Origin of the sequence: Rhizobium metallidurans, assembly GCF_014196505.1 — a bacterium.
Taxonomy (GTDB): domain Bacteria; phylum Pseudomonadota; class Alphaproteobacteria; order Rhizobiales; family Rhizobiaceae; genus Rhizobium; species Rhizobium metallidurans.
On record NZ_JACIDW010000015.1, the window covers coordinates 56,387 to 103,228 of the forward strand.

Here is a 46,842-nt window from a genome sequence, read left to right on the forward strand (position 1 = left end):
CGGTTCTGGTGCTGCGATTTCTCGGAGCTGGTGACGACGATGCCGGTCGGCAGGTGGGTGATGCGCACGGCCGAGTCGGTCGTGTTGACGTGCTGGCCGCCGGCGCCTGACGAGCGCATGGTGTCGATGCGGATATCCTCGGCGCGGATCTCGATATCGATCTCCTCGGCCTCGGGCAGCACGGCAACGGTCGCCGCCGACGTATGAATACGCCCGCCCGCTTCCGTCTCCGGCACGCGCTGCACACGGTGCACGCCGGACTCGAACTTCAGCTTGGCGAACACGCCCTTGCCGGTGATCGTCGCGATGATTTCCTTGAAGCCGCCGGCTTCGCCCTCGCTGGACGAGAGAACCTCGACCTTCCAGCCGTGTGCCGCAGCATAGCGCTCATACATGCGAAACAGGTCGCCCGCGAACAGCGCCGCCTCCGAGCCACCGGTGCCGGCGCGGATTTCGAGGATGGCGCTCTTCTCGTCGGCCGCGTCCTTGGGCAGCAGCAGGATCTGGATTTCCTGTTCCAGCGCCTCGATCCGCTCCTTGACCTCGGGAAGCTCCATCTCGGCCATGTCCCGCATCTCGCGGTCGACGGACTTGTCATCCAGCAGCGTCTCGAGATCGGCAAGCTCCGACAGCGCCTTCTCATAGGCGCGGATCTTGGTCACGACGGGCTGCAGCTCGGAATATTCGGAGGCAAGCTTGACGTAGACGTCGGCCGAAGGGCCGGCCGACATGCGCGCTTCGATCTCGCCGAAGCGGCGTTCCAGCTCGCGCATCTTTTCAACGGGAAGCTTCGCCACCCTCACTCCAATTCTGTTTGTCTCTGGTTACAGAGGGATGTTGTGTGTTTCGGCGAAATGGGCAAGCAGTTCGCGCATCGATGTCGGCGTCGTCGTGTCGTCGAGCGCCTCGTGCATCGCCTTGGACAGCGCGCCGACATCGAGGCCGAGCAGCATGGCCTTGACCGGACCGATCGCGGCCGGCGACATCGACACCGAACGGAAACCGATCCCAAGCAGCGCCATGGCCGAAATCGGCTTGCCCGCCAGCTCGCCGCAGAGTGTCACCTGTGTATTGTTGCGCTCGCCTGCCCGCACGATATCGCGCAGGATGCGCAGGAAGGGCTTGTCCAGCGTGTCGAAACGATCGGAGACCCGCGCATTGCCACGGTCAACCGCCATCGAGAACTGGAACAGATCGTTGGACCCGACCGACACGAAGTCGACCGCCGCCATCAGTTCGTCCAGCTGCCACAGCAGCGCCGGCACTTCCAGCATGGCACCGAACTGCAGCTTGCGCGGCAGCCCGTGGCCGAAGCGCGACAGGCGCTGCACTTCCTTCTGCAGCAATTCGCGCACCGCGGTGATTTCCGATACCTCGGTCACCATCGGCACCATCAGCTTCAATTCCATGCCGGCGGCGGCCTTCAGCATGGCGCGCAGCTGCGTGCGCAAGAGGCCGGGGCGATCGAGCGAAAGGCGGATCGCCCGCCAGCCAAGCGCCGGGTTCTCTTCCTCATGACCGCGGAAATAGGGCACGACCTTGTCGCCGCCGATGTCGAGTGTGCGGAAGGTCACGGACCGGCCGGCGGCCTGCTTCAGGACGTTGCGGTAAAACTGCTCCTGCTCTTCCGCCTTGGGAAGCGTGGAGGCGATCATGAACTGCAGCTCGGTGCGGAACAGCCCGATGCCCTCGGCGCCCGATTCCGACAGTTGCGGCAGGTCGACCAGCAGGCCGGCATTCATCTGCAGCGACACGCGCTGCCCGTCCTTGGTCAAAGGCTCGACCGCGCGCAGCGCCCGGAACTGCTCCTGCCGGCGGGCGCGGAAGCGCACCTTCTCCTCGTAGGAGCGCTGATGCTCCGGCAGCGGCCGCAGATGCACATGGCCGCCATCGCTGTCGATGATCACGGCGTCGCCGTTGTCGGCCAGCGCCACGATCCCGGCCGCCTGGCCGATGACGGGAATGCCCATGGCACGCGCCACGATCACCACATGGCTGGTCACGGCGCCCTCTTCGAGCACCAGGCCGCGCACATTGGCGCGCGGATAATCGAGCAGTTCGGCGGCACCCATGGCGCGCGCCAGGATGATCGCGTCACCCGGGAAGCCATCGCCCGCGGTGCGGCCGGTGTATCCGGTCAGCTGGCGCAGCAGGCGGTTCGCCAGATCCTCGAAATCGTGCATCCGCTCGCGCAGATAGGGGTCCGTCAGGCGCATCATCCGCGCCTTGGTATCGCTCTGCACTTTTTCGACCGCGGCTTCCGCCGTCAGGCCGTTGCGGATCGCCTCTTCGAGCTTGCGCACCCATCCCTGGTCATGCGCGAACATGCGGTAGGTCTCGAGCACCTCGCGATGCTCGCCCTCCATCGAGACGTCGCGCTGCGAGAGCAGATCGTCGATCGAGATACGCAGCGAACCCAGCGCTTCGGCAAGCCGGCGGATTTCCTTGTCGGCGTCGTCGTTGAGCAGATTGGTGACGACGATGCGCGGCTCGTGCAGCACGACATAGCCGAGCCCGATACCTTCGTTATAGGTGTCGCCGTCGATGGTGACGGAGCGGGTAAGATCGAGCTCGAGCCCCGGCTTGGTGAGCTTCTTCAGCTCGCCGGTGGCGATCATCTCGGCCAGCACCATGGCCGTCGTTTCGAGCGCTTCCAGCTCCTCGTCGCGATAGTTGCGGCTGGCCTTGTTCTGCACGACGAGAACGCCGAGCGAGCGGCCGGCGCGCAGGATCGGCACGCCGAGGAAGGAATGGTAGATCTCTTCGCCCGTCTCCGGCAGGTAGCGGAAGGCCGGGTGCGATTGCGCGTCGGAGAGATTGAGGGGGGCGGCCGATGCGGCGATGGTGCCGACGAGGCCCTGCCCCATCTTCAGCTGCGCCAGGTGGACGGCTTCGCGGTTCAGACCTTCGGTTGCATAGAGTTCGAGCACGCCGTCGGAACGCAGCACGTAGACGGAGCAAACCTCCGCCACCATGTTGCTGGCGATCTGGCGAACGATCCGGTCAAGACGCTCCTGTGGCTCCAGCGGCTCCGCCATCAACTCGCGCAGCCGCTTGAGCAGCACGCGCGGACCGCCGGAAAGGTCTCTCATTGCGTCTCAAGCTCCAAAAACAGAAAGCAAGGTGGCCCGGCAGACAGCCGCGCCACCAATCAACTTTTACGCGCGGCGAGCCTGCTGGGAATCAGTTCTTATCCAGACCGTAGCAGGAATGCAAAGTCCTGACAGCGAGTTCCGCATAAGGACCGTCGATCAGGATGGAAATCTTGATCTCCGAGGTCGTGATCGCCTTGATGTTGATGCCTTTATCGGCAAGTGCCTTGAAAGCGGTCGCCGCCACGCCGGCATGGCTGCGCATGCCGATGCCGATGACCGACACCTTGACCAGGCCCGATTCGTTCTGCACGACGTCGTAGCCGATCTTGTCCTTGTGCTCGCCGAGCACCTTGATGGCCTTGTCCACGTCGCCCGACGGCACGGTGAAGGTCATGTCGGTCTTCGAGCCATCTTCGGAGATGTTCTGGACGATCATGTCGACATTGATGTGGTTCTCGGCCAGCGGTCCGAAGATCGCGGCGGAGACGCCCGGACGGTCGGCAAGACGGCGAAGCGAGATCTGCGCTTCATCCTTGGCATAGGCGATGCCGGTGACTACTTCCTGTTCCACGATTTCTTCCTCGTCACAAATCAGCGTTCCGGGCGGATTCAAGAAATCACCCATGCCCGGAGCATCGGGATCTTCAAAAGACGAACGCACGAAGGTGCGCACCTTGTGCACCATGGCAAGCTCGACCGAGCGAACCTGCAGGACCTTGGCGCCGAGCGACGCCATTTCGAGCATTTCCTCGAAGGCGATCTTCTTCAGGCGACGCGCCTGCGGCACGATACGCGGATCGGTCGTGTAGACGCCGTCGACGTCGGTATAGATGTCGCAGCGGTCGGCCTTGACGGCGGCGGCGATTGCCACCGCCGACGTATCCGAGCCGCCACGGCCAAGCGTCGCGATGCGGTTGTCGGGGCCGAGACCCTGGAAGCCGGCGATGACGGCCACCTGGCCCTCGCCCATGCGCTTGATCATTTCCGAGCCGTCGATCTCGAGGATGCGGGCCGCGCCATGCGCGTTGTCCGTGCGGATCGGGATCTGCCAGCCCTGCCAGGAGCGGGCGTTGACGTCCATGGCCTGCAGCGCGATGGCGAGCAGACCCGACGTCACCTGCTCGCCGGAGGCGACGATGGCGTCATATTCGCGGGCATCATAGAAAGGCGAGCTTGCGCCGACGACCTTCGGCGTGTTCTGCACCCAGCCGACCAGCTCGTTTGTCTTGCCCGACATGGCGGAAACGACGACGGCCACTTCATGACCGGCATCGACCTCGCGTTTGACGTGGCGGGCAACGTTCTTGATACGGTCCAGGTCAGCGACGGATGTTCCGCCGAACTTCATTACGATGCGTGCCATAAGCCTCTACCACAGCAAACCGCCGGGAGAGACGAACGCCAGACCCGGCACGACGAAGCCTTGGAAGCAGCAAGCCGAAGAGCCGGAATTGGGAGTTTCTGGAACCCTTCTAAAGCCCTGCGCCCAAGGGCCCAAGTTGCGGCGTCTCTTAACGAGTTTGTGAGGGGGTGGCAAGGTGGAGAAAGGAGAATGACGGCCTCGATTGCGCGCGCAATTTGCAGCCCGCGCAGGCAAGGCCGGGCGCATTGTGACATGGGCATGACAATCTCGGCCCCCGCCCCGCCTTCGCACATTTTCGGGCGTAAAGATTAGATTCAGCATTTTTTGGTAATTTCCCGTTAGCAATACCCTTTGATGTTCCTGGCGCCTGCGTGTTCGGCGTTGGTCCTTTGATGAGTAACGGGTTCCCAATGCGTTTTTCGGCTGTGCCAGCAATCGTCCTTGTCTGTCTGACCCTCGCGGGTTGCACGTCGACATCGGGCCCTGACGTCCTGGCTTCGGCCGCGCCCTCGCGCGAAACGACGAATTCGATCGCGCCGCCCGCCGCCGTTCCATCCTCGGCCATTCCCTCCGCCGATATCGGAGCGTCCGGGCAGCAGGGTGCTCCATCGCAGGAAGTGCTGGCATGGGCCGGCCCGATCCCCGAACCGAAGGCCTTCGAACCGACGACCCGCACCGTCGGCGCGCCGCTTCCTGCCGAGCGCCCGATGACAGCGATGATGGTGCCACCGGCGCGTCCGCCGCTCGCGGAACCCGCCGTGCAGCGACCCGATCTTCCCGATATGGATGAAACGGGCCAGCCGCGCACCCGCAGCAAGCTCTACGGCCGCCAGTTCCGCGATGCCAAGCCGATCAACTTCGGCTCCGCCTCACCGCAGAAGCTCCCCGTTCACGGCGTCGACGTCTCGCGCTGGCAGGGCGATATCGACTGGCCCAAGCTGCGCACGCAGGGCGCCAACTTCGCCTATATCAAGGCGACCGACGGCGGCGACCACCTCGATCCCATGTTCAAGACCAACTGGCGCAAGGCCAAGGATGCCGGTCTGAGGCGCGGCGCCTATCACTTCTTCTACTGGTGCCGCACGGCGGGCGAACAGGCGGACTGGTTCATCCGCAACGTTCCGCGCGATCCCGACGCCCTGCCGCCGGTCATCGACGTCGAGTGGAACGGCGAATCCGCCTGCAAGCGTCGCCCCACGCGTGAAACCGTGCTGGAAAAGATGCAGGTCTTCATGGACAAGCTCGAGAACTACTACGGCAAGCGCCCGGTCATCTATACCGCGCCCGATTTCTATGCCGACAACCTGCAGGGCGCCTTCCAGAACTATCCTTTCTGGCTGCGTTCCGTCGCCGCTCATCCGTCCAAGCGCTATCCCGGCCGCAAGTGGGTCTTCTGGCAGTATTCCGGCTCGGGCCTGTCGCACGGCGTCGAGGGCAAGATCGATCTCAACGTGTTCAACGGCAGCCCGGATCAATGGATGCGCTGGTCCGCCGGGCGCCCCAGCAACGGGATGATGGCGGCCAACGACTGACGCCCCCGCAAGTTCCACCTAGAGAGAAAACGGCAGCAATCAGACGCAACTCTGGCGCTAAACCGGGGCCGCCGGCAGCTACAAATATGCCACACTACTAAAAATCGGGTAATGCGGATATTTCCAACCAAATGTAAGTGTGATTCTTCTTTGATTGTAAGTATGCGGCGTAAGTTGATTCGCGAAAATCTTTGAAGCTGAATGATTTGGCGGAGATTCCGAATGAGAAATCCTGATATTGAGACTTGGGCACTTGCACGCGCCCATCACATTGTTTTGAACGAGGGGCTAAGTCTTGCCAAGGCGGCCCAGGATCTGGATCGCAAGCGGTCTCGATCCCTCGTATACGAGTTGCGCAAGGTCATAGCCGCGGCAATTCTCGAAGCCCACGCAGCTTCGGCCAAGCAGGACACGGCACCGCAGGGCTGATCATCGCGGCCCGGCGGCAAAACCGGCTTCCATACAATTAATTGTTGCATCATTGCAAAATACAACTAATCTTTCCGCTTGCGGCTGCGCATCGTGGAGAGATGTCATCATGCCATTCACAATAACGAAATCCATCCCGGCGGACGAACGCTGGACGCGGGTCTGCGACCTCAGGCAAGGCGCGACCTACACGTTCAAGGCATCGGGCAAATGGACGGATTGGTATATCAAGAAGAGCGCGAATGGCTATGAAAGCCCGTGGCTTCAGCCAGTTGCGAAATGCAAGATCATGCCCGACAAACCGTGGTTCGTCCTTGTCGGCGCCATCGACAAGGACAAGGCGACGGCCTTTGTCATCGGCGAGAGCCTGAAATCCTGGACCGCCCCGCGAGACGGCATCCTGTACTGCTGCGCAAACGACATTCCGTGGATGTACTGGAACAACAGAGGCGCGGTCGAGCTGACATGCACTGAACTCTAGCAGCGCCGAACGCCCGAAAGACGCAGTTGCGCCACGCCCGGGAAACGGGCAGCCTAGATGCGCCTGGAGCCTGGCGTCGCGAACCATCGCTTCGACCGCTGCCAGGCTGCGGGCGCGGGAGCCGGTCCGATCATGACACGCATGCAGAAAATCGGCGTGGTTCTCGGTCTCGCGCTCGTCGCGATCCTCACGCTGTTGCGCGCCGCCGATCCGCCGCTCTTGCGCCAGATCCGCGACATCACGTTCGACGAATACCAGCGGATCACCCCGCGCAAGTTCGAAAACACGCCCGTCCGGGTCGTCGATATCGACGACGCCTCGCTGCGGGAATTCGGCCAGTGGCCGTGGCCGCGAGACCGGCTGGCGCTTCTGGTGCAGCGCCTGTCCGAGATGGGGGCGGCCGCTATCGCCTTCGACGTGCTGTTTGCCGAGGCCGACCGGCTGTCGCCGCGCTCGATCATGCGCGACGTCGCCGGCGTCGATCCGACACTTCTTAGCCGGCTACCTGACAACGATCAAACCTTCGCGGAGGCGATCGCCGGCAAGCCCGTCGTGCTCGGCTTCGGCCTGTCCATGGATGGCAGCTACAAGCCGCCGGTCAAGGCCGGCTTCGCCTTTACCGGCGAGAGCCCGTTCAACGCGCCGCCGCGGATGACGGCGGCAACGCCGCTGCGCCCGCAATTGCAGATCAACGCCACCGGCCTCGGCCATATCAGCCTCAATCCCGGCACCTATTCGGCCACCGTCCGCCGCGTGCCCCTGCTGCTGGGCGACGGCGAGCAGCTTTACCCCAACCTGGCGCTCGAGGCGCTGCGGGTCGCGCAGGGCGCCTCGACCTATGTCGTCGCGGCGGCACCCGATATTTCCGACACGCTGACCTCGATCAAGGTCGGCGACTTCGTCGTGCCGGTCACCGCCTCCGGCGAACTCTGGCTCTACACCAGCCCTGATGTCGCCGAGCGCTATGTTTCCGCGGCCAGGGTGCTGGCTCCCGACGGCCCCGCGCCCGAGGTGACGGCGGCCATCGAGGGCAGCATCGTCTTCATCGGCACCTCCGCGGCCGGCCTGCAGGATATCCGCACCACGTCGCTTGGCGAAAACGTGCCCGGCGTCTCCATCCACGCGCAGACCGTGGAGCAGATATTGTCGGGGCGCTTCCTCTCCCGGCCGGATTGGGCCGATGGCATGGAAATCCTGCTGATCGCCGTTCTCGGCACCTGCCTCGTCCTCGTCACCACCTTTGTCAGCCCGGCCGTCGGCCTCGCCTGGGGGCTGATCGTCACAGCGCTGGCCTTCGCCTCCTCCTGGTTCGCCTTTCTGCGATGGGGCCTGCTGTTCGACCCGCTGGCCCCGATCATCGCCGCCTCGATCATTCACTTCGCCGCCACCTCCTTCCGCATCCTGGTTATCGACCGCGAGCGGCGCGAGGTCCGCAAGGCGTTCGGGCAGTATCTCTCTCCCTCGCTGCTCCACCGCATCGAACACAATCCGGATGCGCTGCGCCTGGGCGGCGACGATCGCGAGTTGACGGTGATGTTCGTCGACGTCAGGGGATTCACGACGCTGAGCGAGCGCCTTCAGCCCGCCGAGGTCGTCCGCTTCCTCAACACGCTGCTCGACGCGCTGAGCCGCCATGTTGTGGCCAACGAAGGCACGCTCGACAAATTCATCGGCGATTCCATCATGGCGTTCTGGAACGCGCCGGTCGATGTCGCCGATCATCCCGTCAAGGCCGTGCGCGCCGCCCTCGCGATGCGCGAGACGCTGGCGAGGCTGAACGCCACCGACGCCTTCGGCTTCGGCGAGGAGTATCAGGTGGGGATCGGCATCGGCATCCACACCGGCCTTGCCTGCGTCGGCAACATGGGCGCCGAAAGCCGGTTCAACTACTCCGCCGTCGGCGACGCGGTGAACGTCTCGGCCCGCATCGAGGGCTGCTGCAAGGAAGTCGGCTTCGATATTCTGGTCTCGGAGACGACCGCCGCGGCGCTGCCGCACTTCGCCCTGCTCGACGCAGGCTCGCTCGGGCTCAAGGGCAAGAGTACGCGCACAAGGCTCTATGCGACGCTGGGCGACGAGACCGTCGGCCTGTCGGCGACCTTCGCGCTCCTCGAAACCGCGCACCAGGCATTGATCGACGCCTTCGCCAGCCGCTCCGCAGACAGCCGCAAGCTGCTCGGAAGGGTCAGGCAACGCGCGCAGCCATACGGGGCGACGACACAGGAATTCTACCGCCGCCTCGCCCGCCGCGCCGAACATTTTCGCGAGCCGCCAGCCGCGCCCGCGACCGTGCTGTCGGAACAGGCGTCGTGACGACTATCCCTGTCGCAATGAACCCGCCCCACAAAATGTCTCCCGAAACAGGGTATCGGGACACGGACATGCTCGAACCGAAAGGCATGCGCGAAGCAGCGGACGGAAGCGGGACAGGCAAATCCCGGGGATCGCGATGCGGCTCAGTCGCCGCCGCCGCGGTCGCGCATGTGGCCACCGCTGCCACCGCCGCCTTGCCACCCGCCGCCGCGGTCGTGCCGGTTGCCATGACGGCCGCCCGTGCCCGACGGATCGCGGCTCCCGGCGCCACCGCCGGACCCGATACCGCCGCCACCCCCGGCACTTTCACCGGAAGCGGGATTGGTCACCGTTCCGCCGGCCTGCGGCGGCCCATCATTCCCCGGCGCGGAACCGCCCTTCTGCCGGCCGCGATGCCCACCCTGATCGCCATTGCCGCCATCGGAGCGATCCCGACCCGCATGGCTCCGGCCTCGCTGATCGCGATCGGCCTGATCCCGGTTTCCATGATCGCGGGTGGCATTGCCCTGATTTTCCCGATCCCGCGTCGCATGGTCGCTGCCGCCGCGATCGCGCTGCCCCTCATGCCGGTTGCCTGCGCCATCGCGCGGGCCGTGGCGGCCCTGGTTGGCCTGGTCGTGCTGTCCGCTGCGCTGGCCCCAGCCGCCGCCGTCATGACCCCGGCCACCCTCGGCGCCATTCTCGTTGTCACGGCCGCCATGTTGTCCGTCGCGATCGCCTCCGCGTCCTCCCCAGGGACCGTGATCCCGGTCGCGATCGGAGTGGCCGCGATCCGGACGGTGGTCCCTGTCCTGGTGATGCCTGTCGGGACGATAATGCGGCTTGTCGGGTTTATCGGGCTTATCCGGCTCCTGCGGCCGCTCCGGTGCCGGCGGCGTCTGCGGCGGCGGCGCGAAGAGCGGCGGCGGCGTTCTTTCGGCGGGCCGTTCCTGCCGCTCCGCGCGCATGCTGCGCAGCCCGCAACTGGTGCGGATATTGCCAAGCGGCCCCGACAGCTGCTGGTTTCCCGAAAGGAACGGCAGCGCCTTGTTGTTCCTCAGCGTCCGCAGTGTCGTCTGGTCGACCTTGCGCGGATCCGACACGCCGCCGCCGCGCGACGCGATCACGCAGTCGCATTGCTCCCGCAGCTGCTTGCAGCCGCCGGCGCCGCAAAACTGCGCCGAACCGTTGAGCAGCACCATGGCCGTGGTGCCGTTGGGCGCGACATAGACGTCGAACGCCGTGCCGCGCACGCCGATCGTTCCCGCCGGCGTCACGATCGAATAGGCCGATGACGAGGAATTGCCGCTGATCCAGCGGAACGTGCCCTTCGCCGCCTTGATCGTCAGCTTCTTGACCGAATTGGCGTCGTCGTAGACGTAGCTGTCGATCACAACCGACGACCCCGCGCCGACGGCGAGCTTGGTGCCGTCACGGAAGACGAATTGCCCAAGCCCGCCAATCGAGGTGCGGATGCGCTCGTCGCGATAAACAGGGTCCTTGACCACCAGAGGCCCGTTTTGACCGGCGACCTCCGTCTTGATGAGAGTCGCCTCCCCGACCGCAACTTCCGCGTACGCCGGAAACGGGAAACACATGGACAGGCCGAGCACGGCGGCCAATGCATGACGCAGACGCAACATTGCCCTTACCCTCAACAATACATTAACTATATCACAATGTATTGAAGGACGTCGCCTTATCCACTTGTAGTAGCCGGGCGCGAAAGCCGAGCACTACCGCGACGACGCGACACTGTCGCCGGCTCTTGACTTCGCGAGCCGTTCGTCCGACTTCACTCCTGACCAACGAAGGAGCAGGACCATGAAGGAAGCGGCGAAGAGCACGATCGACCAGAGCGAAGTGGATCGCTTCTCGGCCATGGCCGCCGAGTGGTGGAGCCCGACCGGCAAGTTCAAGCCGCTGCACAAGTTCAACCCCGTTCGCCTCGCCTATATCAGGGACAAGGCGGCCGAGAACTTTGGCCGCGATCCGCGCTCGGCCCGGCCTCTGGAAGGCCTGAGGGTGCTCGATATCGGCTGCGGCGGCGGCCTGTTGTCGGAGCCGGTCGCCCGCATGGGCGCCACCGTCATCGGCGCCGATCCCTCCGAAAAGAACATCGGCATCGCCTCGACCCACGCGAAGGCGTCCGGCGTGCCGGTCGATTACCGCGCGGTCACGGCAGAACAACTGGCCGAGGCCGGCGAGACCTTCGATATCGTCTTGAACATGGAAGTGGTGGAACACGTCGCCGACGTCGACTTCTTCATGACCACCTGCGCGAAAATGGTCCGCCCCGGCGGCCTGATGTTCGTGGCCACCATCAACCGCACGATGAAGGCAGCCGCACTCGCCATCTTCGCCGCCGAAAACGTCCTGCGCTGGCTGCCGCGCGGCACCCACCAGTACGAAAAGCTGGTGCGCCCGGAAGAGATCGAAAAGCCGGTCACGGCAGACGGCCTCACCATCATCGACCGCACCGGCGTGTTCTTCAATCCGCTGTCCAACCAGTGGAACCTGTCGCGCGATATGGACGTGAACTACATGCTGCTCGCCAGGCGCGGAGCGTAAGGGCACCCGCCGCCATTCGACTAGACTTTCAAGGTCCTGACATGCGCAAGCAGATCGGCTTGCGTTTCGGCGTTGCGCGCCGCCAGTTCCTTGACGCGGGCGCGATCGATCTCGATCGCCGCCCCATCAGGCCCAAAGGGTATCTTGAACGTGAAGGCCCGGGCGCTCGGCCCGTTATCAGCCAGATGCTCGAAGCGCTCGACGGCCTCGGCCCAGTCCGGCCGGTGATGCGGCCCCACCCACCACAGAACGAGCGGTGGCCACGTTGGTTTGACGTTCCAGTTGCGCGCGTGCTTCAGCGCATCGGCATGCACGCCGTCATAGCTGAACGCCATCAGCGATTCGATATCAGCCCAGAGCGACAGGGAGGATGGCGCGGCATCAAAGCCGCTACCCTCGATGAAACGCGGAAAGACCTGCGGTCCCCAGCTTCGCACGCCCGGTTCGCCGGCGTAGCCGGAGCGGCCGACAAAGCCGCAGGCGCGGCGTGCGGCCTCGAAATTGGCGGGTTCGCGCAGGCGAAAGCCCTCGACAGCGTCGCTCTCGAAGGGCGCCACGTGCAAACCGAAGTTATACATCGCAAGGCGCGCTTCCGACCTCATCCTAGTGCACGTCGTCGGGCAGCACGGGAAGCGCCGCGATCTCGATGCCTTCGTCGAGAAGCGCCTGCGCCTCGTCAGGCGTCGTCTGGCCGATGATCCCGCGCGCATCGGCCTCGCCGTAATGGATCTTGCGCGCCTCCTCGGGAAAGCGCTCGCCGACGTCCTCTGAGTTGGCCTTGATCGCGGTCACGGCCTCCTTGAGCTTCTGGAACGCCTCGCGGCGCGCGGCATCCATGGCGACCGTCTGCATCTGGTCCTTCTTGCGCGCGGTGGAGACCGACGGCGCCATCAGCACCTTGGAGACGGCGGCCGAATTGCAGGCGGGACAGGTGAGAAAGCCGGACGCGACCTGGCGCTCGAAATCGGCGCTTTCGGAAAACCAGCCTTCGAACTCATGGGCATTGTCACAGCGCAGCGAATAACGGATCACGCGGCCACGCCTCCGGACACATCGCCGCCAACCGTCTCGATCGAGAACTCGCGGGCATTCTTCAGATTCGGGATCTTGTCGCGCGCCGCCTTCACGGCGGCCGGATCGATCTCGGCGATCACGATCGCCTCGCTGGTGCCGCCAGCCGAAGCCAGTATCTTGCCCCAGGGATCGACGATCATCGAATGCCCGAAGGTCTCGCGCCCGTCCTCATGCACGCCAGCCTGGGCGGCGGCGATCACGAACATGCCGTTTTCGATGGCGCGGGCACGCAAAAGGATTTCCCAATGCGCCTCGCCGGTCTGGCGGGTGAAGGCGGCGGGCACCGTCATCACCTCGGCGCCGGCAACCGCCTGGGCGCGAAACAGCGCCGGGAAGCGAACGTCGTAGCAGATCGCGAAACCCATCTCGGCGAACGGCAGCGACACCACACGCGCCTCCTGGCCGGGCCGGTAGGCGGCGCTCTCACGCCAGCTCTCGCCGTTGTCGAGATCGACGTCGAACATGTGGATCTTGTCGTAACGGTTCAGGATCTTGCCGTCGGGTCCGAAGAGATAGCCGCGATTGGCAAGCTTGCCGTCGTCGAGCGCGATCGCCGTCGAGCCGACATGCATGTGGATACCGAGTTCGCCCGCGAGTTCGCGGCCGGTGCGCACGATGATGTCGTTGGCCTCGTCGCGCAGATGCGCCTTGCCGGCGGCGCGGTCGCGCTGCAGCATCCCGGTCATCTCGGGCGTCTGCACGTAGGTGGCGCCCGAGGCGGCCGCCTCGCGCACCAGCCGCGCCATATCGGCCGCGTTGCACCGCGGATCGACACCCGAACACATCTGAATGGCGGCGGCCTTGAAGGTCATTGGCATATCCTAAGCGGCCAGCAGCGGGTCGAGCTTGCCCGCACGCTCCAGCGCATAGAGATCATCGCACCCGCCGACATGCTTGTCGCCTATGAAAATCTGCGGGAACGTCGAGCCGCCATGGGCGCGCGCGATCATCTCGGCGCGGAAAGCCGGCGTGGAGCTTGCATTGTGCTCGACGAAATCGACACCCTTCTGGGAAAGAAGGGACTTGGCGCGCACGCAAAAACCGCAGCCGTCGCGCGTATAAATCGTAACCGGTACCATCGGGGGCTCCAGACAAGGCATTTACCTTACTGTCATATAGTTTCCGAAAGAGCCCTTGCAAAGGTCAAAACCGTGATCTCGGCGGCGCCCGCGCGGTGCAGCACCCTGGCCGCGGCCGCGACCGTCGCGCCCGTGGTGTAGACGTCGTCGACCAGCACCAGCCGCTTGCCGAACACATCGCCTTCGCGGCCCGCGGCGATCGCGAAAGCGCCGCGCACATTGTCCTGCCGCGCCTTGGCGCCCAGCCCCACCTGCTGGCGCGTGCGGCGGACACGCAGCAGCGTCGCCGGCAAGAGCGGGCGTTCGGCCTGCTTCGCCATGTGACGCGCCAGCTCCGCCGCCTGGTTGAACCGGCGCGACAAGATCCGCGTGCGGTGCAGCGGCACCGGCAGGATCGCGTCGCAGCGCTCGACGGCACCGTCTGATGCTCTCAGCATCCATGCCGCCATCATCGGCGCCAGATCGGTGCGGTCGCGGTACTTCAGCCCGTGTACAAGATTGCGCACCGCCTCGTCGTGAAAGGCCGCCGTGCGCAGGCGATCGAAAGGCGGCGGCTCGGCGATGGCGGCCGCGCTCAGTATCCCCGGCCCGAGATCATGGGAAAACGGAATGCCGAGAACCTCGCAATAGGGCCGCTCGATGAAGCGCAGCTCCGACCAGCATTTCGGGCAGACGCCGCGATGCCGCCCCGTCGATACGCCGCAGACGGCGCAGGCGGGCGGATAGACAAGGTCGACCAGAAGCGAGAGCGGACGCCTAAGCACCCGGTCGATTCCCGCCAAACCTCTCAGATCGCGCAACCCCATGGCGAAACGATAACGCATTTCGCGCGCCGGGAAAATCACTCGTGAAATCACCTTGTAAAGTCGCTGGCAAGATCACTGGCAAAATCCGCCTTGCCGCCCCGGCCCGGCGGGATTATTGACGTCGGCATGGATATCATCTTCGATACATCGAGGATCGCGGCGAACCGTCATCGCGCGCTTCGCAACAACGATCCGAAGGCAACCTTCCTGCTCGATATCGCAGCCGACGAACTGGGCGAACGCCTCGCCGTCGTCGAGCGGACCTTCGAGCATGCCGTCGAGCTGCATGGCGCGACCGGCGCAGCCGCCCGCGCCGCCAAGGACACCGGCAAGATCGGCAGCCTCACCCGCGTCGAAAGCGAACAGGCCTACGCCACTTCGGACGATGCCTTCATCGAGGCGCCGCTGGAGACGGTTCCGCTGGAGCCGCAATCCGCCAATCTGGTGATCGCCCCCCTTAGCCTGCACCTGACCAACGACACGCCCGGCGTCTTCATCCAGATCCGCCGCGCGCTCCGTCCCGACGGCCTGTTCCTCGCCGCCATTCCCGGCTCCGGCACGTTGCAGGAACTGCGCGAGGTCCTGCTCGCCACCGAGATCGAGATGACCGGCGGCGCGAGCCCGCGCGTCATCCCCTTCGCCGATGTCCGCGATGTCGGCGGCCTGATGCAGCGCGCCGGTTTCGCGCTGCCCGTCATCGACGCCGAGACCTATACGGTCCGCTACGATTCCATCTTTCCGCTGATGCGCGACCTGCGCGCCATGGGCATGGCCAACCCGCTCGCCGAGCGCAGCGGCAAGCCCCTGACGCGCGCATTCTTCCTGCGGGCCGCCGAACTCTACGCGGAGCGCTATTCCGATCCGGATGGCCGCATCAGGGCGACCTTCTCGATCATCTATGTCTCGGGGTGGGCACCGCACGAAAGCCAGCAGAAGCCGCTGCGGCCGGGTTCGGCCAAGGTCAGGCTCGCGGACGCGCTGAAGGTCGAGGAGCACAAGCTCAAGCAGTAGCCCGGCTTGCGACCACCTGGCTTCAGTTGAGTGCCGGTATCTGGTTCGCGATGGTGGTGAAGATGTTGTTCAGCTGCCCGCTGACGGCGCCGACGCCGGTGATCAGCGCTGTGGCGATCAGGGCGGCGATCAGGCCGTATTCGATGGCGGTGGCGCCATTGCGGTCGGCGACAAATGCTTTCAGCAGTCTCATCATTCGTCCCTCGCGCGACATCAGCGTCGATTGTTTTGCATCGCCCCGGGCATCAGCCCTCAGCAGCCGGCACTGTTTCCGTAACCCTGCACCACGCACACCGAGCCCGGCATCTCCTGCAGCACGCTGCGGCGGATCGTATAGCGCTTGCCGTTGTCGTTCTCGGTCTTCGGGATCGAACCCGTCGTGATGGAATCGAATTCAGACGGCGCGCTTGCGAAGACGCTCGACTTCGACTTGTCGGCGAGCATCGGTGTCAGGATCAGCGTCAGCGCCACCACGGCCGTGCCGAACAGCAGGGCGATGTTCAGCACCCCCGTCTTGCGCGAGGAAGCCGAAGCCTGCTCTTTCTCCCGAACTGCTTTCCAGAAATCGTCGTCCATGCGTCAAGCCTTCATACACACACGCCAGTTGCTTGATTGAGGCCGATCTTTGCCAGAATCTGTTAAACGATCGATTAATATCCACAGCCAGAATGGCACGGAAATAGTTATACAGTAGAAATATCTAAAGTAGGTCCTGGAGGATGGGGATCAGCGGCTCGTCGGCCGGCGGCATGGGATAATCCCGCAGCGCCTGCGGCTTCACCCACTTGATCGCCTGCCCCTCGCGACCGACGGGAATGCCCTCGAAACGACGGCAGACGTAAAGCGGCATCAGAAGATGGAATTTCTCGTAGGTATGGCTGGCGAAGGTGAGCGGCGCCAGGCACGCGACCTTCGTGGTGATTCCGAGCTCCTCGTGGAGTTCGCGCACCAGCGTTTCCTCCGGCGTTTCGCCCGGCTCGATCTTGCCGCCGGGAAACTCCCAAAGGCCGGCCAGCGATTTACCGTCGGGCCGCTGCGCCAAAAGGATACGGCCGTCCGCGTCGATCAGGGCACAGGCGACGACGAGGAGAATGCTGTGCCCAGTACCGCTCACGACTGTAGCGCTCATCGGTTGAGATCCCGCCGCCAGTAGGAATAGCGATAGGCTTCGACGAAACCGAGCCGCTCGTAAAGCGTGATGGCAGGCACGTTGCCGGTCTTGACCTGCAGCCAGGCGGAGCGCGCGCTGCGCATCCGCGCCCAGCGCAGAGCGGACGTCAGGATCTCGAGCCCGAGCCCCTCGCGGCGGCGCGCCGGGGTGACGGAGAGCGACATGATGCCGGCGAGGTCGTTATCCTGCACGCACAGCACGGTCGCCAGCGGCCCCGTTTGCGGATCTTCGACCATGAACAGGCCGGATGGCGGCTTGATCGCGTTGATCACCTCGGCCAGCGCCGGCTTCAGCTTCGTCGACACCTGGTCGGTCGCCAGATTGGCGTCCACGAAGCGGCTGATGTCATGCGTCGGCAGATGATCGAGCGTATCCGGCAGGTCGGCATTGGCGAGGTCGCACGTCATGACGATGGTCTCGTCGAACGGCGTCCAGCCCTCGGCCTTCACCAGATCGATCAGGACAGGCGACGCGAGCGGCGTCTGCCTGAGCACGGCGGGGCGGGCATAGGCCTCGAACTTGCGGCTTGCCTTGGCCAGCCGGATCTCGACGTCGCGATGATCGGAGGGATCGAGCGGCACGATCGAGTTCAGCCGGTTCGACGGATGTCCCGCCGTCAGCCGCACCTGCCAGCTGCCGTCATAGACAACCGACGAGGCCGGCCAGGCGCGGAAACCGACGGCTTCAAGCCTGCGTACGAGCGGCAGATTTGCCTTCTTGGGGAGTGCTTCGGTCAATGAAAGATCAGCTCCGATAGTCACCGTTGATGGCGACATACTCCTTTGTGAGGTCGCAGGTCCAGACCGTTGCCGTGCCGTTTCCGAGACCGATTTCCACCTTTACCGGAATGTCCTGCTTTTTCATGACGTTGGAGGCAGCCTCCTCCGAGTAGCCTGCGTCACGTTCGCCATTGACGGCAACGCGCACGTCGCCGAACCAGATGGCGAGGCGGTCGCGGTCGGCCATTTCGCCTGATTTGCCGACGGCCATGACGATACGGCCCCAGTTGGCGTCCTCGCCGGCGGCCGCGGTCTTGACCAGCGGCGAATTGGCGATCGACAGCGCGATCGTTTTGGCGGCGGCATCGCTTTCAGCGCCCGTCACGGTGATCTCGAGCATCTTGGTGGCGCCTTCGCCGTCGCGCACGACCTGCAGCGCCAGATCCTTGAGGAGATCGTTGAGCGCCGCGCGGAACGACGCGAGACGCGGATCGCCGGCCGTCTCGACGCGAACCTGGCCGTCCTCGGCGGCAGCACCGGTGGCAAACAGCATCAGCGTATCGGAGGTCGAGGTGTCGCTGTCGACGGTCATCGAGTTGAAGGTCGGATCGACGCCCTGAGACAGCATCGCCTGCAGCGCCGCGGGCGCGATGTCGGCGTCGGTGACGACGAAGGAGAGCATCGTCGCCATGTCCGGCGCGATCATGCCGGCGCCCTTGGCGATGCCGTTGATCGAGACCGCAACGCCGCCGATCTCTGCCGTGCGGGTCGCGACCTTCGGGTAGGTGTCGGTGGTCATGATCGCCTTGGCGGCTTCGAACCAGAAATCGCCTGACGCGTCGGAATAAAGCGTGTCGAGCACGCCGGAAAACTTGGTGGCGTCGAGCGGCTCGCCGATGACGCCGGTGGAGGCGAGGAAGATCTCGCTCTCGGCGCAGCCGACGGCGGCGGCCGCGGACTTGGCGGTAAGCGCGGTCGCCTCACGACCCTTTACGCCGGTAAAGGCGTTGGCATTGCCGGAATTGACGACCACGGCACGCGCCACGCCACCGGGCAGGTTGGCGCGGCAGAAATCGACAGGCGCCGAAGGGCACTTGGAGCGGGTGAAGACACCGGCGACGGCCGCCGGCTTGTCGAACACCATCATCAGCACGTCGGTCCGGTTCTTGTACTTGATCCCCGCCGAGGCGGTTGCCATGCGAACACCGCGCAGCGCGGGCATGGACACGAAGGTTTTGGGAGCGAGCGGGGAAACGGAACCGGACATGATCATCGACCTGGCATTGGAAGGATATGGAAGGGCCCGGAAAAACCGGGCCCTCGATGGATGATATTACTGCTGAGCCGGGGCGGCGGGCTCTTCGCCCGGCTGCGGCTTCTTGTTGGCGTCCTCGTAGCCCTTGCGCAGGGCTTCGTCCGTGATGTCGATCTTGGACTTTTCCTTGGCGGTGGCGAGAAGCGCGAGATACTTGTCGCGCATGACGAGCTGGCGAACCTGATCCTTGACCTGGTCGTAGGGCGGAGGAGCGGAGTCGCGCTTGTCCTCGACGAGGATGACGTGATAGCCGAAATCGGTCTTGATCGGGGTCTTGGTGTAGGTGCCCTTTTCAAGCGCGAAGGCCGCGTCCTCGAATTCCTTGACCATGCGTCCCTTGGTGAAATAGCCGAGATCGCCGCCGTCGGCCTTGTTCGGATCGGTGGACTTTTCCTTCGCCAGATCGGCGAAGTTCTTGCCGGCGTCCAGCTGCTTGATGACGTCCTGGGCTTCGGCTTCCGTCTTCACCAGGATGTGGCGGGCGCGAACTTCTTCCTGCTTCGGAAGGGCGGCGACTTCCTTGTCGTAGCGAGCCTTGACGTCGGCGTCGGTGATCGTGTCGACGACGTACTTCTTGAAGTAGGCGTTATGCAGCTCGCGATCGGCGAGATACTGCATGCGCTTCTTGAACTCGGGCTGCTGGTCGAGCTTCTCGGCGGCCGCATCCTTGGCGAGCAGCTTCACGTCGATGGCGGCCGAAAGAGCCGCGACCTTCTTCTGGTCGTCGGGCAGCTGGCCCAGCTGCGGGTCGAGGTTGGCAACGGCCAGATCGAGTTCCGACTGCAGGATGTCGACGTCGCCGACCTTGGCGACGACTGGATCCGGTTTGTCCTGCGCACGCACCGGTGCCTGAAACGCGACAAAAGCCGCAAGCGCCACGACGGCAAATTTGTTGTAATTCAACATTCAATATTCCTTCACAGTTAAACCACCGGCTTCAACTTCGTGAATCGAGCCCGAAACAGCCATCAACACTGGAATGTGGCCTTTCTATATCAGCCAAATCCGTTGACATCATTCGACCCCCCTCTTATCTGTCACGCAACCTCGCGTCCAGAAAAGTTTCCTGGCGTTTCGATACGTGCGCCCGAAATTCGGCCGGGCAGCACTTAAGGAAAGCCCGGGATGAATATTCAGAAAGGACCAGTCGTATGGTCAGCTTTGGCGGTATCGCCCGTAAAATATTTGGCTCTGCCAATGATCGCCGCGTGCGGTCCTTCACGCCGAACGTCGCCTCGATCAATGCGATCGAGGAGAAAACCAAGGCGCTGTCCGACGAACAGCTCGCCGCCCAGACGGTGGAGTTTCGCAAGCTGCTCGCCGAAGGCAAGACGCTCGACGACATCCTCGTTCCGGCTTTCGCCGTGGTGCGCGAGGCCTCGCGCCGCGTTCTCGGCATGCGACCTTTTGACGTACAGCTGATCGGCGGAATGATCCTGCATTCCAACGCGATCGCGGAAATGAAGACGGGTGAAGGCAAGACGCTGGTCGCGACGCTTCCCGTCTATCTGAACGCGCTGTCGGGCAAGGGCGTCCACGTCGTCACCGTCAACGACTACCTCGCCCAGCGCGACGCGGCCACCATGTCGCGCCTCTATGGCTTCCTCGGCCTGACCACCGGCGTCATCGTCCACGGTCTTTCCGACGAGGAGCGCGCCGCGGCCTACAACTGCGACATCACCTACGCGACCAACAACGAGCTCGGCTTCGACTATCTGCGCGATAACATGAAGTACGAAAAAGCCCAGATGGTCCAGCGCGGTCACAATTTCGCGATCGTCGACGAAGTCGACTCGATTCTGGTCGACGAAGCCCGCACGCCGCTGATCATCTCCGGCCCGCTCGACGACCGCTCCGATCTCTACAACACGATCGACGCCTTCATCCCGCTGCTCGTCGAAAGCGATTACGAAATCGACGAGAAGCAGCGCTCCGCCAACTTCTCCGAAGAGGGCACCGAGAAGCTCGAGAACCTGCTTCGCCAGGCCGGCCTCCTGAAGGGCGAGAGCCTCTACGACATCGAGAATGTCGCGATCGTCCACCACGTCAACAACGCGCTCAAGGCCCACAAGCTCTTCCAGCGCGACAAGGACTACATCGTCCGCAACGACGAGATCGTCATCATCGACGAGTTCACCGGCCGCATGATGCCGGGCCGCCGTTACTCGGAAGGCCAGCATCAGGCGCTGGAAGCCAAGGAAAATGTGAAGATCCAGCCTGAGAACCAGACGCTGGCGCAGATCACCTTCCAGAACTACTTCCGCATGTACGACAAGCTCGGCGGCATGACGGGTACGGCGCAGACGGAAGCCGAAGAATTCGGCAACATCTACAATCTCGACGTCGTCGAGGTGCCGACCAACCTGCCGATCAAGCGCATCGACGAGGACGACGAGGTCTACCGGACCTTCGAGGAGAAGTACAAGGCGATCATCGCCGAGATCGCCGATGCGCAAAAGCGCGGCCAGCCGGTTCTCGTCGGTACGACCTCGATCGAAAAGTCCGAACTGCTCGCCGACCTGATGCGCAAGCAGGGCTTTGACAACTTCCAGGTTCTGAACGCCCGCTATCACGAGCAGGAAGCCTATATCGTCGCCCAGGCCGGCGTGCCCGGCTCCGTCACCATCGCCACCAACATGGCGGGTCGCGGTACCGACATCCAGCTCGGCGGCAACCTCGAAATGCGTGTCGAGCGCGAGCTTGGCGAAGTCGAGGCCGGGCCTGAGCGCGAGGCCAGGATCGAGGCGATCCGCGAAGAGATCAAGCAGCTCAAGGAACAGGCGCTGGCCGCCGGCGGCCTCTATGTCATCGCGACGGAGCGCCACGAAAGCCGCCGCATCGACAACCAGCTGCGCGGCCGTTCCGGCCGTCAGGGCGACCCGGGCCGCTCGAAGTTCTACCTTTCGCTTCAGGACGACCTGATGCGCATCTTCGGCTCGGACCGCATGGATACGATGCTGACCAAGCTCGGTCTCAAGGAAGGCGAGGCGATCGTCCATCCCTGGATCAACAAGGCTCTGGAACGCGCGCAGAAGAAGGTCGAAGCCCGCAACTTCGACATCCGCAAGAATCTGCTCAAGTACGACGACGTTCTGAACGACCAGCGCAAGGTGGTCTTCGAACAGCGCCTCGAGCTGATGGAAGCGACAAACATCTCCGAGACCGTTTCCGACATGCGTCGTGAAGTCATCGAGGAGCTCGTCCAGAAGCACATTCCCGAACACGCCTATGCCGAACAGTGGGATGCCGCGGGCCTCAAGGAGCAGACCAACGCCCTCCTCAACCTCGACCTTCCGATCGAGGACTGGGTCAAGGAAGAAGGCATCGGCGAAGACGATATCCGCGAACGCCTGACGGAGGCGGCCAACGCCGTCTTCACGGAAAAGTCCGAACGCTTCGGCGACGACATCATGCACTATGTCGAGCGTTCGATCGTCATGCAGACGCTGGACTCGCTGTGGCGCGAACATATCGTCAATCTCGACCACCTGCGCTCCGTCGTCGGTTTCCGCGGCTACGCCCAGCGCGACCCGCTGCAGGAATACAAGTCGGAAGCCTTCGAGCTCTTCACCTCGCTGCTCAACAACCTTCGCCAGGCCGTCACCGCCCAGATGATGCGTGTCGAGCTGGTGCAGCAGGAGCAACCGCAACCGCCGGTCATGCAGGCGCATCACATCGATCCGAATACCGGCGAAGACGAGTTCGGCTCGGTCCACCAGGCATCGGACGTCACCGTCGCGCCCGAAAACCGCAACCCCGGCGACCCCGCCACCTGGGGCAAGGTCGGCCGCAACGAGGTCTGCCCCTGCGGTTCGGGCAAGAAGTACAAGCACTGCCACGGTGCCTTCGAACAGGCCTGAAGCCGGTTCGGGCATTGAAATCGAAGCCCTCGCGACAGGCATGTCGCGAGGGCTTTTTCATGCGCGCATTCCGCCGCTTTTTCTCGCCAGGGGCAAAATCCACCCACAACTTGCAATTTCATGATCCGCCCGGAATTCAGCCGCAAAACAGTCGCTTTGTTCATCGAGCTTGCGGGCTGAAAGGGACCATCGACCATGACGACGAATTCAACCCATCGCCCGAGAGATTCCCGCCCGCGCATCGCCATCCTGTTCGGCGGCCGGTCCCCCGAACACGACGTCTCCATCCTGTCGGCCGCCAACGTCGTCGCGGCCCTCGACGCCGACCGCTACGACGTGCTTCCGATCTTCCTGACCAGGGAGGGAAAATGGCTGCTTCTGCCCAAGGGTACGGCGCCTTCGGCGGCGGCCATGGTCGAGGAAGCGGTCGAGGTCAGCCTTGTTCCCGGCGGCCACGGCCGCATGCTCGCCATACCCCAGGGCGCGCAGCCTTATGAAGTGTTAGCGATCGACGTTCTCTTTCCCGTGCTGCATGGAATGCACGGCGAGGATGGTTCGGTCCAGGGGCTGGCATCCGTTGCCCGTGTGCCGCTCGCCGGCTGCGGGCTGGTCGGATCGGTCACCGCCATCGACAAGGACATCGCCAAGCGGCTGCTGCGGGATGCCGGGCTGCCCGTGGCGAAAGCGCTCTGCATCGAGCAGGACAGCGTGCCCTCCTTCGACGCCGCCGCGCGCGAACTCGGCCTGCCGCTCTTCATCAAGCCCGCCCGCCAGGGCTCCTCGGTCGGCGTCAGCAAGGTGAAGACGCAAGAGGACTTCGCCGCCGCCCTCGCGGAAGGTTTCAGGCATGACGGCAAGCTGCTCGCCGAGGAATTCATCGCCGGCCGCGAGATCGAGTTCAGCGTGCTCGAGCACGCGAACGGCGACATCACCGTCTCGCTGCCTGGCGAGATCGCGCCGGCCGAAAGCCACGGCTTCTACAGCTACGAGGCGAAATATGTCGACGAGGCCGGTGCGGCGCTGCGCGTGCCGGCGCAGCTGCCGAAGGCGATCGAGGACCGACTGCGCCGGACCGCGCGCCAGGCCTTCAAGGCGCTCGGCTGCGACGGCATGGCCCGCGTCGACTTCTTCCTGATGCCCGATATGACCTTCGTCGTCAACGAACTCAACACCATCCCCGGCTTCACCAATATCAGCATGTACGCCAAGGCGATGGCGGCATCGGGCGTCGGCTATGCCGAGGTCCTCGATGTCCTGATCGACAGGGCGCTTGCGCGCGGCGGCGGCTGAGGCTTCGAACTGGGGACGGGTTAAGCCGCTGCATCCCGTCACAACCGTTTCTTAACCGTGTCATGCCACTACTCTAGGCACGATTTGCCAGAGAGTTTTGCGTGTCCATTATGGCGGTCATCGAGACGGCGGAGAAGATGCTACCGGCGAGCCTGCGTCCTGCGGGCGGTCGCCTGCTTCGCATGCTCGGCGATATCATGACCCGGCGCGGCGAGAAGGCCGCCGCCCAGCGCATGGCGCTCACCGCCTTCCTGATCCGCATCGTCAGCGCCGCCCTCGCCTTCCTCGCGCAGATCGTGCTCGCGCGCATGATGGGCGAGTACGAATACGGCATCTTCGTCTTCGTCTGGGTGCTGATCGTCCTCTTCGGCGACCTCTCCTGCCTCGGCTTTCAAACCGTCATCGTCCGCTATCTGCCGCAGTACAAGGCATCCGGCGCCTTCGAGGAAATCCGCGGGCTGACCGGCACTGCCCGGCTTTTCGGCCTTCTGTCTGGGACCGCCATGCTCGCCATCGGCATGATCGGCCTCTATCTCTTCGGCGACCGCATCCAGGGCTACTATGTCGTGCCGATCTTCCTCGGCCTCCTCGCCATGCCGATGATCGCGCTCGGCGACATCCTGGAAGGCACCTCGCGCGCCAACCACTGGCCGGTCATGGCGCTGAGCCCCATCTATATCATCCGCCCGATCCTGATCATCGTCTGCATGCTGATCGCCATCGGTCTTGGCGCCCCGCGCACGGCGGTCACCGCCATGCAGGCGGCGCTCGTCGCCACCTACCTGACCGCGCTCGGCCAGTATGTGGCCACCCTCATCCGCCTGCGCCGGCATTATCGTCACGGCCCGAGCAAGACCGATTTCCTGAGCTGGCTAAGCGTTGCCTTCCCGATCTTCCTGATCGAGGGCGTCAGCTTCCTGCTCACCAATTCCGATGTCGTCGTCGTCGGCATTTTCCTGGCGCCGCACGAGGTCGCCATCTACTTCGCCGCCGCCAAGACGATGGCACTCGTTCATTTCATCAACTTCTCGGTCAAGGCGGCGTCCGGGCCGCGCTTTTCCAGCATCATCGCCGAGGGCACCCGCGCCGAGCTCGCCGCCGCCGCCTTCGACGCGGCGCGATGGACCTTCTGGCCGGCACTGGCGGTCGGCCTTGTCGTCCTGGCATCGGGACACCTGCTGCTGTCGCTGTTCGGCGGCGCCTTCACGGCCGGTTACGTGCTGATGGCGATCCTTCTGACCGGCATTCTGGCCAAGGCGCTGGTCGGCCCGGCCGAGACGCTGCTGATGATGGCCGGAAAGCAGAACATCTGCGTCGCGGTCTATGCCGGGGCGCTGACGGCCAACATCACCCTCAACGTTCTCCTCATTCCCTATTTCGGCATCGAGGGCGCGGCGATCGCCACGGCCTCCGCCATGGGCGTCGAGGCCGTGCTTTTGCATCTCGCCGTGCGCCGCACGCTCGGCATCGCCCTCTTCGCCTTCGCCAGACCGGCCACCGCCGGCAACGACATGGAAGCCTGACAGCATGGTGCGCAATCCTCCCGGAACCCAGACCACCGACGCGACCACCAACCGCATGGTCCACGAGCTCGCATCGCTGGAATTCGGCATGCCGCAGGCCGAAGCCCGCGTCGAGATCGGCCGCCCCGGCCGCGAACTCTGCGTCTACTCGGGCAAGCTCGGCTACGACCTGCAGGACGAACTGGATTTTCTCTCCAACCGCGCGCTGGAGCCGAATGTCTTCTTCACCGGCCGCTTCCTGGCGCCGGCCATGCCGCGCCTCGACGACCGCGAGGTCAACTTCGCGCTGCTGCGCGACCACAACGAGACTCGCAGCCGCCTGCGCGTGCTGATGCCGTTCTCGATCGAGAAGCCGGGCTTCGCCGTCGGTCCCTCGATCATCCGTGTCTGGGCCAACAGCTTCGCGCCGCTGGGCACGCCGCTGCTCGACGGCGAGGATGCCGCCGAAACGCTCGACAACCTGCTCGATGGCCTGACCGCCCGCGACCTGCGCATGCCCAGCATCCTGGTGCTGCCCGACCTCAGGCTGAACGGCATCTTCGCCCGCATGATCCGCGCCGTCGCCATCGGCCGCAACCTGCCGATATCGACCACCAACCCCTATCTGCGCCCGATGCTGCAGAGCGACGAGGACGCCGTTTCCTATCTGCGCCAGTCTGTCTCCTCCTCGCACATGCGCGAAATGCGCCGGCAATGGCGCCTGCTCGAGGAAAAGGGGACAGTCGCCTACAGCGTCGCCCGCCAGCCGCGCGAAATCCACATGCGCTTCGAGGAATTCCTGGCGCTCGAGGCCGGCGGCTGGAAGGGCAAGCGCCGCAGCGCTCTGGTCACCGACCGCCTGCACACGGCCTTTGCCCGCGAGGCGATCTCCAATCTCGCCGCCGTCGACGCCGTGCGTATCCACTCGATCGACGTCAACGGCAAGGCGATCGCCTCCACCGTCGTCCTGATGATGGGCGGCGAAGCCTATACGTGGAAGACCGCCTATGACGAGACCTATGCCCGCTACTCGCCTGGCAAGCTGCTCATGGGCGAACTCACCGAGTGGCACCTCGACGACGCCAACATCGTCCGCTCCGACTCTTGCGCGGTGCCCGACCATCCGATCATGAGCCGCTTCTGGCAGGAGCGCGAGGAAATGGGCACCGTCGTCATAGGCCTCAACCAGAACGCCGACCGAGACGTCCGCCAGGTCACCACCCAGCTCCACCTCTACAGCAGCACCCGCAACGTGGCGAAGATGCTGCGGCAGAAGATCATGTCGCTGGCCGGGCGGGGGTGAGGTTTGTGGGCCTCGAGAGCGGCCCCATCTGATGCCGACAGTACGCCGTCGTTGACGTCGTGCCTTGAGGCGCCCCCCTCTGTCCTGCCGGACATCTCCCCCACAAGGGGGGAGATCGACTCGTTACGAGGTTTTCGCCAAACGTTGAGGTCGGAGCGAGCGGGTGCGTCCTGCCAATCTCCCCACCTGTGGGGGAGATGCCCGGCAGGGCAGAGGGGGTATCACGCGGCAAAACCTGAATGAAAGGCGACGGCCACAGACAGAGCGGCAACCACACACCACAAAACCCCGCGCCGGAGACCTCTCCGCGACGGCATGGCAGGATGGGAATGGGCAGGCGGTGGTCGGTGTAAAATAGAAGTGTCAGGCAATATCGCCTGCCCGATCGCATCGAGGCTTCCGGATATCCAGGCCGACAGGAGCGTCTCTCGGCCTTTCGCTTCCGGATGGATGAGAGGTCCTGACGACCGCAACATCCACCTTTCAACAACCATCACCGGACGCCGGGCTTGCGCCCTGATGTGTCAGATCCGGTTCGCGACCCGGCTCCCTGTCCAATGACGCCATCAGTATCGGCTGGACGATTGCAGCGGGGATGGATAGGAACGGTGAAATCCGCAAACGACTGATATCGCGGCGATTTCTTTCGCCGCGTAACAAAATTATCCCCGCGATTGGATCAGAAAACTATCTCTAAGTCCTGTAAGCTTCCAACTCCGCGTGCAATATCGCGGCACTTGCCTCGATCGCCGCAATGTCGTCAGCGATTAGCCGATAAAGCGGTGTCTGGTCGCCAGGCGTGCGGGCTCCAAGGTGCTGCGCGATATACTTGATTGCAGCAACGGTCTCGGTGAACCTGTCATGAAGAACAGGCTCATGGTGAGCGAGCCTGTTGCGCGACTGGTAGATGATCTCAAGACTATCGGCGACGTCGGCGCGCTTTATTCGCTTGTTCGGGAACACCTTCTTGAGTGTCGGCCGCCAAAGCGTGTGCTCATAATCGGGACCGCACAAACGCTTCCAGATGTAGAAAGTCAGCTCGGCAATGATCTTGCCATCGGTGACCTGGATATGCGTTCGACGGAGCTTGGACCTCTGCGTATGGGATAAGTTCACAGGGCGGCCATTCGGGAATGCCAGCGCGTCAAGGCCATGCTTGGTAGCCTGCGCAAGTTTGGCGTATTCGGCCCGACGCGCGCTATCTAGCGCCTGCACAATCTTGGTCTTCTCGCTTTCCTTCCAATGGAAAGGTGGCGGCGGGCTCAGAAGCCAGCCGGCCTGGCCGAAATGCTGCCCGAGATTTTCACAGATCGAGTTCCGCAAGGAAATCTCGATGACGGCGATTATATTCATCAAATCGGCGCCGAGGCGCAGTGTCTTCTGATGGAATTCGATTGCAGCGCGGGCGTTACCGGTGAGCTGGTAAAGCTTGCCCAGCCTCTCGGGCGACAGCAGCTTTGTGATCTCCGCTAAATCTGCATCCTCTATCGGCAAGTTGACGCTCCCGTCACTCTGACATATATTCAACCTCGAAAAGTCGAGATCAGATTGGCAGTTTGCTTTCGAGCATTACGAATCCTCGACTTCCCAAAATTGAAAAGGCGCTCCTCGGGGCGTCTTTTCTTTTTAATCTAAGGGAAGTATCCGGCGCCACACAAGCCCGCTCCCCTACCCCTCCGCCACCGCCCACTCCCGCAGCATCCGCCGGATCACCTTGCCCGACGTCGTCAGCGGCAGCGCGTCGACGAACGCCACCTCGCGCGGATATTCGTGCATCGACAGCCGCATCTTCACCCAGTCGCGGATTTCCGCCGCCAGCATGTCGCTTTCCACGAAGCCCGGCGCCAGCACCACATAGGCCTTGACGATCTCGGTGCGCAGCGCGTCGGGCTTGCCCACCGCCGCCGCCATCTGCACGGCCGGATGGCCGCTCAGGCAGTCCTCGATCTCGGCCGGGCCGATGCGGTAGCCGGATGAGGTGATGACGTCGTCGTCGCGGCCGAGGAAGGTCACGTAGCCGTCTTCGTCCTGTCGGCCGAGATCGCCGGTCAGCAGCCAGTCTCCGGCGAATTTGCTCGCGGTCGCATCCGCATCGTTCCAGTAGCCGAGAAACATCACCGGATCAGGCCACGCGATGGCGATCTGCCCGGCGGCACCCGGCTCCAGCACCGCGCCGGCCTCGTCGACGATCGCCACCTTATGCCCCGGCACCGACTTGCCGATCGCCCCCGGCCTGCTCACGCCAAGTGCCGCGTTCGACGACAGCACGAAATTGCACTCCGTCTGCCCGTAGAACTCGTTGACCTCGATCCCGAGCGTGCGGCTCGCCCAATCATGCGTCTCCGCCCCCAGCGCCTCGCCGGCCGCACCGATGGTGCGCAGCTTGAGATCGTATCGTTGACGCGGGTCGGGCACCGATTTCATCAGCCGCAAAGCAGTCGGCGGAATGAAGCCGTTGCGCACCTTCATCTCGGCCATGATCCTGTAGGCCATGTCGGCATCGAATTTCTGCGCCGGCGAGGAGACCACGGGCACGCCGAGCATCAGGCTCGGCAGCAGCGCATTGAGCAGCCCTCCCGCCCAGGCCCAGTCCGATGGCGTCCACATCCGATCACCGGGTTGCGGGAAATTCTCGTGCGCGAACTGGATGCCCGGAATATGCCCGGCCAGCACCCTGTGCCCATGCAGCGCCCCCTTCGGCGCGCCCGTGGTGCCCGAGGTGAAGATCATCAGCGCCGGCTCGTCCGCCCCGGTCGGCGGCACGTCGAAGCTGGAAGCATGGCGGTCCACCAGGCCACCGAAGGAAACGACATCATCGCCATCGTCGGAAGCGTCGACGCTGATCACCGTCCTGAGGTCCGGCAGGCGGTCGCGTATCGCACGGATGGGCTCGAGGCCGAATCCGTTGGTCACCACGGCCGCGGCACCCGACGCCTTCAGCCGGTATTCCAGCGCCTCGACGCCAAAGAGCAGCGCCAGCGGCACCGCGATCGCGCCCATCTTGTAGATCGCCATATGGGCGATCACGGTCTCGAAGGACTGCGGCAAAAGCAGCGCCACCCGATCGCCTTTTCCAAGACCGAGCGCGACTAGCCCGTTGGCAAGCGAGGCCGAGCGCGCCGCAAGCGCGCCGTAGCTCATCGACAGGTGATGGCCATCCGGGCTGAAGTGCTGAAGACAGATCCGCTCCGGCTCGCGCGCCGCCCAATCGTCCGAACACACGCGGCCGATGTTGAAATCCTCGGGGATCGTCCAGGCGAAATCGCGGTAGAGATCGTCATAGCGGGCGCGCGGCGGCAGCTTCATGGGCGCAGGATCATCGATGGGGTCTCGGTCTCGGGGCGGAAGTCCGTTTATGCTGCAGCAGCTAACACCGTCGGCGGGGATCACGCAAGCGTGAAGCCCGATCGCCCTTCCGGCCCTCCCGAACGCGTGCTTGTTTAGCCGCGACGGCTGCCAATTTGCCGGCCACCGCCCTAGATACGGGTAGCGCGGGGGTTTCTTGTCTCATCACGGAGCGATTTCATGGATTACGTCAAATTCGGCGGCACCGGCCTCGAAGTCTCGAAAATCTGCCTGGGCTGCATGACCTTCGGCGATCCCGGCCGCGGCAACCACAGCTGGACGCAGGCCGAGGAGCCGAGCCGGGCGCTGATCAGGCAGGCACTCGAAGCCGGCATCAATTTCCTCGACACCGCCAACACCTATTCCGACGGATCGTCCGAGGAAATCGTCGGCCGCGCGATAAGGGATTTTTCGCGGCGCGAGGAGATCGTGCTCGCCACCAAGGTGTTCAACCGCATGCGCCCGGGCGCCAACGGCGCCGGCCTGTCGCGCAAGGCGATCTTCGACGAGATCGACAACAGCCTGCGCCGCCTCGGCACCGATTATGTCGACCTCTACCAGATCCACCGCTTCGATCCGACCACGCCGATCGAGGAGACGCTGGAAGCGCTGCATGATGTCGTGAAATCCGGCAAGGCGCGTTATATCGGCGCGTCCTCCATGCATGCCTGGCAGTTCGCCAAGATGATCTACACATCGAGAGCCAACGGCTGGACGCCCTTCGTCAGCATGCAGGACCACCTGAACCTGCTCTACCGCGAGGAAGAGCGCGAGATGCTGCCCTTCTGCCAGGACCAGAAGATCGCCGTCATTCCCTGGAGCCCGCTGGCGCGCGGCCGCCTGACCCGCGACTATGACGAGAAGACCGCCCGCAGCGAGACAGATGAGTTCGGCAAGACGCTCTACAAGCAGGCCGAGGACGCGGACCGCGCCATCATCGGCGTTGTCGGCGATCTCGCCAAGAAGCACGGCGTCTCCCGCGCCCAGATCGCCACCGCCTGGATCCTGCAGAAGAGCGCCGTCACCGCGCCGATCATCGGCGCCTCGAAATCAGGCCATATCGACGATGCCGTCGGCGCGCTTTCGGTCAAGCTTTCGGCCGAGGATGTCGCGGCGCTGGAAGAGCCCTACGTGCCGCACCGCGTCGAGGGCTTCAAGTAAGGTGGATTAGGCGCGGCTAATCAGTAGCCGGCGCAAGAGCGTCGCGCGTCGTGAACAGGAAATTGTCGGAGAGCTCGCGGCTCTCCACCGCGCGCGCCAAAATCACCGCGCCCATCATCGCCGACAGCGTCGTGAACCCCTTGGCGCGGCGCTTTTCGGCGCTGTCGCCGGGCACGATCCCGGACAGGATATCGACCAGCGCGGACAGCCCGTCGTTGAAGGTCGAGCGCACCGCGCCTTGGCTGCGACTCACCTCCTGCACCAGCGAGGCGAAGACGCAGCTGCCGCCGGGATCGTCGACGCTGCAACGCGAAAGATAGTGATTGAGGAGCGCATCGAGCGGCGCGTCCGGCGCGCCTGCAATGATCTCGTTCCAGCGGACCTTCACTCGCTCGATCAGCGCCCGGCTGACTTCGAGCGCCAGATCTTCCTTCGACTGGAAATGCCCGTAGAAGCCGCCATGGGTCAGCCCTGCGGCCTTCATGATCTCGGCCACGCCGGTGGATTCGAATCCTTTTTCGCGAAACAGAACGCCGGCGACGCCAAGGATCTTCTCCCGGTTTTCAGCGAATTTCTCCCGGCTGACACGCATTAAAATCTCCAAAAAACACCGCTTGACATTTTATATGACGTCCATCATCAATAATCAACAATGATGATGACCATCATCTAAATATTTGCATTAGCCTTCCGGCAGCCCCCGAACGGAACAACCCCATGGTCTCCACTGCACTTGCCTCCACGCTGGCGCGGCGCAACATCCATTACGGATGGGTCGTCGTCGCCGCCACCTTTCTCACCATGCTGGTCACGGCCGGCGCCATGGGCGCGCCGGGCGTGCTGATCAAGCCGCTGCAGGACGAGTTCGGCTGGGAGACATCGCAGATCTCCTCGGCGCTCGCCGTTCGCCTGCTGCTCTTCGGGCTGATGGGCCCCTTCTCAGCCGCCTTCATGAACTATTTCGGCGTCCGCAAAGTCATCGTCTTCGCCATGGTCCTGATTTCCAGCGGCTTCGTCGGCTCGCTGTTCATGACCGAGATCTGGCAGCTGCTGTTGCTCTGGGGCATCGTCGTCGGCCTCGGCACCGGGCTGACCGCCATGGTGCTGGCCGCCACCGTATCGGCCCGCTGGTTCACCAAGCACCGCGGCCTCGTCGTCGGCATGCTGTCGGCGAGCTCCGCCACCGGCCAGCTGGTCTTCCTGCCCTTGATGGCGCAGCTCACCGAGAGTTACGGCTGGCGCGCGACGGTCTTCTTCGTCTGCGGCATGATCCTCCTTGCCGCCCTCGTCGTGCTCGCCTTCATGCGCGACCGACCCTCCGACCTCAACCTCCCCTCCTTCGGCGAGGAGCACGTCACCCCGCCGCCGGCACGCACGGGCGGCCTCCTCACCATGCTGGCCGCACCGATCGTGGTGCTCAGGGAAATCTCGAAAACCTCGACCTTCTGGATCCTGTTCGCCACCTTCTTCATCTGCGGCCTGAGCACCAACGGCCTGATCCAGACCCATTTCGTCACGCTCTGCGGCGATTTCGGCATCCTGCCGGTGGCCGCCGCCAGCGTGCTCGCCGTCATGGGCATCTTCGATTTCTTCGGCACCATCGGCTCCGGCTGGCTGTCCGACCGCTTCGACAATCGCTGGCTGCTCTTCTGGTATTACGGCCTGCGCGGCCTCTCGCTGCTCTACCTTCCATTCAGCGATTTCTCCTTCTACGGCCTGTCGATCTTCGCCGTCTTCTACGGCCTCGACTGGATCGCCACCGTGCCGCCGACGGTCAAGCTCGCCGCCGAGCGCTTCGGCAAGGAGAAGGTCGGCATCGTCTTCGGCTGGGTGTTCACAGGCCACCAGCTGGGCGCCGCCACCGCCGCTTATGGCGCCGGCCTGTCGCGCACCGAGCTGCAGAGCTATCTGCCCGCCTTCTTCATCGCCGGCGCCTTCTGCCTGCTCGCCTCGATCCTGGCGATCACGCTGAAGAAATCCGGCCTCGCCGCCCCGGCCACCTCCGCCGCCCACTGACGGCCCCTTTCCGGCCGAAGCCTTCGGCCGGAAGCCCCGCGAAATCAGCCCGATAACTTCGCCCGCCGTCTTGCGCGCGCGGGCGAACGCATGCTAGAGACCCGCCTCGTCGGTATCCGTTGCCCCATTGGCGGAATTGGTAGACGCGCTCGACTCAAAATCGAGTTTCGAAAGAAGTGCTGGTTCGACTCCGGCATGGGGCACCACCGGACTTCTGGTTACCGCCGGAAGGAAAACAAATTCGCCCGTCTGGCTCCAACTGCTGCAAAATTCTCGCCGGAAGTTCAGATGAGCTGCGCAAACTGAATGGTAATATTTTGTAAATTTCAGACGCCGCGAGCTATCAGCCAGTAAAAGACAATCAGTGGCTTGCCACCTAACAATCCGGTAATTGCTGAGGCATTTGCGCAACAAGAACAAAAATAGAACATAAAGTCATTTTCAATGAGCGTTTGGCATTGACCGATGCAAGCCCTCATGTGACTTTGGATTAAAGTCATACTGCTCCAAGAGGGAAAACGTGGACAATCTCGGGCAACACCATAAAGCACGGGGAGCGTTTTTTACTCCGCTTGAGATTAGCACTTTCATTAGCGATTGGGCTATCCGATCTCCTGATGATCGTGTGCTTGAGCCATCTTGTGGTGACGCTGCCTTTTTGCTTCCGAGTGCATCTAGACTCACAGCGCTCGGGACCTCCGCGAAAGATCTGCCCAGTATTCTTCACGGGGTCGACATTCATGGACCATCGGTTGTCGAGGCCAGAAACCGCCTTGCTCAGGCGGGCTTTGCCGCTTCGATTGCGGAGGCGGATTTCTTCGAACGCGAACCTAGCCAGCTATACAACGCAGTCATCGGCAATCCCCCATATATCCGTTACCAAGACTTCTCTGGAGCAGCACGGGCAAAAAGCCTTAGAGTGGCGTTGGCCCATGGCGTCCGCCTGACATCGCTCGCTAGTTCTTGGGCGGCATTCACGGTTCATGCGTCTGAATTTCTTACCGACGATGGACGCTTGGGTTTGGTCTTGCCAGCTGAGCTTATGTCCGTGAATTATGCCGCCGAGGTACGGCGGTTCCTGATGAGCCGTTTCGCTAAAGTGCGTCTAATCCTTTTTGAACAACTCCTTTTTCCGGGCGTTCTGGAGGAAGTTGTGTTGCTACTGGCAGAAGGGCGCGGGACCACAGAAAGCTTCGAAATATATCAAGCGCGGGATGCGGGCAGCTTGGCTAGTCTTGACACGTCCTCATGGCGCGGCTTCGTGCCAACGGCGGATGAGAAGTGGACGCCTGCGCTCATCCCCAATGATGCCCTTGTAGCCTACCGTGAACTTACGCGAAGCGATAGTTTCGGGCGAATGATTGATTGGGGTGACACGTACCTAGGTTCTGTCACGGGCAACAACAAATATTTCACGATGACAGCGGCACAGGTTACCGAATTAGGCCTGAGCAAGTCGGAACTATTGAAAATCTCACCACCTGGTGCCCGCCATCTTCGAGGGTTGACATTCAGCGAAAGGGCTTGGGCACAACTCGCAAAGGAGGGCGCGCGTTGCTTCCTGTTTCTGCCGCCGTCCGACGGCATGTCCAGTGCGGCAAAAGCCTATATTGAGCGCGGAGAACAGGATGGCGTGCTGGACGCATACAAGTGCAAAGTTCGGACACCATGGTGGCGCGTACCATTAGTCGCACAGCCTGACTTACTCTTCACCTACATGAACCATGACCGACCGCGACTTACTACAAATGAGGCCGGAGTATATGTCTTAAACTCTCTTTACGGCGTAAAGCTAAAGCCGGAAGTTAGAGAGCTGGGAAGAGCGGTTTTGCCAATCGCCTGTTTGAACACCGTCACGCTGCTGGGATCGGAGGTTGTCGGACGCTCTTACGGTGGCGGCTTGCTTAAGCACGAGCCGAAAGAAGCCGATTTGATGCCGGTCCCCACGGCAGACATTCTCAAAGCCGCCTTGCCTGAATTGATGATGATCGCCCCTCAATTGGCTGTCGCGCTTAGGCAGAACAAACTGCTAAAGGCTGTTGAGATGGTCGACTCTATCATACTAGAGCGGCACTTGAAGTTAGGCACTGTGCAGTTGACTCAATTGAGGCAGGCCCGCGAAGCGCTTTTTCAGCGTCGCGTATCACGAGGCAAGAAGTTATAGTGGCAAGAATTGACGACCTTCTCGACGCAGCGCTACGGACGCTGCCGGTAAAGCCAGACGATAATGCAAACCAGAGTGACAAGAAGCGCTACAGTGAGCGCGTCTCAGAGGTGGTCGCGCAAGCTCTGGCTGCCGAATTAAGGTATCGCGGGTTAAGAGAAGCTCGTCCAGCCCCTCCCGGAACGCTAGATGGCTCTGGCGCCGAACGTCGAATGGCGGGTGGATTAGGCGCCAAAAAAGTTGATGTTACGTGGGCAACTGAAGAGGCAGGATTGCTTCTTGCCATCTCTGTGAAGAGCATCAACTTCCGCGACAAGAGAACGGGGAACTTTCAGAAAAACTTGGTGAACCGGCGCGGTGACATGCTTATGGAAGCGGTTACACTTCATCGACGGTTTCCCTATGGCGTTCTAGCAGGCTTTTTCTTCCTCGATAAGGGCGCTGAAAACGATGACACGCCGCGTCGCAAATCGACGTTCATGAACGCAAACGCACGTCTGCGGCTTTTCACCGGCCGGAACGATCCCGCCGGGCGCGATGAACAGTTTGAGAAATTTTACATTATACTGCTGGAAGCCACGCCACCAGCTACCGAACTGAGAGCATTTGAAGTCGGTGCGCCCGATGTTACTGTTCCGATGGAAAAGATCATAACCGATTTATTGTCAGTTGTTGCTGAAAGGAATCCAGATTTTTATGAACTGGATGGCGAGAATTTGCGGTCGGCCACATAGAGCGAACAAGCATTTGGCTGAACGTTGCTTCGCAACGATTTACGATCCGCTGCGGAAAATTGCGGAACTAAGTTTCATCGACATCTCTATTGCGCGGCCTCGCGTTATCCATGGCAAAGCCGTTGCTTACTCGATCGTACTCTAAAGTTGCATTGAGACCAGACGAAAGCCGCCAGAAACCCTATCTGCGAAGACTCACTTTAAATCAGCGGTTTAATTTCCCCCGCACTTCGGTCAAAGTGCCCGCTCTCGAAAAGGAGACCACACCAGCGTGCCGCACGAAGTCCCGCTCATCGCCACCATTGCCGTCAGCTTCGGGTTCGCGGCGATCCTCGGCTATCTCGCCGATCGCCTGCAGCTGCCGCCGCTGGTGGGCTATCTGCTGGCCGGGATCCTGATGGGGCCGATCACGCCGGGCTTCGTGGCCGATACCGGACTTGCCAGCCAGCTGGCCGAGATCGGGGTGATCCTCCTGATGTTCGGCGTCGGGCTGCATTTCTCGGCGCGTGACCTGCTCGCCGTGCGCGGCGTTGCCATCCCCGGCGCCATCGCGCAGATTGTTCTGGCGACCGTGCTCGGCGTCGCCATGGCGGAATGGTGGGGCTGGAGCATGGGCGCCGGCATCGTCTTCGGGCTCAGCCTGTCCGTCGCCAGCACCGTCGTGCTCCTGAAGGCGCTGGAGGAGCGAAATCTGGTCAACGCCGCCAGCGGCCGCGTGGCCGTCGGCTGGCTGATCGTCGAGGATCTGGCCATGGTGCTGGCGCTGGTGCTGCTGCCGGCGCTGGCCGAACTGCTTGGCGGCAGTGCCCCTGGCGCCGATGGCGGCATGCCCTTGCTGCTGACGATCGCGCTCACCCTTCTGAAGGTCGGCGCCTTCGCCGCCATGGCGATCTTCCTGGGCCCCAAGGTCGTGCCGTGGCTCCTGATCCGCGTCGCCCGCACCGGCTCGCGCGAGCTCTTCACCCTGACCGTTCTGGCGCTGGCGCTTGGCATCGCCTTCGGTTCGGCGCAGATTTTCGGCGTGTCCTTCGCGCTCGGCGCCTTCTTCGCCGGCGTGGTCATGAGCGAATCCAGCCTCAGCCATCGCGCCGCCGCCGATTCCCTGCCGTTGCAGAACGCGTTTTCGGTTCTGTTCTTCGTGTCGGTCGGCATGCTGTTCGATCCGTCGATCATCGTGCGCCAGCCGCTCGGCGTGCTCTCGGCCCTGCTCCTGATCATCGTCGGCAAGGCGATCATCTCCTTTGTCGTCGTCACATTGCTGCGCTATCCCATCGGCATGGGCCTGACGGTGGCGGGGGGCCTCGCGCAGATCGGCGAATTCTCCTTCATCCTCGCCGGCCTCGGGGTGACGCTCGGCCTGCTGCCGACCGATGGCCAGGACATCATCCTGGCGAGCGCCATCATCTCGATCACCCTCAACCCGCTGGTTTGCGCCGGCGCCGAAGCGCTGCATCAATATGTCCAGCGCCGCTGGCCGCAGAGCGTCCGCCATGGCCACGCCAATTTCGATCTCCTCAACGACGAACTCGACAAGATCCGCGCCATCACCGAAGCGCGCGAACACCAGCACCAGCTGGAAATGCGTGAGCTCAGCGAGACCTTCCCGCTGTTTGCCAATGTCGACGAGAACTCGCAGGAAGAGCTGCTCCTGCTGTTCCGCCCGAAGTCGGCGCTTCCGGGCGAGCGTGTCATGCGCAAGGGCGATCGCGGCGGCGGCATGTACTTCCTCTCGGCGGGTGCCGTCGAAGTACAGCTTCCCGACGATGCGATCCGGCTGGAGCCCGGCGCCTTCTTCGGCGAGATGGCGCTGTTGAGCGGCGGCCGCCGCAACGCCGACGTGGTTGCGGTCGATTTCTGCCATTTCTTCGTATTGGAACGGCGTGATTTCAACATGTTCACATCAAAGCACCCGGCGCTGCGCCAGATGGTCAGCGAGATGGCGCGTGAACGCACCGAGATGAACGTCATGCGCCAGAAGCGCGTCCCCTCGTCCGGCGTCGTCTCCTGATCCGGCAGATGATCATCACAGTTTTTTGCCGCACTGCCGCATGACTGACACAGCAGGCATTTACAGGCGCATGTCAGCCCCATAAAGCTGACGCAGGCAACCTGAAAGGACCAGAATGCTTCGCAGATTGTATGACTGGACCATGTCGCTCGCGGCGCGCAAATCGGCCGAAATCTGGCTTGCCATCATCGCCTTCGTCGAAAGCTCCGTCTTTCTGGTGCCCGCCGATGTGCTCTACGTGCCGATGGCGCTGGCCAAGCCCGAGCGCGCCTATCGCTACGCGGTGGTTGCCACCACTGCCTCGGTGCTCGGCGGCATAGCCGGCTGGGCGCTCGGCTATTACGCCTATGACACCATCGCCCGCCCGATCCTCGAATTCTACGGCAAGATCGACGCCTTCGAGCAGCTCAGGGTCTTCATTCAGGGTCAGTGGGAAATCGTGCTGCTGATGCTGGTCACCTCGGGGCTTGCGCATCTGCCGCCGATCAAGGTGGTGACGATCCTTGCCGGCGTGGTTCAGATGAACCTCGGCTTCTTCATCATCTCGGCCATCGTCGCCCGTGGCGCGCGCTTCCTCTTCCTCGCCTGGCTGCTGCGCCGCTATGGCGAATCGATCCGCCACTTCATCGAAAAGCGCCTCGGCCAGATCACCGCGATCGTCGCCGGCCTGCTGATCGTGCTCGGCGTCGGCTACAAGCTGCTTGCCTAGTGACCATCCACCAAGTCAAAGCCCCCATGCGTTACCTGCCCGGAGCCCCCGCATGACTGCCTCTTTCTCTGTTCGCCGTCCCACCTTCCTCTATTCCGTCCTGCTTGCGATCGGCATGGCTGTCGTCATCGGCTCCGCGCTCGGCTTCCAGTATATCGGCGGTTATATCCCCTGCGAGCTCTGCCTGCTGCAGCGCCAGCCCTATTATTACGGCATCCCGCTCGTCCTCATCGGCGCGCTGACCGCGGCCCTCGGCCTGCCCAACTGGATCGGCCGCACGCTGCTGCTGGCCGGCGGCCTGCTGATGGTTGTGGGCGCCGGCATGGGCGTTTATCACGCCGGCGTCGAATGGGGTTTCTGGGCTGGTCCCACCGCCTGCTCGACAAGCGCCGGCAGCATGACGAAGAACGCCAGCGACCTCCTGACCGAACTCAACACCATCAAGGGACCGTCCTGCACCGAGGCGGCGCTGCGCGTGCTTGGCCTGTCGATGGCTGGATGGAACGTCGTCGCGAGCCTCATCCTGGCTGCCTTCGCCTTCATCGGCGTGCGCAAGTCCGCCTGACCGGTCCGCCGCGAAGCGGTCCTGACCGGAGGGGATCTCGACAAAGGTCAGGGCTGCAGTTCGCTATCCCAGTAGAGATAGTCGAGCCAGCTGTCGTGCAGATAGTTCGGCGGGAAGAGCCGACCATTGTTGTGCAGGTCCTGCACGGTCGGCTGGTAGGGCTTCTGATGCGGGAACATGCCTGCCTGCTTCGGGAGCTTGCTGCCCTTCCTGAGATTGCAGGGTGAGCAGGCCGCCACGACATTCTGCCACGTCGTCTCGCCGCCATGGGCGCGCGGAATGACGTGATCGAAGGTCAGATCCTCGTGCTGGCCGCAATACTGGCACTCGAACTTGTCGCGAAGGAACACGTTGAAGCGCGTGAAGGCCGGGTTGCGAGAGGGCTGCACGTAGGTTTTCAGGCATACGACGCTCGGAAGCCGCATCGAATAGCTCGGCGAGGAAACCGAATGTTCGTATTCCGCGATGATATTCACACGGTCAAGAAAGACCGCCTTGATCGCGTCCTGCCAGGACCAGAGCGACAAGGGATAATAGCTCAGCGGCCGATAGTCAGCGTTCAGAACGAGCGCTGGCAGGGCCTGAGGTGAAACAGCAATCGTCAAGGCACTCTCCTGATCGATTCGGCATCTGCACTCTTATATTAGGCCGGTTGTGACGGCATTGTGAAGTCCAATAAATTCAAGCCACACAATGGCATTTGTATGTGTTGCCGTTCAGCCGACCGGAACCAGGCCACGTCCCAGTTTCGCTGCATAATACGCCCAGAAAAGCCGCGCGGCCACCGATCTCCACGGCGCCCAGTCCGCTGCCATCAGGGCCAGCGCGCGCGTCGTCGGCCGCTGGTCGAGACCGAAGGCGGCCGCCACCGCGTTCTGCAGCGCCACGTCGCCGGATGGAAAGACGTCGGCATGCCCGCCGCAAAACATCAGATACACCTCCGCCGTCCATGGCCCGACGCCCTTCAGCGCCGTCAGCGCCGCCAGGGCCTCCCGTGGGGGCAGGCCGGAAAGCGCCTGCAGATCGAGCCCGCCGGAGGCAACCGCCTTCGCGATCCGTGTCAGCGTCTCCGCCTTGGCGCGCGACAGGCCGACATCGCGCCATGCCTCGGGGTGCAGGCCGATATAGGCCTCGGCCGTCAGCGCGGCATCGCCGGGCCGGAGCCTGCGCCAGATCGCCTCGGCGCTCGCCCGCGACACCATCTGCGACACGATGATATGCGCCAGCCCCTCGAAGCCGGGCTCCCGCAACCTGAGAGGAAGCGGACCGGCATCGGCTGCGATCGAAACAAGGCGCGGATCGATGACGACCAGCTCGGCCAATCCCTGGGCCACATCCCCGTCGGTGCGAATGATATGCACGCTTCCTCGCGATATTCAAAAATACGTGGCAGAAGAAAGCATGATCGCGATTCCCCGTCAAAAGCCCGTCTTCCGTTTTGCCCCGAGCCCCAATGGCCCGCTGCATCTCGGCCACGCCTTGTCGGCCTTTCTCAACCGCGACATGGCCGACGCCGCCGACGGGCGCTTGCTGCTGCGCATCGAAGACATAGATCTCACCCGCTGCACACCCGAATTCGAGGAGGGCATCTACGCCGACCTCGAATGGCTCGGTATCGGCTGGGAAGATCAGGTGCGCCGGCAGTCGGAGCATTTCGACGCCTATCACGCGGCACTGGCCGGCCTGATCGACCGCGGCCTTGCCTACCCCGCCTTCCTCACCCGCGGCGAGGTCAAGGCCAGGGTCGCGGCGTCGGAGGCGGCAGGCATCGCATGGCCGCGCGATCCCGACGGCTCTCCGCTCTACCCCGCCGATGACCGCGACCGCCCCTCGGGCGAGCGGCAGGCGATGCTCTCCTCCGGCCAGAAGCACGCCTGGCGGTTGGATATGGCAAAAGCGCTCGACCTGATCGGCGGGCAGCTCTCATGGCGGGAAACAGGAGACGGCGAACGGGGCGCCATCACCGCCGACCCCTCGTCATGGGGGGATGTCGTGCTGTCGCGCTCGGACGCGCCGTCGAGCTATCACCTTTCCGTGACGATCGACGACGCGCTGCAGGGCGTCACCCATGTCGTGCGCGGTCTCGATCTCTTTCACGCGACATCGGTGCATCGCGTCCTGCAGACGCTGCTGGCGCTTCCGGCGCCGATCTATCACCACCACCGCCTCGTGACCGACGCGACCGGCCGCAAGCTGTCGAAAAGCAGCGGCGATACGGGGCTTTCGGATCTAAGATCCCGAGGCGTCGCGGCGCACGATATTCGCCACCTCGTCGGGCTTTGACGGTTTCTGGCCCTGGCCCTGGCCGCTCAGGAAATTGTGCGAGAAGATCGCCCGCACCCGGAATTTCAGGAGTGCCGCGTTGAGCTCGGCGCCGATGATGAAGATCACGCCGATCATGTAGAGAAAGATCAGCACGATCATGACCGATGCCAGACCGGCATAGGTGGCGGCGTAGTTGGCGAAGGTCGCCAGATAATAGGCGAAGATCAGCGCGCCGATGAACCAGAGGATCAGCGTCAAAAGCACGCCCGGCACGACATCGAGCACCCGCCGCCGTCCCGCCGGAAGCCACAGATGCACGACCAGCAGCCCGACCGTCAGCACGAACAGCGTGCCGTAGATACGCCAGTTGAAGACGATGTCGAGCGTGTCGGCGAACAGCGGAAACCATTGCCGGGCATAGTCGAGCGCCAGCGGCACCGCCACAAGCAAGATGCTGATCGCCGCGAAGATCGTCACCGCGATCATCACGAAGCCGAGACTGGCGAGGCGGGTGAAATACCATGGCCGCGTTTCCTGCACGCGGTAGGCGCGGTTGAGCGAGATGCGCAGCGCCTCGACCCCGTTGGAGGCGAAGTAGGCGGCGGCCAGCACCGAGATCGTCAGGAGCCCGCCGCGCGGCACGGTCAGCACCAGGAGCACCTGGTCGGCGAGCGGCTTGGCGATCTCCTCCGGCCAGGTGTCGAAGACGAGATGAACGGCCGTCATGGAAAACTGGTCGGCGCCGAGGAAATTGGCGAGCGCGGTACCGAAGATCAGGAAGGGAAAGACGGCGAGAAGCGTCGAAAGCGCGACATGGCTAGCCATGGCGAAGCCGTCATCTTCGAGGAAATGCCAGATCGCATCGTAAAGCACATCATACAAGATGCGAAAAAGTTTCGGCATTCCGGCTCCCGGCATTCCTCATTGTGTCGCCCGATCGAATATGGGAAACGAGTCCTAGTTTGTACAGGAATCATTCCATGTCGGATCAACGCACTATCATCATTACCGGATGTTCGTCCGGCATCGGTGCTTATTGTGCCCGTGCGTTGAAAAAAGACGGCTGGCGCGTCTTCGCCACCGTCAGGAAGCTCGACGATCTGGCGCCGCTTCAGGCCGACGGCATCGAAGCCTTCCGCATGGATTACACCAGCACCGATTCGATCGCCGATTTCGTCCGCGAGGTCACCGAGCTGAGCGGCGGCCGCATCGATGCGCTCTTCAACAACGGCGCCTATGGCCAGCCGGGCGCCGTCGAGGACCTGACGACCGACGTGCTGCGCGAGCAGTTCGAGACCAACTTCTTCGGCTGGCACGAGCTGACACGTCGGATCATTCCGCTGATGCGCAAGCGCGGGCGCGGGCGCATCGTCCAGTGCTCGTCCATTCTGGGTGTCGTGCCCTACCGCTATCGCGGCGCCTACACCGCCTCGAAATTCGCGCTCGAAGGCTTGAGCATCACGCTCCGCATGGAGCTCGAAGGCAGCGGCATCCATGTCAGCCTGATCGAGCCCGGCCCGATCGCCTCGCGCTTCGTCGCCAATTCGCTTTTGAAGATCAACGAACATATCGACGTCAGGGGCTCGGCGCATGCCGTGGATTACCGCCGCCAGCTGGCAAGGCTCGATGGCTCCGGCCCCGCCAATCGCCACAAGCTTGGCCCCGATGCCGTCTACGATGTCCTGAAGCACGCATTGAACGCCCCGCGTCCGCGACCACATTACCCAGTGACGCGGCCGGCCAAGCAGGGCATGCTTTTGAAAAAGCTCTTGCCCGCGGACCTCTTCTACCGGCTGCTGCGCAGGTTCGATTGAGGAGGAGGAAACCCAATGTCATCTGTCGTCTATGTTCTCGCCATCATCGTGATGGGCCTTGTCGCCATCGTTCTCATCCGTGGCCTGTTCAACATGATGAAGGGCGGCGACGCCAACCTGTCCAACAAGCTGATGCAGCTGCGCGTGCTCCTGCAGGCGGTCGCCGTGCTCCTGATCATGCTGACGCTGTGGCTGACCGGCGGCGGCCGCCCCAGCTAATAGACGCGGAGGAGAGACAGCCATGGTCAAGCTCAACAAGATCTACACCAAGACCGGCGACGACGGCACGACCGGACTGGTCGCCGGCCCGCGCCGACTGAAGGACGACCTGCGCGTCGAGGCCTTCGGCACCATCGACGAGGCCAATTCGGCGATCGGCATCGCCCGGCTGCACATGCAGGGCATGCCGGAACTCGATGCCATGTTGATGTCGATCCAGAACGACCTCTTCGATCTCGGCGCCGATCTCGCCACGCCCGACACCGGCACGCCGCCTGAGTATGAACCGCTGCGCATCGTCGAAAGCCAGGTGACGCGCATCGAAAACGATATCGACCAATTGAACGGCGATCTGCAGCCGCTCAGATCCTTCGTGCTGCCGGGCGGCCACCCCGCCGCGGCCCACCTGCATCTGGCCCGCACCATCACCCGCCGTGCCGAAAGATTGATGGTGACGCTGTGGCGCAGCGAGGGCGAGATCGTCAGCGCCGTGGCGTTGAAATACGTCAACCGCCTCTCCGATTTCCTCTTCGTCGCCGCGCGTCATGCCAATGATCGCGGCCACGCGGATGTGCTTTGGGTTCCCGGAAAAAACCGCTAGGCTCCTGAATTGACCGATATCAGGCAACTGGACCGCCGGCCCATATGTTCATACCGCTGCACGATGCCAACACACTGAAGCATATCAAGCTGCAATGGGTGACGATGGGGCTGATCGCGATCAACGTCGTCGTCTGGCTGTTTACCGGCGTCATCGCCACGGAATCGGTAGCACAGGCGGCCTTCGTCGGCCTCGGCTATATCCCGGCCGTCGCCTTCCACTACGCCTACCTTGAACCGGCGCTATCAATCACGCCCGAGCCGCTGACCTATGTCAGCTACTCCTTCGTCCATTCCGGCTTCTGGCACCTCGCCTCCAACATGCTGTTCCTCTGGGTCTTCGGCGACAATGTCGAGGATGCGATGGGCCATGTCCGCTTCCTCGTCTTCTATCTCCTTTGCGCCATGGCGGGCGCGCTGGTGCATGGGCTGATCGGCATGACCTCGCAGGCCCCGCTGATCGGCGCGTCCGGCGCCATATCGGGTGTGGTCGCCGCCTATCTGGTGCTGCATCCGCGCGTGAAGGTCTGGGTGCTGGTCTTCATGCGCGTGCCGTTGCCGCTTCCCGCCTTCGTGCCGCTCATTCTCTGGACCGGCCAGCAATTCGTCATGCTGGCGCTCGAGCCCGATGGCAACGTCTCCTGGGGCGCCCACGTCGGCGGCATTGTCGCCGGCGCTCTTCTGGTGCTCGTCATGCGCCGCCGCGGAGTACCGCTCTTCGACAGGGAAGTGGTGATGCCGAGAGCCGTGCGCGACCGTCCGACGCCCAATCCGGCCATGATCACCCTTCCCGGCCAGCCACCCCGGCCGCGCCTGCCGTGGGACAAATGACATCGAAGAATTTGACGTGAACGTAAGCGTAATATAAGCGTCATGGAATTTGTCTGTCTGCGCCATGCAAGCGTTGTCTTTGGAGGAAAAACGCGTATCCATGTCGCCATTCGACAATCGGAGCGGCGCGGAAACGCGCATTTTCTTGGTGAAAGAGTTGAAGGAAGGACCCCATGAAGATTCTCGTCCCCGTCAAGCGGGTGGTTGACTACAACGTGAAGATCCGGGTGAAGCCGGATGGCACGGGCGTCGAACTGGCCAACATCAAGATGTCGATGAACCCCTTCGACGAGATTTCGGTGGAAGAGGCGCTTCGCCTGAAGGAAGCCGGCAAGGCCGAGGAAGTGATCGTGGTCTCGATCGGTCCGGCCAAGGCTGAGGAGACGCTGCGCACGGCGCTCGCCATGGGTGCCGACCGCGCCATCCTGGTCGAGACCGACGATGCCGTCGAGCCGCTCGCCGTCGCCAAGATCCTGAAGGGCGTCGCCGATGCCGAACAGCCCGGCCTCGTGATCGTCGGCAAGCAGGCGATCGATGACGACTCGAACCAGACCGGCCAGATGCTGGCGGCGCTCTTGGGCACCGCGCAGGCCACCTTCGCCTCGAAGATCGAGATCGGCGATGGCAAGGCGACCGTGACCCGCGAAGTCGACGGCGGCCTGCAGACCATCGACGTCAAGTTGCCCGCGGTCGTCACCACCGACCTGCGCCTCAACGAGCCGCGCTACGCTTCGCTGCCCAACATCATGAAGGCGAAGAAGAAGCCGCTCGACAAGAAGGCGCCCGCCGATTTCGGCGTTTCCACCGCACTGAGGCTCAAGGTGCTGAAGACCGAGGAGCCCTCCGGCCGCAAGGCGGGCGTCAAGGTCGCGTCGGTCGCCGAGCTCGTCGAAAAGCTCAAATCCGCTGGCGTCCTCTAAGGTTCGAGAAAGGAGATATCATCATGGCCATTCTTCTTCTGGCTGATCACGACAACGCAAGCCTTTCCGACCAGACCGCCAAGACGCTCGCGGCAGCCGCAAAAATTGGCGGCGACGTGCATGTGCTGGTCGCCGGCAAGGGCGCCAAGCCCGCGGCCGATGCCGCCGCCAAGCTGTCGGGCGTCTCGAAGGTACTGCTCGCCGAAAGCGACGAGCTTGCCAACAATCTGGCCGAGCCGCTGGCCGACCTGATCGTTTCGATGGCGGCAAGCTACGACACCATCATCTCGGCCGCCACCTCGGTCGGCAAGAACGTTCTGCCGCGCGTGGCAGCCCTGCTCGACGTCGCCCAGGTCTCCGAGATCATCGAAGTCGTCTCGGCCGACACCTTCAAGCGTCCGATCTATGCCGGCAACGCTATCCAGACGGTACAGTCGACCGACGCCAAGAAGGTCATTACCGTGCGCACGGCGTCCTTCGCCGCTGCCCCTGACGGCGGCTCGGCTTCGGTCGAGGCGATCCCCGCCGTGTCCGATCCGGGTCTGTCGACCTTCGTCAAGGATGCGCTGTCGACCTCCGACCGTCCGGAGCTGACATC

General features: G+C 63.3%; 44 protein-coding genes, 1 tRNA gene and 1 pseudogene (1 of these 46 running past the window's edge). 25 read left to right on the forward strand and 21 right to left on the reverse strand.

Annotation, left to right across the window (positions count from 1 at the left end):
* The 3 genes from prfA to GGQ67_RS19145 form a co-directional block, all read right to left on the reverse strand.
* Positions 1-797, reverse strand: partial view of a peptide chain release factor 1 gene (gene prfA, locus GGQ67_RS19135; RefSeq protein ID WP_183901725.1) — the 5' portion only. It extends 286 nt beyond the left edge of the window; the window shows 797 of its 1,083 coding nt (coding positions 1-797); its start codon is at positions 795-797; the stop codon falls past the left edge of the window.
* A gap of 27 nt (positions 798-824) precedes the next feature.
* The gene (gene ptsP, locus GGQ67_RS19140) at positions 825-3,092 is read right to left on the reverse strand and encodes a phosphoenolpyruvate--protein phosphotransferase (RefSeq protein WP_183901726.1); all 2,268 of its coding nucleotides are present in this window, start codon (positions 3,090-3,092) and stop codon (positions 825-827) included.
* Positions 3,093-3,183: 91 nt separating this feature from the next.
* Positions 3,184-4,458 carry an aspartate kinase gene (locus tag GGQ67_RS19145; protein ID WP_183901727.1) on the reverse strand — a complete coding sequence of 425 codons (1,275 nt, stop codon included), beginning with the start codon at positions 4,456-4,458 and terminating at the stop codon, positions 3,184-3,186.
* A gap of 410 nt (positions 4,459-4,868) precedes the next feature.
* Between GGQ67_RS19145 and GGQ67_RS19150 the strand changes: the two genes are divergently transcribed.
* The 4 genes from GGQ67_RS19150 to GGQ67_RS19165 all read left to right on the forward strand — a co-directional run bounded on the left by GGQ67_RS19150 (position 4,869) and on the right by GGQ67_RS19165 (position 9,213).
* Entirely contained in the window at positions 4,869-5,990 is a 1,122-nt protein-coding gene (locus GGQ67_RS19150; protein ID WP_183901728.1) for a glycoside hydrolase family 25 protein, read from the forward strand.
* Between the two features lie 222 nt (positions 5,991-6,212).
* Positions 6,213-6,419, forward strand: a complete 207-nt coding sequence (locus GGQ67_RS19155; protein WP_425503806.1) for a hypothetical protein — start codon at positions 6,213-6,215, stop codon at positions 6,417-6,419.
* A gap of 109 nt (positions 6,420-6,528) precedes the next feature.
* Positions 6,529-6,900 (forward strand): hypothetical protein, encoded by a 372-nt coding sequence (locus tag GGQ67_RS19160; protein ID WP_183901731.1) that lies wholly within the window; start codon positions 6,529-6,531, stop codon positions 6,898-6,900.
* Between the two features lie 132 nt (positions 6,901-7,032).
* Positions 7,033-9,213 carry a CHASE2 domain-containing protein gene (locus GGQ67_RS19165; RefSeq protein ID WP_183901732.1) on the forward strand — a complete coding sequence of 727 codons (2,181 nt, stop codon included), beginning with the start codon at positions 7,033-7,035 and terminating at the stop codon, positions 9,211-9,213.
* A gap of 143 nt (positions 9,214-9,356) precedes the next feature.
* Here GGQ67_RS19165 and GGQ67_RS19170 read toward each other — a convergent pair whose 3' ends face one another.
* Positions 9,357-10,835 (reverse strand): FecR family protein, encoded by a 1,479-nt coding sequence (locus GGQ67_RS19170; RefSeq protein WP_425503807.1) that lies wholly within the window; start codon positions 10,833-10,835, stop codon positions 9,357-9,359.
* Positions 10,836-11,016: 181 nt separating this feature from the next.
* Between GGQ67_RS19170 and ubiG the strand changes: the two genes are divergently transcribed.
* Entirely contained in the window at positions 11,017-11,763 is a 747-nt protein-coding gene (gene ubiG / locus GGQ67_RS19175; RefSeq protein ID WP_183901734.1) for a bifunctional 2-polyprenyl-6-hydroxyphenol methylase/3-demethylubiquinol 3-O-methyltransferase UbiG, read from the forward strand.
* Between the two features lie 20 nt (positions 11,764-11,783).
* On the opposite strand, the gene GGQ67_RS19180 is transcribed toward ubiG, so the two are convergent.
* Genes GGQ67_RS19180 through GGQ67_RS19200 form a run of 5 tightly spaced genes read right to left on the reverse strand, consistent with a single transcriptional unit; the run spans position 11,784 to position 14,722 of the window.
* Positions 11,784-12,341, reverse strand: coding sequence for a DUF3291 domain-containing protein (locus tag GGQ67_RS19180; RefSeq protein WP_246400245.1), 558 nt, complete (start codon positions 12,339-12,341; stop codon positions 11,784-11,786).
* Between the two features lie 25 nt (positions 12,342-12,366).
* Positions 12,367-12,795 (reverse strand): DUF1178 family protein, encoded by a 429-nt coding sequence (locus GGQ67_RS19185; protein ID WP_183901738.1) that lies wholly within the window; start codon positions 12,793-12,795, stop codon positions 12,367-12,369.
* Entirely contained in the window at positions 12,792-13,649 is an 858-nt protein-coding gene (locus tag GGQ67_RS19190) for a carbon-nitrogen hydrolase family protein (RefSeq protein WP_183901740.1), read from the reverse strand. The genes GGQ67_RS19185 and GGQ67_RS19190 overlap by 4 nt, the downstream gene beginning before the upstream one ends.
* Before the next feature lie 9 nt (positions 13,650-13,658).
* Positions 13,659-13,916 (reverse strand): glutaredoxin 3, encoded by a 258-nt coding sequence (grxC, locus tag GGQ67_RS19195; protein ID WP_183901741.1) that lies wholly within the window; start codon positions 13,914-13,916, stop codon positions 13,659-13,661.
* Positions 13,917-13,948: 32 nt separating this feature from the next.
* Positions 13,949-14,722 (reverse strand): ComF family protein, encoded by a 774-nt coding sequence (locus GGQ67_RS19200; RefSeq protein ID WP_183901773.1) that lies wholly within the window; start codon positions 14,720-14,722, stop codon positions 13,949-13,951.
* A 126-nt stretch (positions 14,723-14,848) separates the two neighbouring features.
* Here GGQ67_RS19200 and GGQ67_RS19205 point away from each other — a divergent pair, with 126 nt between their 5' ends.
* Positions 14,849-15,733, forward strand: coding sequence for a class I SAM-dependent methyltransferase (locus tag GGQ67_RS19205; RefSeq protein WP_183901743.1), 885 nt, complete (start codon positions 14,849-14,851; stop codon positions 15,731-15,733).
* Positions 15,734-15,755: 22 nt separating this feature from the next.
* Here GGQ67_RS19205 and GGQ67_RS19210 read toward each other — a convergent pair whose 3' ends face one another.
* From GGQ67_RS19210 to GGQ67_RS19235, 6 genes are all read right to left on the reverse strand, one after another.
* Entirely contained in the window at positions 15,756-15,926 is a 171-nt protein-coding gene (locus GGQ67_RS19210; RefSeq protein WP_183901745.1) for a Flp family type IVb pilin, read from the reverse strand.
* Between the two features lie 59 nt (positions 15,927-15,985).
* On the reverse strand, positions 15,986-16,309 hold the full coding sequence (locus tag GGQ67_RS19215; RefSeq protein WP_183901746.1) for a hypothetical protein: 324 nt from the start codon (positions 16,307-16,309) through the stop codon (positions 15,986-15,988).
* Between the two features lie 124 nt (positions 16,310-16,433).
* Positions 16,434-16,862 carry an 8-oxo-dGTP diphosphatase MutT gene (gene mutT / locus GGQ67_RS19220; RefSeq protein ID WP_183901747.1) on the reverse strand — a complete coding sequence of 143 codons (429 nt, stop codon included), beginning with the start codon at positions 16,860-16,862 and terminating at the stop codon, positions 16,434-16,436.
* On the reverse strand, positions 16,859-17,680 hold the full coding sequence (locus GGQ67_RS19225; protein WP_425503808.1) for a GNAT family N-acetyltransferase: 822 nt from the start codon (positions 17,678-17,680) through the stop codon (positions 16,859-16,861). The genes mutT and GGQ67_RS19225 overlap by 4 nt, the downstream gene beginning before the upstream one ends.
* Positions 17,649-18,890, reverse strand: coding sequence for a bifunctional glutamate N-acetyltransferase/amino-acid acetyltransferase ArgJ (argJ, locus tag GGQ67_RS19230; protein WP_183901749.1), 1,242 nt, complete (start codon positions 18,888-18,890; stop codon positions 17,649-17,651). Before argJ ends, GGQ67_RS19225 begins: the two co-directional genes overlap by 32 nt.
* A gap of 66 nt (positions 18,891-18,956) precedes the next feature.
* Positions 18,957-19,844, reverse strand: coding sequence for a peptidylprolyl isomerase (locus GGQ67_RS19235; RefSeq protein ID WP_183901750.1), 888 nt, complete (start codon positions 19,842-19,844; stop codon positions 18,957-18,959).
* Positions 19,845-20,089: 245 nt separating this feature from the next.
* On the opposite strand from GGQ67_RS19235, the gene secA reads away from it, so the two are divergent.
* The 4 genes from secA (at position 20,090) to GGQ67_RS19255 (ending at position 26,893) form a co-directional block, all read left to right on the forward strand.
* Complete coding sequence (gene secA / locus GGQ67_RS19240; protein WP_183901751.1) at positions 20,090-22,798, forward strand: preprotein translocase subunit SecA; 2,709 nt, start codon at positions 20,090-20,092, stop codon at positions 22,796-22,798.
* Positions 22,799-22,993: 195 nt separating this feature from the next.
* The gene (locus tag GGQ67_RS19245; RefSeq protein ID WP_183901752.1) at positions 22,994-24,088 is read left to right on the forward strand and encodes a D-alanine--D-alanine ligase family protein; all 1,095 of its coding nucleotides are present in this window, start codon (positions 22,994-22,996) and stop codon (positions 24,086-24,088) included.
* A gap of 110 nt (positions 24,089-24,198) precedes the next feature.
* On the forward strand, positions 24,199-25,611 hold the full coding sequence (locus GGQ67_RS19250) for a lipopolysaccharide biosynthesis protein (RefSeq protein ID WP_183901774.1): 1,413 nt from the start codon (positions 24,199-24,201) through the stop codon (positions 25,609-25,611).
* A 4-nt stretch (positions 25,612-25,615) separates the two neighbouring features.
* Positions 25,616-26,893 carry a GNAT family N-acetyltransferase gene (locus GGQ67_RS19255; protein ID WP_183901753.1) on the forward strand — a complete coding sequence of 426 codons (1,278 nt, stop codon included), beginning with the start codon at positions 25,616-25,618 and terminating at the stop codon, positions 26,891-26,893.
* Positions 26,894-27,586: 693 nt separating this feature from the next.
* On the opposite strand, the gene GGQ67_RS19260 is transcribed toward GGQ67_RS19255, so the two are convergent.
* Together GGQ67_RS19260 and GGQ67_RS19265 are read right to left on the reverse strand one after the other, a co-directional pair.
* Complete coding sequence (locus tag GGQ67_RS19260) at positions 27,587-28,387, reverse strand: hypothetical protein (RefSeq protein ID WP_183901754.1); 801 nt, start codon at positions 28,385-28,387, stop codon at positions 27,587-27,589.
* Positions 28,388-28,561: 174 nt separating this feature from the next.
* On the reverse strand, positions 28,562-30,199 hold the full coding sequence (locus GGQ67_RS19265) for an AMP-binding protein (protein ID WP_183901755.1): 1,638 nt from the start codon (positions 30,197-30,199) through the stop codon (positions 28,562-28,564).
* 219 nt (positions 30,200-30,418) lie between these two features.
* On the opposite strand from GGQ67_RS19265, the gene GGQ67_RS19270 reads away from it, so the two are divergent.
* Positions 30,419-31,399: an aldo/keto reductase gene (locus tag GGQ67_RS19270; protein WP_183901756.1), complete on the forward strand. Its 981-nt coding sequence runs from the start codon at positions 30,419-30,421 to the stop codon at positions 31,397-31,399.
* Between the two features lie 16 nt (positions 31,400-31,415).
* On the opposite strand, the gene GGQ67_RS19275 is transcribed toward GGQ67_RS19270, so the two are convergent.
* Entirely contained in the window at positions 31,416-31,991 is a 576-nt protein-coding gene (locus GGQ67_RS19275; RefSeq protein WP_183901757.1) for a TetR/AcrR family transcriptional regulator, read from the reverse strand.
* Between the two features lie 125 nt (positions 31,992-32,116).
* On the opposite strand from GGQ67_RS19275, the gene GGQ67_RS19280 reads away from it, so the two are divergent.
* From GGQ67_RS19280 to GGQ67_RS19310, 7 genes are all read left to right on the forward strand, one after another.
* On the forward strand, positions 32,117-33,415 hold the full coding sequence (locus tag GGQ67_RS19280; protein WP_183901758.1) for an MFS transporter: 1,299 nt from the start codon (positions 32,117-32,119) through the stop codon (positions 33,413-33,415).
* 121 nt (positions 33,416-33,536) lie between these two features.
* Positions 33,537-33,621 (forward strand) — tRNA-Leu (locus GGQ67_RS19285).
* Positions 33,622-33,935: 314 nt separating this feature from the next.
* Positions 33,936-35,579, forward strand: coding sequence for an N-6 DNA methylase (locus GGQ67_RS19290; protein WP_183901759.1), 1,644 nt, complete (start codon positions 33,936-33,938; stop codon positions 35,577-35,579).
* The gene (locus GGQ67_RS25145) at positions 35,579-36,313 is read left to right on the forward strand and encodes a hypothetical protein (protein WP_210279711.1); all 735 of its coding nucleotides are present in this window, start codon (positions 35,579-35,581) and stop codon (positions 36,311-36,313) included. The genes GGQ67_RS19290 and GGQ67_RS25145 overlap by 1 nt, the downstream gene beginning before the upstream one ends.
* A gap of 271 nt (positions 36,314-36,584) precedes the next feature.
* Positions 36,585-38,321, forward strand: a complete 1,737-nt coding sequence (locus GGQ67_RS19300; RefSeq protein WP_183901760.1) for a cation:proton antiporter domain-containing protein — start codon at positions 36,585-36,587, stop codon at positions 38,319-38,321.
* Between the two features lie 115 nt (positions 38,322-38,436).
* The gene (locus tag GGQ67_RS19305) at positions 38,437-39,030 is read left to right on the forward strand and encodes a YqaA family protein (RefSeq protein ID WP_183901761.1); all 594 of its coding nucleotides are present in this window, start codon (positions 38,437-38,439) and stop codon (positions 39,028-39,030) included.
* Between the two features lie 52 nt (positions 39,031-39,082).
* A complete protein-coding gene (locus GGQ67_RS19310) occupies positions 39,083-39,595 on the forward strand; it encodes a disulfide bond formation protein B (protein WP_183901762.1) in 513 nt (170 codons plus the stop codon).
* 47 nt (positions 39,596-39,642) lie between these two features.
* On the opposite strand, the gene GGQ67_RS19315 is transcribed toward GGQ67_RS19310, so the two are convergent.
* On the reverse strand, positions 39,643-40,200 hold the full coding sequence (locus GGQ67_RS19315) for an HNH endonuclease (protein ID WP_183901763.1): 558 nt from the start codon (positions 40,198-40,200) through the stop codon (positions 39,643-39,645).
* A 111-nt stretch (positions 40,201-40,311) separates the two neighbouring features.
* The gene (locus GGQ67_RS19320) at positions 40,312-40,956 is read right to left on the reverse strand and encodes a DNA glycosylase family protein (RefSeq protein WP_183901764.1); all 645 of its coding nucleotides are present in this window, start codon (positions 40,954-40,956) and stop codon (positions 40,312-40,314) included.
* A gap of 40 nt (positions 40,957-40,996) precedes the next feature.
* Between GGQ67_RS19320 and gluQRS the strand changes: the two genes are divergently transcribed.
* Positions 40,997-41,878: a tRNA glutamyl-Q(34) synthetase GluQRS gene (gluQRS, locus tag GGQ67_RS19325; protein ID WP_183901765.1), complete on the forward strand. Its 882-nt coding sequence runs from the start codon at positions 40,997-40,999 to the stop codon at positions 41,876-41,878.
* Here the strand turns inward: gluQRS and GGQ67_RS19330 are convergent.
* Complete coding sequence (locus tag GGQ67_RS19330; protein WP_183901766.1) at positions 41,825-42,763, reverse strand: YihY/virulence factor BrkB family protein; 939 nt, start codon at positions 42,761-42,763, stop codon at positions 41,825-41,827. The two genes, gluQRS and GGQ67_RS19330, sit on opposite strands and share 54 nt — an antisense overlap.
* A gap of 77 nt (positions 42,764-42,840) precedes the next feature.
* Between GGQ67_RS19330 and GGQ67_RS19335 the strand changes: the two genes are divergently transcribed.
* From GGQ67_RS19335 to GGQ67_RS19360, 6 genes and pseudogenes are all read left to right on the forward strand, one after another.
* A complete protein-coding gene (locus GGQ67_RS19335; protein WP_183901767.1) occupies positions 42,841-43,674 on the forward strand; it encodes an SDR family oxidoreductase in 834 nt (277 codons plus the stop codon).
* A 15-nt stretch (positions 43,675-43,689) separates the two neighbouring features.
* Complete coding sequence (locus tag GGQ67_RS19340) at positions 43,690-43,893, forward strand: twin transmembrane helix small protein (RefSeq protein ID WP_183901768.1); 204 nt, start codon at positions 43,690-43,692, stop codon at positions 43,891-43,893.
* Between the two features lie 22 nt (positions 43,894-43,915).
* Positions 43,916-44,494, forward strand: a complete 579-nt coding sequence (locus GGQ67_RS19345; protein ID WP_183901769.1) for a cob(I)yrinic acid a,c-diamide adenosyltransferase — start codon at positions 43,916-43,918, stop codon at positions 44,492-44,494.
* A gap of 44 nt (positions 44,495-44,538) precedes the next feature.
* Positions 44,539-45,324, forward strand: a complete 786-nt coding sequence (locus GGQ67_RS19350) for a rhomboid family intramembrane serine protease (RefSeq protein ID WP_183901770.1) — start codon at positions 44,539-44,541, stop codon at positions 45,322-45,324.
* Positions 45,325-45,497: 173 nt separating this feature from the next.
* Positions 45,498-46,244 (forward strand): electron transfer flavoprotein subunit beta/FixA family protein, encoded by a 747-nt coding sequence (locus tag GGQ67_RS19355; RefSeq protein ID WP_183901771.1) that lies wholly within the window; start codon positions 45,498-45,500, stop codon positions 46,242-46,244.
* A 23-nt stretch (positions 46,245-46,267) separates the two neighbouring features.
* Positions 46,268-46,842, forward strand: a pseudogene (locus tag GGQ67_RS19360) (electron transfer flavoprotein subunit alpha/FixB family protein); the annotation flags it as partial.

Coding starts and splice junctions, on each gene's coding strand:
- GGQ67_RS19280 (WP_183901758.1), top strand. CDS start 32,117: ATGGTCTCCACTGCACTTGCCTCCACGCTGGCGCGGCGCAACATCCAT.
- argJ (WP_183901749.1), bottom strand. CDS start 18,890: ATGTCCGGTTCCGTTTCCCCGCTCGCTCCCAAAACCTTCGTGTCCATG.
- GGQ67_RS19145 (WP_183901727.1), bottom strand. CDS start 4,458: ATGGCACGCATCGTAATGAAGTTCGGCGGAACATCCGTCGCTGACCTG.
- GGQ67_RS19255 (WP_183901753.1), top strand. CDS start 25,616: ATGGTGCGCAATCCTCCCGGAACCCAGACCACCGACGCGACCACCAAC.
- GGQ67_RS19270 (WP_183901756.1), top strand. CDS start 30,419: ATGGATTACGTCAAATTCGGCGGCACCGGCCTCGAAGTCTCGAAAATC.
- mutT (WP_183901747.1), bottom strand. CDS start 16,862: ATGAGCGCTACAGTCGTGAGCGGTACTGGGCACAGCATTCTCCTCGTC.
- GGQ67_RS19275 (WP_183901757.1), bottom strand. CDS start 31,991: ATGCGTGTCAGCCGGGAGAAATTCGCTGAAAACCGGGAGAAGATCCTT.
- GGQ67_RS19200 (WP_183901773.1), bottom strand. CDS start 14,722: ATGGGGTTGCGCGATCTGAGAGGTTTGGCGGGAATCGACCGGGTGCTT.
- GGQ67_RS19335 (WP_183901767.1), top strand. CDS start 42,841: ATGTCGGATCAACGCACTATCATCATTACCGGATGTTCGTCCGGCATC.
- GGQ67_RS19165 (WP_183901732.1), top strand. CDS start 7,033: ATGACACGCATGCAGAAAATCGGCGTGGTTCTCGGTCTCGCGCTCGTC.
- GGQ67_RS19225 (WP_425503808.1), bottom strand. CDS start 17,680: ATGTCGCCATCAACGGTGACTATCGGAGCTGATCTTTCATTGACCGAA.
- ptsP (WP_183901726.1), bottom strand. CDS start 3,092: ATGAGAGACCTTTCCGGCGGTCCGCGCGTGCTGCTCAAGCGGCTGCGC.
- GGQ67_RS19210 (WP_183901745.1), bottom strand. CDS start 15,926: ATGAGACTGCTGAAAGCATTTGTCGCCGACCGCAATGGCGCCACCGCC.
- GGQ67_RS19355 (WP_183901771.1), top strand. CDS start 45,498: ATGAAGATTCTCGTCCCCGTCAAGCGGGTGGTTGACTACAACGTGAAG.
- GGQ67_RS19215 (WP_183901746.1), bottom strand. CDS start 16,309: ATGGACGACGATTTCTGGAAAGCAGTTCGGGAGAAAGAGCAGGCTTCG.
- GGQ67_RS19340 (WP_183901768.1), top strand. CDS start 43,690: ATGTCATCTGTCGTCTATGTTCTCGCCATCATCGTGATGGGCCTTGTC.
- GGQ67_RS19310 (WP_183901762.1), top strand. CDS start 39,083: ATGACTGCCTCTTTCTCTGTTCGCCGTCCCACCTTCCTCTATTCCGTC.
- GGQ67_RS19190 (WP_183901740.1), bottom strand. CDS start 13,649: ATGACCTTCAAGGCCGCCGCCATTCAGATGTGTTCGGGTGTCGATCCG.
- GGQ67_RS19205 (WP_183901743.1), top strand. CDS start 14,849: ATGGATATCATCTTCGATACATCGAGGATCGCGGCGAACCGTCATCGC.
- GGQ67_RS19150 (WP_183901728.1), top strand. CDS start 4,869: ATGCGTTTTTCGGCTGTGCCAGCAATCGTCCTTGTCTGTCTGACCCTC.
- grxC (WP_183901741.1), bottom strand. CDS start 13,916: ATGGTACCGGTTACGATTTATACGCGCGACGGCTGCGGTTTTTGCGTG.
- GGQ67_RS19180 (WP_246400245.1), bottom strand. CDS start 12,341: ATGTATAACTTCGGTTTGCACGTGGCGCCCTTCGAGAGCGACGCTGTC.
- GGQ67_RS19245 (WP_183901752.1), top strand. CDS start 22,994: ATGACGACGAATTCAACCCATCGCCCGAGAGATTCCCGCCCGCGCATC.
- GGQ67_RS19345 (WP_183901769.1), top strand. CDS start 43,916: ATGGTCAAGCTCAACAAGATCTACACCAAGACCGGCGACGACGGCACG.
- ubiG (WP_183901734.1), top strand. CDS start 11,017: ATGAAGGAAGCGGCGAAGAGCACGATCGACCAGAGCGAAGTGGATCGC.
- GGQ67_RS19155 (WP_425503806.1), top strand. CDS start 6,213: ATGAGAAATCCTGATATTGAGACTTGGGCACTTGCACGCGCCCATCAC.
- GGQ67_RS19265 (WP_183901755.1), bottom strand. CDS start 30,199: ATGAAGCTGCCGCCGCGCGCCCGCTATGACGATCTCTACCGCGATTTC.
- secA (WP_183901751.1), top strand. CDS start 20,090: ATGGTCAGCTTTGGCGGTATCGCCCGTAAAATATTTGGCTCTGCCAAT.
- GGQ67_RS19250 (WP_183901774.1), top strand. CDS start 24,199: ATGGCGGTCATCGAGACGGCGGAGAAGATGCTACCGGCGAGCCTGCGT.
- GGQ67_RS19305 (WP_183901761.1), top strand. CDS start 38,437: ATGCTTCGCAGATTGTATGACTGGACCATGTCGCTCGCGGCGCGCAAA.
- GGQ67_RS19235 (WP_183901750.1), bottom strand. CDS start 19,844: ATGTTGAATTACAACAAATTTGCCGTCGTGGCGCTTGCGGCTTTTGTC.
- GGQ67_RS19330 (WP_183901766.1), bottom strand. CDS start 42,763: ATGCCGAAACTTTTTCGCATCTTGTATGATGTGCTTTACGATGCGATC.
- gluQRS (WP_183901765.1), top strand. CDS start 40,997: ATGATCGCGATTCCCCGTCAAAAGCCCGTCTTCCGTTTTGCCCCGAGC.
- GGQ67_RS19350 (WP_183901770.1), top strand. CDS start 44,539: ATGTTCATACCGCTGCACGATGCCAACACACTGAAGCATATCAAGCTG.
- GGQ67_RS19160 (WP_183901731.1), top strand. CDS start 6,529: ATGCCATTCACAATAACGAAATCCATCCCGGCGGACGAACGCTGGACG.
- GGQ67_RS19170 (WP_425503807.1), bottom strand. CDS start 10,835: ATGTTGCGTCTGCGTCATGCATTGGCCGCCGTGCTCGGCCTGTCCATG.